Here is a 56,780-nt window from a genome sequence, read left to right on the forward strand (position 1 = left end):
GCTACATCACGCCGTACCAGGCGAGGGTCCGCTGCCATCAACGGCTGAGCCTCGCGGCATAAAACGGAAGTGTCGGGACCTGAGGGGTCACTTCACCCGCCGCCAGCCCACCAATACCCGCCCAGCCCCAACCCGGCGCGATTCCAACCTGAGCCACCCGGAGATCGCTGGCTCCCGGCCTGCGTTGCCCGCAGGTCTGGGGTCGGTCAGTCGTCCGTCTGCCCGCGGATCAATGCGTCGAGTCGCCACTATGCCGGGGACGATCCATTAGCGATGCTCTGGATGAGGGCAGGGATGTCGGAGTCCTCTGCCAGTCGGGCCGTGGCTCGGAGTCGTAGCATTCGCGAGTCGCATTGCAGATGTGGCGAGCAAGGCCCTCGATTCGATGATCGCCGGAGTCGAGGTCCTGCCCCGTCAGTAGTCGAATGTGTCGAGGTGCCGGCGCAGCAGGTCGCCGATGTCTTCGCGGCCCCCTTCGGTCGGCAGCGGTGAGGGGGTGTCCTCGCCGTTCGCCATGGCGAGGCTGCTGGCGAAGCGCACGAGGTTGGGCGCTGGGGCGAAGGAGTCGCGCAGCCAGACGGCGAAGGCGCCGGCTTCGTCCGCGGTTACGTCGGTGAGGGTGATGTAGGCGTAGTCGGGCTCGGTGATGGCCGCGGTGCCGTCCAGCCACACGTCCGGCGCCAGCTCGATCTCGAAGTCCAGCACGGTCATCTCGTGGACGCCGGACCTCCGGTGCCCGATGGTGGGGTCGGGAAATGCCTCGCGCAGCGCCCGTTCCAGGGAGTCCAGTGTGGCGTGCCAGGCTCCGCCGTCCCCCTCGGGGGGATAGAAGGCGAAGTTCGTCCGGATGTTTCGTTCCGTGGCCATGGTCTTCCTTGTGCTCAGGGGACGTACCGCGTCGAGCCGGGCGTGCCCGTCATCGCCATCATGGACTGCCAGTAGACGGCGTTGTCCCGTCCGTTCGTCACGATCTCCAAGCCCCTGATCTCGTTGTTCGCGGGGTTGGCCATGGCCTGCTTGTAGCGGACGAGTTCCTTCTCGTCACCCGCGTACATGGAGTCGACGACGGGGTCCCATGAGATCTTCCCCTGGTTGTTGATCTTGACGGGCTTCGTCAGGGTCTCTTCGACTCGGTCGAGGGTGCGGAAGCTCTTCTTCGTGCAGTCCGGGTCCCGTACGTGCTTCGCCTCGACGAGATGGCCGTCGAGGGGGCGTATGCCGTCCACCATGAGTCCGCGCTTGCTCCCGAGCAACGGCACTTCCCGCTCGGGGTAGCCGGCCACGCGGAGCTGGTAGGCGTTGTCCGGGGCCGCCGGGCCACCGCCGCCGGCCAGGCCGCCGGGTCGGAGGTTATTCGTCCACGCGCGGAACTGCTGCTGCTCTGCCGCGGTGAGCAGACGGGTCGTCCCAGGGACCGGCGGAATCGGGTCGGCGAAGGAGATACCCGGGTCGACTGGGTTGATCATCGGAGCCAGCGCCGGGACCTGCCCGGTGTACGACGCGAGGACGACCGGGACGGGTACGGGAATCGGCGCGGGGATGAGGGGCGGCAGGAACGGGAGTCCGGGGATGGCGGGCGCCGCCGGCGGATCGGCCGCGGGGAGCTTGATGCGTGCGGCGGACGAGTCCAGTGCATGTCCCACGGAGCCGAGGTCCCGGATCCAGGAGTCCCCGAGCACGGCATCGAGCAGTCCGCCGTCGTATCCGTTGCCCCCGAACATCGGCTGGTCCCAGGGCATGTCGACCGCGAAGAGGTCCATCTTGCGCTCGGCGATCTTCCCCTTGGCAGCCTCCACGTGCTCGGCGTACCGGTCGCATGCCTTGGCTATCTGCGTGCAGGCGGCGACGAGATTCGTCACCAGTGGCTCGCCTTCCTCCGCCTTCGCCGGAGGGCAGGTAAGACCGACGCTGTACTTGACGTACGTCTGGAAGGCGTCGGCGGCCTCGCCGGAGTGTGCCTTGCTCGCGGTGAGGGCGTAGGTCTGCGCGTCTTCCAGGAAGCGTTGCATGAGCACCCCGGCGTGACGCCAGGAGCCGGCGACGTCCCGGATCTTCTCCGGCGAGCCACGGAAGCGGTCACTGCCGCCGCTGGGGGCGTACTGCTCGTACCAGGCGGTCTCCCCCACCACTTCGGGGAGCTCCTGGCCCAGCCCGAGGTAGTTCTCGGTGCAGTCGGCGCCGGGGTCGCCCATTCCCGCCGTGAGGTCGGCCTGCCGCCCCAGGAAGGCAGAGACTTGTCGGCTTTCCTCGGCCATGAACTCGCGGGCGTTGCGCATCAGCCCCTTGCTCGTCTCGCCAAGGACGTACGAGCTGAAGCCCATCTTGTCGAGCGTCGCGGAGGCTGCCGAGACGTACACCTTGGCGAAGGCTCGCCCGGCTTCGTCGCCCCCTGCCATCCCGTGTTGCCGCGCCAGTTCGTGGCCGACGGCGATAGCCGTGTCACGCGCTCCCCGCATCGTGTCGAGAAGCCCCATGGAGCCGCGAATCATTCCCTCCGCGATGAACTTGACGTCCGGAGCAAGACCGGCCACCGTCGCACCCCCCCTTGCAGACGTGAATCGTCAACCTATCTCAGGCGGATGTCATCGTCTGGGCGATGTCATCTGCTCGGCTCATTGCTGTCGGCGAACAGGCGGAAACCGAGCATTGGGACCTCGTCCGGGTCGACGTCCTCGGGCAAGGGCCGGCCTTCCAGGAGGAAGCCGAAGAAGGCGCGCAGGGCTTCATTGCCCAGTTCCAGGGGGTGGAAGGGCAGGGCGTACGGCTCCTCGTCCCACTCCGGGTCGAACTCCACGGGACGCTCACCCGTCCAGTAGGGCGTCTCGAAGGGGAACGGGTCGCCGATGTTCTCCACGATGCCGCCGTCCGGCGAGAGGCTCAGCGAGCGGCAGAGACGGCCGTCCTCCCAGACCGCGAAGGCGAGCCAGTCCGAGACGCTGTGCATCGCGTGCAGGATCACGCGGCGTCCTGCTGTCGCTTCCAGGAGGTGCGCCGGCAACTCCGACGGGCGGTCGAACATCAAGCGCCGGTCGCAGACCATGTCCACGCCCGTGAAGCTCGCCGCGTACGTGAGGCCGTCCGGCGGGTACGTCGCCTCTCCCAGGACCTCACCCTCCGTCAGCTCCGCACGACAGCCTGGGAAGACCCGGGCGATCAGCGCCGCCGTGTCCTCGGCTGTCGGCTCACTGGCCGCTTTCAGCACCGAGGCCACATCTCTGTCCGCGTACGCCAGTAGCGCCGTCTTCGCTCCCATGCGCCGCACGCTATCCGGAGCCACCGACAGTCCAGCCGTCCCGAAAACGCCCGAAGTTTTCGGCGGCGCCCGGCTACCGGCCGCATCCGCGCAGGTCAGAGCCACCCCGCTCCCCCACCCACCCAGTGCCTTCTAAGCACTTGGCCGCAGGTTCGAGTCCTGCCGGGGGCGCACGACGGAAGACCCTCCTTCGGGAGGGTCTTTTTGCTGGTCAGAGCGACATTCGAGGCGCGACCGAGAGGCCGGACGCGCCCCCTGGTGGGGTCGGGACGCGTCCGACGCTGTCCGGCTGATACCGGGTTTCTGCGGGTGGCTGCGGAGAATACGCGGGGAAATTTTCAGGCCCTCGCCGCGGCCGGATCCGGCAGCTCCCCCGCCTGCTCGATCCGATGCTTCAGGTCGTCGAGCTGCCCGTCGATGCATCGGGCGTACGTGGTGAGGAGAACGGGGACGCTGCTGCCCGCCCACTCGGCCACGGTCGCGGCCGGAACGCCGGCGTTGAGCCAGTTCGTCAGGCAGGTGTGCCGGAGGTCGTACACACGGCGACCGAGCGGGGTCCCGAATTCGTACGAAGTGAGCACTTCCTTTCGAGCCCGCCGCCACGCTCGGCGGATCACGGATCCGGCGAGGTCTCCCCCTTTCTCCCCCTGCATCAAGAGGTCACCGGGCTTGAGCCCTTCCTTCTCGATGTGGGCCCGGAGGATCCGCGTCAGAGCGGGACGACAGGGCACCGTGCGGGTGTCGTCCGCTGCCCGCCCCTTGAGCCCGCGCTCCTCGCGTACCTCACCCGTGTCCGTCCACTGCTTCCCGACCTCAGGGTGAGCGGTGTGGAGCAGCAACTCCCCCCACTGGTCCGCGGCCTCCGCATCGGGCAGACGTACGTCCCCGACGTCGATCGCCACGACCTCCTCGGGCCGGGCGCCGGGGCGTGCTCGGCCACGCCGGGGACGCCGCGGTCGTCGCCGTGGCTGCCGAGCGCGTAGAGAAGCGTGTCGTAGCCCAGTTCGCCGCCGCCGTCGGCGTCGGCCACGGCGACGGTCCGGCGCTCGGGGTCGACGGCCGTGACACGGCCCAGGCGCAGCCGTATCCCCGTGCCCGCGAAGACGTCGGCGAGCAAGGGAGCGTCGATCTCCTGGCCGGCCGCGAGCTGGTGCAGCCGCAGCCGCTGGACGAAGTCCGGCTCGGCGTTGACCACGGTGATCTCGGTGTCCTGCGGGGACAGCCGGCGGGCCAGGGTCCCTGCCGCGTAGGCCCCGGCGTAGCCGGCTCCGAGGACGACGATGTGGTGCTTCATGTCTCGCTCCTGTCGGTTCGCTTGGCTCTCGGTGACTTGAGCGGAGCAGCGTCCCGATTCCTGACAGGCACCGCATGTGACGTGAGTCACATGCGGTGCCCGCGGGTGAGCGCGCCTACATCTGCTCGAAGTGGAAGGAGCGGATGAAGCAGTCCCGCGGCTGCCCGATCGCGAACAGGAGGCAGTCGAGCACGGACTGGGCGGTCAGCGGATCGCCCGCGGTCCGGGGCGCCTGGTCCCAGGCCGGGTGGAGCGGGTCGCCGTCCGTGAAGTCCGGCGGGTAGAGCGAGATGACACGGATGCCCTCGGGGCGGAGCCGTTCGGAGAGGATGTCGGCGAAGCCGGCCTGGGCGGCCTTGGCCGCGTAGAAAGCGGGGTGCGCCTGGGAACGGTGGTTCCGCGTCTCCGCGGCCGACGAGACCAGGTTGACCACGTCGGCGCCTGCGGAGGCGCGCAGCAGCGGCAGGAAGTGTTTGACCGTCAGCAGTGTGCCGGTGGCCCCGGAGGCGACGGTGTCGGTGATCGCGTCGTCGTCGGCGTCCCACAGGTCGGGGCCCGGCAGGTAGCGGGCGCCGTTGTTGACGAGCACGTCCACGTGGCCGGTGTGGGCGGCGACTCCGTCCGCGAAGGCCCGTACGGAGGCCGGGTCCGCCAGATCGCAGGCGAACGCCTCGGCGCTCGCCCCGGAGTCGGCCGCCACCTCGTCGGCCACGCTCCGGGCCGCCGCCGCCGACCGCGCGGACACGAACACGCGCGCCCCCGCCCGGCCCGCCTTCAAGGCCGCCGCCCGCCCGAGTCCCCGCCCGGCCCCGGTGATCACCATCGTGCGCCCGGTGAGATCCACGCGCGCCTCCTTCCGCCAGAGTTGATCCCCGGAGCGTAGCCGTGGCGCCTCACGCGCTCGACGTCGTCAGCGGACCGGGCGCGGCAGGCGGACGCGGACCAGGGTGGTCTCCACGCCGCTGTCCACCAGGCGGCCCGCCGCGTCGAAGGCCGCGGGGCCGTCCGTCATGCCGAAGTCGTTGTCGTTGAGCAGGACGAGCGTCGAGCGGCCTTCGAGGGCGATGCCCTCGATCTTGCCGGGGACTCCCTCGACGGTGTTCAGGTCGACGACCAGGCTCTTGGAGAGGACCGGGACCTCGGCGGACGCCGCGTCGTCGAGCTGCTCCAGGGTGGGGCCGGCGGGGGTGTCCCAGGTGGTGCCGAGGATGTCCGTGCCGCGTCGGAGGTTCACCTCGTACACCCGGGAGGCCTTGTCGGTGCGCTCCTGGACGAGGAGGCGGTCGCCGCCGAGGGCGACGAGGGCGGAGATCTTGAGCTCGGCGGTCTTGGTCTGGCCGGGCTCGACGACCTCGACCGGGTCGAAGCGGTACGCGTACTCGCCGGTGACCTCGTGCGTACGGGTCGAGAAGCGCAGCAGGCGCGTGGTGCGGGAGTTCTCGCCCGCGGCCTTGTCGGGGTTGAGCAGCGGGCTCTGCAGGGCCATCACCAGATCGCCGCCGGGGAGCAGCGCGAGGCCCTCGAAGCCGCGGTTGGTCTTGCGCTGGAGGAAGATCGACGGGAGCGACTCGATCACCGGGTAGTCGGCGCCGGTGAGGCCGAGGCCCTTGGGGACGTGGCGCGCGAGGACCCGGCCCTTCGGGGAGACGTGCACGAGCGACGGGCCGTACTCGTCCACGAGCCAGAAGCTGCCGTCCCGGTCCCGCACGATGCCCTCGGTGTCCAGGCCGTTGGGGTTGTACGGGAGCGGGGTCGAGGCGTCGTACGTGTACGGGGCCTCGTCGCGGCCGGGCTGGTTGGGCAGGCCGGTGACGGCGGCGCCGGACGCCGTGGTGAGCGGGATCGACTTCAGGACCTGGACGCGGCCGCCGACCGCGCGGATCTTCACGACGGCCGGGTCGAAGCCGGGCACGGGGAACGTCCGGCGCTTGTCCTTGCCGACGGCTATCTGGCCGTTGGGGCCGCGGTCGGTGACGGTCCAGTACTCGCCGGGCCGCTCGGCCGGGTACAGGTCACTGCCGATGCCGCCGAGGTCGACGCCCCGGTCGTCGTCGACGCTGCCGGGCAGCAGGCCGTTGCTGAAGGCGGCGAGCGGGAGGTCAGGCAGGGTCGAGGTGGAGACGACCCGCGCGCCGGTGTCGTGGTGCGCCGGCGTCGCGTCGGCCGTCCCCACCACCACCGAGAGCGCGAGTGCGGCGGAGACGGGAAGCACCACGGCGGCGGGCCGGCGCAGGAGACGCGGATTCAACTGAACTCCCTGGTGTACGTGCGGGGAAAGTCACTGGCGAGGGGGCTGGGCGCGGGCTCATGGTGCGATTCCGCGCGCAACGCCCGGCCACGTGTGCGCGACGACCGGGTGAGTCCTGGGTGAACGCGCGTCTCCGACGCACTACCCGTCAGTACCGGTATGAGGATCGGTACCGGTCGGAGATCAGTACCGGTCGGAGATCAGTACCGGTCGGAGATCAGTACCGGTCGAGGATCAGCCGCGTCTTGAGGATGTCGCCGTGGTACAGCCAGCCGTTGGCCTCCGCGACGGCGATGGCGTCCTCGTGGAGGTCGGCCGCGTCGGCGTACGAGTCGGTCTTGAACGACAGCTCGACGACGTACTCCGTGCCCGTGCCGCCCGCTCCGACGACAGGCAGCACCTCGATGCTCGCGTCGTCGGACGGGCCCCAGGCGCCGCCGTACACCTTGGAGGTCACCGGCCCGTGCGCGCGGGAGAGCTGGAGCGTGTTCCGGCCCCAGTCGGCGCTGCCCCAGTCCTCCAGCTTGCCGGGGATGTCGTTGACGAGCCAGGTGCGGCCCGTCGTGCTCGACGGCATCGCCGTGCCCGAGTAGCCGCTCGCGCTGTGGCTCTTCTCGTTGCTGAAGCTGAGGGTCTGCTTGGCGTAGCCCCAGTCGATCTCGGCCTCGTAGTTGGTGTCGCCGCTGTCGAAGCCGGCGGCGTTGGCCGCGGTGAGGGCGGCGTTGATGTCGCCGTTCGTGACGGGGAACCGCTTCTTGTACGTCTCCTCGAACGAGGAGCCGCTCTTGTGGCGGAGGCGGACGCTCCACCCCTGGGCGTCGAGGGCCAGGCCGTCGGTGTCGTAGTAGCTGTACGAACGGACCTTGGCGGAGCCGGTGATGCCGAACGCCGTCTTGACGGCCGCGCTCGGGGCGTACGCCGAGTCCAGGGCCGCCGCGGTGAGGTTGATCTTCACCTCGTACGTCGGTACGGCGTTGGCGGCGGCGTACGCCGGGGAGGTCGGGGCGAGGAGCGCGACGGCGACGGCGAGGGCGATCGCCGAAGCGGCCGCGGCGGGGCGCGAGGCCCGCGAGGTGAAGGTCATGCCGCTGATCGTCACGAGGGCCGGTGAGGGGCGCGTGACCTGCGGGCGTGGAGCCGGTGAACCGGCGGCGACACCCGGCCGGCGCCGCGCGTGCCAGGCGCCGCGGCTCAGGCGGGACTTTCCGGACACGACCTAGCGCAGCAGCAGGTCGGCGCCCACGTCCTCCGGGACGGCCTCGCGGATCGGGGTGCTGTCCGGGCCGGGGACGTGCGCGCCGGGGATCGGGACGCGGGTGGCGCGGTGGAGCAGAACCGATCCGTCCTGGCGCCAGACCTCCGTGTAGCCGTGGGCCAGGAGGAGTGCGACGCGCGCGCTCTGGTCCTCCGTCGAGGCGAAGGGGAACGTCCTGTTCTCCACGCGGAGGAGGACCCAGTCCGCGCCCCGCGGTGTCCCGTCGGCGATGACCACGTGCGTACGGGCCGTCAGGCGGGGGGCGATGGTGTTGTCGGCCTCCACCGTCGCGCCGTCCGGCACCCGTTCCGCCGCCGTGGCGAGGGGACGCTTGTCCGGGCTGGGGCGCCACTGGTCCGGGCGTACGAGGAGACCGAGGCCGAGGGTGACGGCCGCCGCCGAGGAGAGCGCCAGCGCGGCGAGCCCCCATCTCCTCAGCGCCGCACGGTTCTTGTGGAGGCGGGCCAGGGTCTCCAGGGACGCCGCGACGAGGATCGGCCACAGGAACGCGTCGTAGTGGTTGATCACCGGCCAGTGGTTCGGGTTGTCGGAGAGGACCCGCTCCGCGAGGAGGGGCACGGCAAGCAGGAAGGTCGGCGAGCCGAGCGGCAGCAGGGCGAGGGAGCCCAGGATCCAGGCCACCATGGCGACCTTGGCGAGGGGTGTGACCGAGACCTGGAGCAGCACCCACGGGGCGGTGAGGACGTGGGTCAGCGCGGCGCCCGGGTCGGCGCCGAGACCGCCGTACGACCAGTAGTAGCCCTCGGGGCCGCCCATCGCCGGGATGAACCGGGCGATGACGACGGCGGAGATCAGGGGCCCGGCGAGCGCGAGGGCCGCGCCCGTCGCCCGGCCCGCGCGGTCGCCCGCGCGGTGCGCGCGTACCGCCAGGACCAGGCCGAACGCGCCGACCACCAGGCCCATGTCCTCCTTCGCCGTACAGAGCAGGAGCGCCCAGCAGGCCGCCGCCCCGTATCGGCGGGCCAGTCCCCGTTCCAGCATCAGGAGCGTGAACGGCACCGCGAAGGCCACCTCGTGGAAGCCGTTGTAGGAGGAGTTGAGGAGCGGCCAGCCCAGGGCGTACACCAGCCCGCCGAGGTCGGCGGCGCGGCGGACGACCAAGGGATCGGCGCCGTCACCCGCGCCGTCGCCCGCGCCCGCGCCCGCGCCGTCACCTGCGCCCGCGCCCGCACCGTCACCCGCGCCCGCGAAGCAGCGCCGGGCGATGCGCCGGACCACCGGCACACCGGCCGCGAACAGCGCGGCCTGCGCGAAGAGGAGGACCCTCGGGTCGTCCCACACCCAGTAGAGCGGCGCGAGGAGCGCGAGCGCCGGGGTGAAGTGGTCGCCGAGCAGCGAGAAGCCGGGCGGGAACTCGTGGTGCACGTTCTTGATCGGCGACCTCGGCAGCTCGAAGTGCGCGTACGCGCGCACCCCCTGGTCGAAGATCCCGAGGTCGAAGCCCGTGAGCCGCAGGGCCGTCCAGGACTGCATCCCGAGCCCGAAGCAGACGAGGAAGCAGAGCAGTGTGAGGACCGCAGCCCGCCCGCGGAGCGACCGGGTCAGGGACCGGATCCAGGGCCGGAACCAGGACCCGAACCGCGACCGGAACACGGTCCGGCGCGGGGGCACGGGCGGAGTCGGCCGCGGCGTCGGCGCCGGGCCGCCGGCCGCCCGCTTCCTTATGTGTGTCGGGGCTGTCGAGGTCGATCCCATGTCGGGACAGTACGTGTCCCGCCTGTTCGGGAGCGAGAATCGGGCCATGATGATCACCCCGGGCGCCCTCAACCGCGCCACTCTCGCACGTCAGTTGCTCCTGGAGCGGGCTCCGGTCGGCGTCGAGGAGGCCCTGCGGCGGGTGGTCGCCCTCCAGGCGCAGCAGCCGGGTTCGCCGTACGTGGCTCTCTGGAACCGCGTCGCGGGTTTTGAACCGGGCCTGCTCGACGGGGCGGTGGAGGGTTTCAGGGCGGTGCGGTCGACCCTGATGCGGCTGACGCTGCACATGGTGCACGTCGAGGACTACCGCGCCTTCCGGGAGGGCATGGAGCCGACGCTGCGCGGTTCGCGGCTCGGCGACCACCGGTTCAGGGCGGCGGGGTTCACCCCGGCCGACGCCGACGCGCTGCTGCCCGGGCTCCTCGCGTACGCCGAGCGGGCGCGGACCGGCGCCGAGATGCTGCGCCGCCTGGAGGAGGGCCGCGGCGGGCCGGTGGAGTCCGTGGCCTGGCGGATGATCCGGCAGTACGCGCCGCTGTGGCACGCCCCGACGGGACCGCCGTGGTCGTACGGCACCGCGCAGGCGTTCGTCACGGCGGACGAACTGCCGGAGCGCACCGATCCGGACGCGGTCGCCGCGGGCCTCGCGGTGCTCGTCCGGCGCTATCTGGAGGGGTTCGGGCCGGCGTCCGTCGCGGACATCGCGCAGTTCTCCATGACGCAAAGGGGCCGGATACGGGAGGCGTTGGCGACGCTCGACGGCCGGGTCGACCGTCTTGAGGGGCCCGAGGGGGTGGTGCTGTACGACGTGCCGGGGGCGGCCCTGCCCGACGAGGACGTCCACGCCCCGGCCCGGCTGATGGCCATGTGGGACAGCGTCATGCTGGCGTACGCCGACCGCGGCCGCGTCATCCCGCCCGAGTACCGCAGGTCCGTGATCCGCGTGAACGGCGACGTCCTGCCGACCCTGCTCGTCGACGGGTACGTCGCCGGAGTGTGGCGGCCGGTCGACGGCGGGATCGAGGCCTCGGCGTTCCGGCCGCTCCCGGCGCGGGCCTGGGAGGAGCTGGTCGGTGAGGCGGAGACCCTCGGGGCGTTCCTGGCGGACCGGGACCCGCTGGTCTACCGGCGCTACGACCACTGGTGGGCCAAGGGCCTGCCCGTGGTCGAGACGAAGGTGTTCCCGACACGCTGACGTACCTGTCGCCTCTGCCGGCCGCCGTTGCCGGCCACCGCCGGCCGCCGTTGACCTGGAGCCGTTCGGTCTGAAGAACGACAACGAGGTGTACTTCGCGGCCGACCGGATGCACGGCCTGATCGAGGGCACCGCCCACCGTGACGGGGTGCAGCCGGTGATCGCGACCAGCGACTGGATCACCGCCTGAGGCGGCTGATCACCAGAGCCTGGCCGCCGTCTCGACTCCCAGCCATACGGCTCCGAGTCCGGCGGCCAGGCTCCCGGTCACGTTCAGCGCCGCGTACCCCTTCGCCCCGTCCTCGTACAGCTTCAGCGTCTCGTACGAGAAGGTCGAGTACGTCGTCAGCGCCCCGCACAGGCCCACCCCGAGCAGCAGGTGAAGACGGGCGGAGGCGACACCGGTGAGCACCCCGAGCACGAACGAGCCGACGACGTTCACGGCGAACGTGCCCCAGGGGAAGACGGAGTCGTGCCGGGCCCGGACCGCCCGGTCCGTCAGATAGCGCAGGGGCGCGCCGACGGCGGCTCCGGCCATGACGAGCAGCCAGTTCACTCCTGGCGCTCCCGACCGACGTACCGCACGACCTCGCAGTCGTCGAGGATCACCAGCCCCTCCTCCACGAGCTCGTCCAACTGGGGCAGGAAGGCGCGGATCCGCTCCTCCGTGTCCACGATCAGGATCGCGACCGGCAGGTCCTCGCTGAGCGAGAGGAGGCGGGACGTGTGGATGCGGGAGGAGGCGCCGAACCCCTCGACGCCGCGGAAGACGGAGGCGCCGGCGAGGCCGGAGACATGGGCCCGGTGCACGATCTCGGTGGAGAGCGGCCGGTGGTGCCAGGTGTCGTTCTCTCCGATGAGGACCGTCAGCCGCAGGGCCCGGCCCGTGAGTCGGGTCATCAGCACCCCCTCGCCCGTTCCTGTGCCCTGGCCCGTGCGGTCCGGGTCGCGGCGACGCCCGCCCAGACGGCGGCGAGCGCGGTGAGCGCGGTCGCGCCGAGGTAGAGCAGGCCGCGCGTCGGGTCGCCCGCGCTCAGCAGCCGCTGGGTGTCGAGGGTGTACGTCGAGAAGGTGGTGAACCCGCCGCAGACGCCCGTGCCGAGGAAGGGCCGAAGGAGCGGGTGCGGGGCGGTGACGACCTCGGTGGCGAGGACCATCAGGGTCCCGAGGGCGGCGCAGCCGGCCAGGTTGACGGTGAAGGTCGTCCAGGGGAAGGCGTGGGCCGGGGTGGGCCAGAGGAGCGTGGCGCCATAGCGGGCGGCCGCGCCGAGGGCGCCGCCGACGGCGACCGCCCCGACGACCGGCAGCTGTCCGCGCGGTTCCATATCCCCAGGTTAAGGGGACGTCGAGGCGAGGCGCACAGGCGCGGTTCCCGGCCTGGGGCATTAACCGTGAGCCGGCCTGTGCGGCCTCGCTCTGCGATGGTCCGGCCACTCCGCGCGACGGGTCAAAGCGGTGCCGGTGAGTCTGTCAGATCCCCCCTCGGGGTATTCCGGACGGCCGTGAGAGGGCTCTGCGGTGGGGTCGCGGTGACGGCTGTGAGCTGGGGTGACACGGGGGGAGGTGGTCCGGCCACCATTCGGCGGCCGATTCGGGTGCCGGGTACACCTCGTCCCGGGAGGCGGGTACGGGCGACGGTGGTGGAGCAGCGGGAGGGAGCTGCGCAACCTTCGGGCAGGAGTGTCGTGAGTACATCCGTCGCAACCAAGCGCAGGGCCACCACCGGGGCCGTCTCGTCCTTGACGGTTCCCCGGAGCGTCGCCAGGCCCGTCGGTGTGGCCGGTTCCGGCGAGGAGGCCTACGCCGAGCTGTGTTCCGCGCTCTTCTCCGGCTTCCCGCGCCGCGACCAGCGCCTGAAGGCCGAGCAGTACCTGCACGGCCTGCTCACCGCGCAGGGCCGCAAGTCGATCCGTAACATCGCCGCGCAGATAGGCGGGCCGGCCGCCGAGCAGAGCCTGCACCACTTCGTCTCCAGCTCCACCTGGGACTGGCAGCCCATGCGGGCCGCGCTCGCCCGGTACCTGGAGCGCAACAGCTGCCCGCAGGCCTGGGTGGTACGGCCGATGCCGATCCCGAAGGCCGGGGAGCACTCGGTGGGCGTGGACCGGCGTTTCGACCCGGAGCGCGGTCAGGTCTTCCACGGTCAGCAGGCGTTCGGGGTGTGGTTCGCGAGCGACGAGCTGAGCGTCCCGGTCAACTGGCGGCTCTTCCTGCCGGACCCCTGGGTCAACGACCGTACGCGGCGCGACCGCGCGGAGGTTCCCCAGGAGGCCGGCGAGGAGACGCTGGAGGAGTGCGCGGTCGCCGCGGCGCTCGACACCGCCCGCTGGACGGACGTCACCCGCAAGCCGGTGCTCCTCGACATCCGCGGCGGGGCGGGCCGTGCGGCGCTGACCCGGCTCGCCGGGGCCGGGGTGCCGGTCGTGGCGCGGATCGGCGCGGGTTCCCGGCTGGCGATCGCGGACCGCTCGCTGCCGGGCTTCGGCGCGGGGCCGCTGTCGGCGGTGCAGATCCTGGAGTCGCTCAAGGGCCTGCGCAGGCCGGTGAGCTGGGTGGACACGGTGGCCGGGGTGCGGACGTCGCGGACGTCGCTCGCCACGGCCGTACGGGTCGCGCTGCCCACCCCGGGCGGGGAGCGGATGCGGCCGCTGGTGCTGCTCGGCGAGTGGGACGATCCGCGGCGGGCCCCGGCCCGGGTGTGGATCAGCGATCTGGCCGGCTCCCCCGTCGGTTCCCTGCTGCGGCTGACCAAGCTCGCGCGCCGGGTGGAGCGGGACTTCACGGAGGTCGGCGAGGGGGCGGGGCTGCGGGACTTCGTGGGCCGCTCGTTCCGCGGCTGGCACCGTCACATCACGCTGGCCTCGGCGGCCCACGCGGCGACACTCCTGGCCACCTCGGACTGGGACGCGGCCTACGACTCCGGATACGCGTCGCGCCGCTCGGCGAGCTGAGCCGGCGGGGGGCACCCCATCGGCTCCCCGCTAGCCACCCCACCGGCCCCCCTACGGGGTGTCGGTGGCGGTCCGGCCCCGGGCCAGGACCTCGCGGGTGCGCTGGAGGCGCAGGGCGAGCTGGACCTCCAGGACCTGGCCCGGCTTCTGCCACTCCGGGCCGAGGAGTTCGCCGATCCGCTCCAGGCGGCGCGAGACCGTGTTGGGGTGGACGTGCAGCGCCTCGGCCGCGTTGGTCGGGCTGCCGCCGGAGGCGAAGTACGCCTCCAGAGTGCGCGTGAGGTCGGTGAACCGCTCGGCGTCGTAGTCGAGCACGGGCCCGATCGCCCCCTCGACGAAGCCCTCCACGTCGTGGTCGTCGGAGAGCAGCAGCCCGAGGAAGCCCAGGTCGTGCACGGAGGCGGCCGAACCGGTGCCGCCCAGGGCGCTCATCGCGTCGAGGCAGCGCTGGGCCTCCTGGTGCATCCGCCCGACGCCGTCCGGACTCGTCGCGGGTCCCGCGGCGGCGACGGAGACGGGATGGCCGAGCAGCGGGGACAGTTCGGCGGCGACGGCCTTGGCGGCGCCGGAGGCGTCGATGCCCGGGAGCAGCAGCACGAGGCAGCCGCCCTGCACGGTCTTCAGGCCGGAGAGGCGGTACGCGTACGAGGACGCCCACACGACTGCCCGGCCCTGCTCGCCGCCCTCCGGGCGGGCCAGCACGAGGACGTGCGGCCGGCGCAGGTCGACGCCGAGGCGGCGGGCCCGCTGCGCGATCTGCTGCGGCGCGTGCGGCGGGTCGGCGATGAGGTCGTCGAGGAGCTCGTCGCGTACGGGCCCCTCGGCGACGGCCGTGGAGCGCCGCATGAGGAGGAGGAAGGCGACGGACTGCGCGGCGAGTTCGAGGAGCCGCTCGTCCTCGCCGGTGAGGCCGCCGGCGGCGCGGATCACCAGACCGCCGAGGTCCTCGGAGCCCGCGATGACGGGCGCGACCCAGGTGTCGTCCTCGGCGAGGACCGGGCGGCGGCGGGCGTGCGCGTCGAGCGAGGCCTTCGCGACGGCCTCCTCGTCCAGGCCGGGGATCTCCCCGCCGGCGAGGGCGCGGCCGCCCTGGTCGCGGATGAGCACGGTCGCGTCGAGGGCGTCGCCGGCGGCCTTGGCGACGTTCCCGAGGTCGCCGCCCGCGAGGACGAGGTTCATGATGCGGCTGTGGGCCTCGCTGACGTGCCGCATCCGGGTGAGGCTGGTCCGTACGCGGGCGCTGTCCCGCTCCAGTTCGGAGACCTCGGCGCGGGTCCGGTCGAGGAGTCCGGCCTTCTCGACGGCGAGGGCGGCGAGGTCGGCGAGCGCGGTGAGGAGGGCGAGTTCCTCGGAGGTGTGGTCGCGGACGCGTCGGTCCGCTCCGTAGAGCGCGCCGATCACCGTGTCGCCGCTGCGCAGCGGCGCGGCCATGACGGCGTGGAGTCCCTCGGCGCGGAAGGCGGCCTCGGCGGCCTCGTCGAAGGCCGGTGCGTGGACGCCCGCGTCGAGGGAGCCCGAGGGGGCGAAGCGCTCGTCGGCGAGGTAGTCGGCGGTCCAGACGGGCTCGCCGTGGAGCTGTACGGCGCCGCCGAGTCCGTATCCCTCGGCGATCCTGAACCCGGGGGCGAGGCGCGGTCCGGCGGGCCGGCCGGTGCCGGTGTCGAGTCCGGCGCGGGCGCCCTCGGTGGTGTGGACGTAGCAGCTGCCGTGCTGTCCCCGCAGGGTGACGAAGGCCATGTCGAGGCCGAGGAGCCGGCGGGCCCGGCGCGTGATGACGCGGAGCAGGCTGTCGAGGTCGTACGAGAAGGTCAGATCGCGTGCGGTGTCGGTGAGGGCGGCGAGTCCGGCCTCACGGCGGACGTCGTCCTCGCGTCCGGAGCGGACCTCGGCGGCGAGCTTCACGGCCCGCTCCAGCCGGTCGAGTCCGTCGCCGGAGAGACCGGTCAGGCGGGCCTCGTCGAGGAGCGCCTCGAAACGGGCGGGCGGGGCCTGTCCGGCGAGCAGTTCGAGGACCGTGAGCAGCGCGTCGGCGCCGCCGGCTGCGTCCGCGCCGTGCGAGGTCATGGCCTCCACCCCCGTAGTAGAGCGAAATAGGGCACCCCGGTGGAAACCCGTCCTGTTCACCGAAAGTAATTCGGCTTCGGGAGTCGGTCAACAACGACCTGCCGCACGTCCACAACGGCGACCTGACGTACTTGGTTCCCGCATCGCTCAGACGAGGGAACCCACCGGGACGGGACGGGACCTGACGGGGGTGTACTGGGCGGGTATGTGGGCCGACGCGGCGGCGAGCAGGTGAGCCGGGGCGGTGGCCGACAGGTGGGCCGGCGTGGCAGCGAGCAGGTGGGCCGCCGTGCGGGCGGGGAGGCGGCCGGGCGTCCGGACGGGCCCCTGGGCGCCGAAGACGGAGCGGCCCGCGGTCTCCCGCACGGCCAGGACCGAGCGGTGGAGCCGGCGCAGGCGCGCCGAGGGTTCCATGCCGCTCTCCCCGGCGAGGTTCGCCCGCAGTCGCTCGTACGTGGCGAGGGCCTCGTCGTGGTGGCCGGAGCGGAGCAGGGCGGCCATGTAGTGGGCGTGCAGGGGTTCGTTGGTGCGGTAGCGGGCGACCAGCCCGGGGAGCTCGGAGAGCAGTTCGGCGTGGTGGCCGAGGCCCAGCTGCGCCTCGACCCACTGGTCGAGGACGCTCAGGCGGGACGTTTCGAGGCGCTCGATCTCGCGGCGCAGCCGGGGGCCCGCCGCCACGCCCGCGTACGGCTCGCCGCGCCACAGGGCGAGGGCCTCGCCGAGCCGGAGCGCGGCACGCGTGAGGTCGCCCGCCTCCATGGCCCGGTAGCCGGCGCCGGCCGCCCGCTCGAACTGCCAGACGTCGTGGGCTCCGCCGCCGGTGTCGAGGCGGTAGCCGCCGGGCTGGGAGACGAGGATCGCGTCGGCGGTGCGCCGGTCGGACCAGCCCGGCCGGGGTTCCGCCTGGTGGGCGCCGCGCAGGGCGCTCGCGATGAGCGTCCTGAGCTCCGTTATATGGGACTGGAGTTCGGCCCGGGCGCCGCGGGGGGCGCCCGAGGGCCAGAGCTCCTCGGTCAGGACGGTCACGGGGACGACCTGATCGGCGCTGGCGGTGAGCAGGGCGAGCAGCTGGCGTGGAGCGGCTGCCGTCGGGGTGATGGACGTGCCGTTCTCCCGTACCGACAGTCCCCCCAGGATCCGGACGTCCACCTTGCCCCCTCAGTGCCTGTGCGGTGTCTGCGCGCGGGATGACCCTCGTTGATTAGAAAAGACCCCCGTAGGCATGTCAATAAGAAACCGTGGGGTACGGAAACCTGACCCGTGATATCGGGGTGCTTCACCCCATTTGAGGGGATATTTCGGCGTCAGGATTTCGTCACTGGCTCAGACCTTCACCCTCCGAAAGACTGTTTCAGGACTCAGGGGTACGCTTTCGCAAGGTCCTTGCGGATGATTGAAGGATCTTCAACAGCGATTTCTCGCCAGAAACCGCCTGGAGGGTACGGTTCAGAGCACGGCGGCGGCGGTGAGCAGCCCGAACGCGATGACGATCAGGGCCGTACGGACCCGGTGGAATCCGTTCCACCGCTTCTCGAAGGCGGCCCGCACGGCCGCCGGGTCCTCGCCGGCGGCCCCGTCCGGGTGCTCCGAGGAGGCGAGGGCGACGTTCAGCGGGACGTTCCCGGCGACGGTGACCAGGTGGTTGAGGGCCGCGCACACGAGCCCCGCCAGGACCAGCCACTTCTGGGTGTCCGTCCGCCCGTCGGCGGGGACGAGGAACGCGGCGGCGGGGAACGCGACCACGCCGAGGAAGACGAGCAGGAACACGGCCCGCGGGACGCATTCGTTGATCCGGCGCATCGCCGTGACGAACTCCGCGTCCGGGAGTCTGGCGAGGGCGGGCATGATCCCGGTCTGGAAGATCAGCAGGAAACCGGCGTAGAGCCCGGTGCATCCGACGGCGAGGGCGAGCAACAGGGTGGCCATGCGGCCATTCTGGCCCGCCACCCGCCCCGCACGTCAGCTGTACGGGTCACGTGTACGCGTTAGCTGTACGAACCACGTGTCCGTGTCAGCTGTACGGATCACCCGACTTCAACTCGCCCTCCCCCGAGGCGCCTTCGCCCGGATCCCGGCTCGGCCCGGCCAGCCGCTCGGCCTGCCGTACCGCCGCGGCGAGCTCCTGGACCACCGCCGAGCCCGACCGTCCCGCGATCGCCTCCGCCCGCTCCGCGAGCGTCCTGAGCCCGGGGTCGCCCGGCAGTTCGCCGCCGCGCAGCGCGTCCGCGAAGTAGGCGGTGATCGCGGTCAGTTGGAGGCTGTCGTGGCCGCCGTCCCACAGTCCCGCGGTGAGCGCCTCGACCGCGACCGTGCCGGAGCGCTCGTGCGGCGCCCGGGTCGCCGGGTCGAGCCAGCGGACCGTGGCGGTGGCCACGTCGCCGGTCGCCCCTGGCCGGGTCTTCACCGCGTACAGCGCGGTGACGGTGTGACCCGCGCCGACCTCGCCGCCGTCGACCCGGTCGTTCCGGAAGTCCTCGTCGGCGACCTCCCGGTTCTCGTAGCCGACCAGCTTGAACTTCTCCACGGTCCGCCGGTCGAAGGCGACCTGCGCCTTGGCGTCGCGGGCGCGCAGCTCGACCTGGGCGGGCAGCTGCTCGACGAAGACCTTGCGGGCCTGCGCGGAGGTGGAGACGTACGTCGTGTGGCCGTCGCCCTTGTCGGCGAGCCGCTCCATGAAGTCGTCGCCGTACTCGCTGCCGACGCCGACGCCGAACAGCGTGATGCCGTGGGCCGTGCGCGCCTCGTCGATGCGACGGAGGATCGCGTCCGCGTCGGTCTCACCGGTGTTGGCGAGGGCGTCGGAGAGCAGCACGACCCGGTTGGTGGCGCCTTCGCGGCGGCCCTCGACGGCGACGTCGTAGCCGGTGCGGACGCCGGCCTCGACGTTGGTGGACGAGGTCGTCGCCAGGGACTCCACGACCTCGCGGATCCGGCCGCGGGACTCTCCGACGCGCGTCATGGGCAGCCGGGTCTCGGCCGTGTCGCTGAAGGTGACGAGGGCGATCGAGTCGTCGTCGCGGAGCTCGCCGGCGAGGAGCCCGAGGGACTCCTTGACGAGGTCGAGCCGGCCGGGCTCGGCCATCGAGCCGGAGATGTCGACGACGAAGGTGAGGGCGGCGGGCGGGCGGGCGCCGCTCCGGTCCGCGGCGCGGGTGGCGAGCCCCACCCGGACCAGGGACCAGCCGTCGGCGCCGGTGCGGGCGCCGTCGAGGCTCACCCCGAAGCCGTTGTCGGACGGGCGCGGGTAGTCGGGGCGGAAGCTGTTGACGAACTCCTCGGGGCGCACGGTCGACGGGTCGGGCAGCCGGCCCTCGGCGAGCGTGCGGCGGGCGTAGCCGTACGAGGCGGTGTCCACGTCGAGGGCGAAGGTGGAGAGGTAGTCGGGGGCCGGCGGCCTGGTGCGCTGCTCGCCCTCCCCCGGCGGGGCCGCGTCGGCCCCGGGTGTCGCCGTTCCCGGGGCGACGTACCCCGGTTGTGTGGCCCCGCCGCCCCCGGAGGTGCCCGGTGCGGCGCGGCCGCCCTCGGCCCGTGACGCGTCCGTGGCCGTGTCCGACGCGCCGCAGCCGCCGACGGCCAGTCCGGCGGCGAGCAGCCCCGCGATCGTGGCGGTGAACCGGGCCCCGCGGCGCCGGTTCGTCACCGATTTCTGTCGACTCATGCGATCTCCCCCTACGTGGTACGGCACTTGTGAATGTGACGAACGAAGGGGCCGGACGGAGCCGTCGAGGGAGTTGCGGAAGGATCTCGATGTGGCAACGGCGACGGGGGTCGAAGAGGGTGGCATGGATTCGCCATCCTTTTCAACAGGGGTTGTCACCGTGTGCAGTCGCATGCGTACATGGAGTGGACATCGAGGGGCGGGGGTGGTCAGCGGTGGCAGAGAGCGCGGGGTCCGTGATGCTCGCCCGTTCGGCGATGAACCGGGCCGCGACCGAGGGACAGCGGCCCGCGGGGCGCCCGGTCCGGGGCGCGCGGCGCATCAGCGCCGCGCTCGCCGGTCTCGCCGCTTCCACCCGGCACGAGCTGCTGACCTTCGACGATCCCGTCGCCTCCGCGGGCTGTGCGATCCCCGGACCGTTCCTGGAGCTGGCGGGAGCGTGCATGCGGGCCGCGGTGGAGCGGGCCGACGAGGTCCGGCGGATCGTGCCCCGGCACGCCCTGCCGCGGCTCGAGGACGGGCTCCGGGTTCCCGGCCGGGCCCGGCTCACGGACGCGATCCCGTTCAAACTGATCGTCGTGGACCGGACGGTGGCGGCGGTCCCGCTCGATCTGGAACTGCTGTACAACGGACTGCTGCTGATCCGCGACCCGGTGGTCGTGCAGGCCCTCGTCCGGGCGCACCACGCCTGCTGGGCGGCGGCCGAGGAACTGAGTTACGTCCCGCCGCCCCCTCCCCCGCCGCGGGACCTCGCCCCGCAGCTGCGGCCGGTCCTGGACGCGCTCCTGTCGGGGCTCACCGACGAGACGGCGGCGGCCCGGCTCGGGATGTCGGCGCGGACGTACAGCCGCCGGGTGGGCGAGCTGATGGCGGCCCTCGGCACGACGAGCCGCTTCCGCGCGGGTGCGGAAGCGGCTCGGAGGGGGTGGGTGTGAGGGAGCGGGCAGGGGGGCTCTACGACACGATGTCCTTGCGGGCGAAGCCCCGGAAGGCGAGGGCGAAGAGGATCACGGCGTACGTCACCGAGATCGCCGCTCCCTTGACCATGCCGCCCCACTCCAGCTGCGGCTGGAGCGCGTCGATCCAGGCGAACTGCCAGTGCGCGGGCAGGAAGTCGCGCCAGTCGCCGAGCGCCGTGACCGCGTCCAGGACGTTGCCGACGATGGTCAGACCGACGGCGCCGCCCACCGCGCCGAGCGGCGCGTCGGTGCGGGTGGAGAGCCAGAAGGCGAGGCCGGCGGTGACCAGTTGGGAGACGAAGACGAACGCGACGGCGATGCCGATCCGGAGCACCGCGTCCGTGGCGGGCACGGCTCCGCCGGTCGGCAGCTGGAGCGGCCCCCAGCCGTAGGCGACCGTGCCCACGGCCAGCGCCACGAGCGGAAGCAGGACCATCGCGGCCGCGCTGTAGCCGAGCGCCACGGCGAGCTTGGAGGCGAGCAGCCGGGAGCGGGGCACGGGCGCGGCCAGGAGGTAGCGCAGCGAGGACCAGCTCGCCTCGGAGGCGACGGAGTCGCCGCAGAAGAGGGCGACGGGGACGACGAGGAGGAAGCCGGCCGAGACGAAGAGGCAGGTCGCGGCGAAGTTGGCGCCGGAGGCGGTCGCCGTGTCCATGAGGGTGATGCGGCCGTTGCGGTCGCCGTCCCCGGCGCCGCCGATGGCGAAGGCGGCGATCAGCACGAAGGGGAGGGCGACGAGGATCCCGCCCATGATCAGGGTGCGGCGCCGCTTCCACTGGCGCAGGGCCTCGACGCGCAGCGGCAGGGTGCGGCCCGCCCGGTAGCCGGGGGCGGTGGTCCCGGCCGGGGGCGCGGTGACCGGGGTGGTGGCCTTGGTGGTGGTCGGCGCGCTCATGCGGCTCCTCCTCCGATCAGGGTCAGGAACGCGTCTTCGAGGCGCCGGTGCGGTCCGACCCCGGTCAGCGGGACGTCCAGGCGGACGAGGTCGCCGATGAGGGTGGTCGCGTCGGTGCCGTCGAGGCGGACGAGGAGTCCGCCGTCGGCGCGGTCGGCGGAGCCGACGCCCGGGAGGGCGCCGATCTTCTCGACGAGCGGGTCGTCGATCTCCGCGGCGAGCGAGACGAGCAGGGTGTCGCCGGAGCCGGTGATCTCGGCGACCGGGCCGGCCTGGACGAGCTGTCCCCGGTCCATGACGACGAGATGGGTGCAGGACTGCTCGACCTCGGCGAGGAGGTGACTGGAGACGATGACGGTCCGGCCCTCGGCCGCGTACCGGATCATCACCTCGCGCATCTCGCGGATCTGCGGCGGGTCGAGGCCGTTGGTCGGCTCGTCGAGGATGAGCAGGTCCGGCAGGCCGAGCATGGCCTGGGCGATGGCGAGGCGCTGCCGCATGCCCTGCGAGTAGGTCCGTACGGCGCGTTCGAGGGCGCTGCCCAGGTTGGCGATCCGCAGGGCGTCGTCGACGCGGGCGTCCTCGGCGGGGCGGCCGGTGGCCTTCCAGTACAGGTCGAGGTTCTCCCGGCCGGAGAGGTGCGGCAGGAAGCCGGCGCCCTCGACGAAGGAGCCGACACGGGAGAGGACCGGGGCGCCGGGGCGGATGGCCTGGCCGAAGACCCGGATCTCGCCCTCGTCGGGCCGGATGAGGCCCATCAGCATGCGCAGGGTGGTGGTCTTGCCGGCGCCGTTCGGGCCGAGCAGGCCGAGGACCTGGCCCTGTTCGACGCGGAAGGAGAGGTCCTTGACGCTGTACCTGTCGCCGCCCGCGTACTTCTTGGAGAGCCCCGTGATCTGGAGGGGTACGGAGGCGAGTTCGGGGTCCGGCGCGGGGGCGGTGGTGCGGCGGCGGGCGGTCAGGAGGAGGGCCGCGGCGACGGCGAGGCCGAGGAGCGGCAGGCCCCAGACCCACCAGGGCAGGGCGGCGGCCTGGGTGTCGAGGCCGGGCGCGGTCGGGACGGTGAGCGGGCCCTCGACGGCGACGGTGTAGCCGGCGGGGACGGTCGGGGAGGCGTAGCCGAGGTCGGTGGCGGCGAGGACGAGCCGCAGCCGGTGCCCGGCCGCCACCTCGTGGTCGATCGCGGGCAGGGTCAGGGTGACGCTGCGGCCGGCCTTGGCGTCGTCGACGCGGATCGGGGTGACGAGCTGGGCGGGCAGCACCTGCTGCCGTCCGTCGGGCCCGACGTCGTACACCTTCGCGAAGAGGACGGCGGAGCCGTCGGCGGCGGTGGAGGTGACCTTGACGCGGACGGTCGGGGTGCCGGTGATCCGGACGGCGCCGGTCTGCGGTTTCGCGTCGAAGCGGGCGTACTGGCCGGGGAAGTCGAGGGAGAGGCCGACGCCGAGGGAGGAGAGGCCGGAGAGTCCGCCGCCGATGCCGGGGACGGCGGAGATGGCGGGCGGGGCCGCGCCGGCCGGGTTGGCGAAGGTCTGCGGCGGTCCGGCGAGGGGGAAGGTCTCGGTGGCGGCGGTGAGGCCCGGGTAGCGGTCGGCGGTCGCGGCGCGCAGGGTGGCCTGTCCGTCGGTGGAGTCGACGCCGCCGGTGCGGCTGACGCGGAAGGCGGGGCCGGTGTCGACGGAGGTGTCGCGCTTCAGCCAGCGGTCGAACCAGGTGCTGATCCGCCGCTCGACGCGGTCGGTCTCGCGGTCGCCGCCGTCGTGGCCGCCGGCGATCCAGTCGACGGCGACGGGGGCGCCGTTGGCGGTGAGCGTGCGGGCCATGGCGTCGGACTGGGCGAGGGTGAAGAGGGAGTCGGACTGGCCCTGGACGAGCAGCGCGGGCACCTTGATCCTGGCACCGACGGCGGAGGGGCTGCGGGCTTCGAGGAGGGCGCGGGCGGCGGCGTCGGGCTTTCCACTGACGGCGACGCGCTGGTAGAGGGTGCACAGTTCGGCGGTGAAGCGGCCGCAGCCGTCGGCGGCCCCGGCGCCCCGCTGGTCTCCGGCCGAGAAGAAGATCCCGGCCCAGAGCTTCTTGAAGACGTCGTTCGGGAAGAGGGCGTCGGCGAGGTTCCAGTAGGTGATCTGGGGGGCGACGGCGTCGACGCGCGGGTCGTGTCCCGCGGCGAGCAGGGAGATCGCGCCGCCGTAGGAGGCGCCGGTGACGCCGACGCGCGGGTCGCCGGGCTTGTCGAGGAGGACCTCGGGGCGGGCCGCGAGCCAGTCGATCAGCTTCCGGACGTCCGCGACCTCGTGGTCGGGGTCGTTGAGGCCGATCTCCCCGGTGGAGGTGCCGAAGCCGCGGGCGGACCAGGTGAGGACGGCGTAGCCGTCGCGGGCGAGCTGTTCGGCCTGGTCGCGGACGTCGTTCTTGGAGCCGCCGAAGCCGTGGCCGAGGAGGACGGCGGGGCGCCGTTCCCCTCCGCCGCTCGTGAAGTACGAGGTGTCGAGCCGTACACCGTCGATGTCGAGCGCCTGATCCGCGCGGTGCACGGGCGGCGGTTCGTCCGAGGCGGCGGCGGTCCAGGTGCCGGCACCCGCGAGAACGGCGAGGACGGTGGTGACCGCGGCCCACCGGGGAAGTCGGAGTCGCATACGTCGAGCCTATGCGGGCGGACTCGTGCGGCACTGCGGCCCACAGGGGGAGCCGCCCGACCTCCTGGAGTCGTACGGGAGGCCTCGCCGTACACCAGGCGCGGTACGCGCGGACACGCCCTGGGGGGCTTACGAGGAAGGCCCCCGGGGCGCGGTGTCGTACGCGCTCCGGGGGCCGTTCGCCACGACCGGAAGGTCAGTGGTTGCGGGGGAAGCCCAGGTCGACGCCCGCCGGGGCGTCGGACGGGTCCGGCCAGCGGGTGGTGACGACCTTGCCGCGCGTGTAGAAGTGCACGCCGTCGTTGCCGTAGATGTGGTGGTCGCCGAAGAGCGAGTCCTTCCAGCCACCGAAGGAGTGGTAGCCCACCGGCACCGGGATCGGCACGTTGACGCCGACCATGCCGGCCTCGACCTCCATCTGGAAGCGGCGGGCCGCGCCGCCGTCACGGGTGAAGATCGCGGTGCCGTTGCCGAAGCGCGAGCCGTTGATGAGGGCGAGGCCCTCCTCGTACGTCTCGGCGCGCAGCACGCAGAGGACCGGGCCGAAGATCTCGTCCTGGTAGGCCGCGGCTGTGGTCGGCACGTGGTCCAGGAGGGACAGGCCGATCCAGTGGCCGTTCTCGTGGCCCTCGACGGTGTAGCCGGTGCCGTCGAGGACGACCTCGCAGCCCTCGGCGGCCGCGCCGGTCACGTACGAGGCGACCTTGTCGCGGTGGACGGCCGTGATGAGCGGACCCATCTCGGAGGTCGGGTCGTTGCCGGGGCCGATCTTGATCTTCTCGGCGCGCTCGCGGATCTTGTCGACGAGCTGGTCGCCGATGGAACCGACGGCGACGACCGCCGAGATCGCCATGCAGCGCTCGCCGGCGGAGCCGTACGCCGCCGAGACGGCCGCGTCGGCGGCCGCGTCGAGGTCGGCGTCCGGGAGGACCAGCATGTGGTTCTTCGCGCCGCCGAGCGCCTGGACGCGCTTGCCGTTGGCGGAGGCGGTGGTGTGGATGTGGCGGGCGATCGGGGTCGAGCCCACGAAGGAGATCGCGGAGACGTCCGGGTGCTCCAGGAGGCGGTCCACGGAGACCTTGTCGCCGTTCAGGACGTTGAAGACACCGTCCGGGAGGCCCGCCTCGGCGAGCAGCTCGGCGATCTTCAGAGCCGGCGACGGGTCCTTCTCGCTCGGCTTGAGGATGAAGGTGTTGCCGGTCGCGATGGCGATCGGGAACATCCACATCGGCACCATGGCCGGGAAGTTGAAGGGCGTGATGCCCGCGACGACGCCGACGGGCTGGCGGATCGAGGCGACGTCCACGCGGTTCGAGACCTGGGTGGAGAGCTCGCCCTTGAGCTGGACGGTGATGCCGCAGGCCAGGTCGACGATCTCCAGGCCGCGGGCGACCTCGCCGAGCGCGTCGGAGTGGACCTTGCCGTGCTCGGCGGTGATCAGCTCGGCGATGGCGTCGCGGTTGGCGTCGAGCAGCGCGCGGAACTTGAAGAGGATCGTGGTGCGCTGCGCGAGGGACGAGGTGCCCCAGGTCCGGTACGCGTCCTTGGCGGCGGCGACGGCGGCGTCCACCTCCTCGACGGAGGCGAGCGCGACACGGGTGGTCACGGCGCCGGTGGCCGGGTCGGTGACCGGGCCCCAGTTGCCCGACGTGCCCTCGACGGCCTTGCCACCGATCCAGTGGTTGACAGTCTTGACGGTGTTCGTCATGACGAGATACTCCTTCAGAGATGGCGGCGTCGGGCGGTGACGTGCCGGTCGTACTCCTCGCGGGCCTTGACCGCCGACGGGCGGGTCGACGTCTCGGCCACGGGCACATCCCACCATGCCTGGGCCGGGGGCGGGCCCGACACTGTGTCTGCCGTTTCGGTCTCGACGTAGACACATGTGGGAACCGTCGCGGCCCGCGCCTCCGCGAGGGCTTCTCGCAGGTCACGCACGGTACGTGGGCGCAGCACGGACATCCCGAGGGAGGCGGCGTTGGCCCCGAGGTCGACGGGGAGCGGCGCGCCGGTGAATCCGCCGTCCGCGTCCCGGTGGCGGTAGTCGGTGCCGTACCTCTCGGCGCCGACCGCCTCCGAGAGGCCGCCGATGGAGGCGTAGCCATGGTTCTGCAGGATGATCAGCCGCAGGGGGAGCCGTTCCTGCACGGCGGTGACGATTTCGGTGGGGTTCATCAGGTACGTACCGTCGCCGACGAGCGCCCAGACGGGCCGGCCGGGCGCTGCGAGCAGGACGCCGAGGGCCGCGGGGATCTCGTAGCCCATGCAGGAGTAGCCGTATTCGACGTGGTACTGGTCGGTGGAGCGGGTCCGCCAGAGCTTGTGGAGGTCGCCGGGCAGCGAGCCGGCGGCGTTGATCAGGATGTCGCTGCCGTCGACCAGAGTGTCGAGTACGCCGAGGACCTGGGCCTGGGTGGGCCGGGCGTCCTCGTCGGGGACGGCGTAGGCGGCGTCGACGCGCCGCTGCCAGCGGAGCCCCTCCTCGGCGTACTCGTGCACGTAGTGCGCGGCGACGTGGTGCGGCTCCAGGAGGCTGTGGAGCTGTTCCAGGCCCTCGCGGGCGTCCGCCACGAGCGGGAGCGCGGCCAGCTTGTGGGAGTCGAAGGCGGCGATGTTGAGGTTGACGAACCGTACGGAGGGGTGGCCGAAGAGCGTTCCTGAGGCGGTGGTGAAGTCGGTCCAGCGGGTGCCGACGCCGATGACGATGTCGGCGGTGCGGGCCAGGTGGTCGGCGACGGCGGTGCCGGTGTGGCCGATGCCACCGACGTTCTGGGGGTGGCTGTGCGGCAGCGTCCCCTTGCCGGCCTGGGTGAAGGCGACCGGGATGCCGGTCAGCGCGGCGAAGTCGTGGAGCGTCTCCTCGGCCCCGCTGTACCGGACGCCGCCGCCGGCGACGATCAGCGGACGAGTGGCCCGGCCGATCGCCGTGACCGCCGCGTCCAGTTCGTCCTCGTCCGGGGAGGGGCGGCGGACCCGCCAGACCCGCTCGGCGAAGAACTCCGCCGGCCAGTCGTACGCCTCCGCCTGGACGTCCTGGGGCAGCGCGAGGGTGACGGCGCCGGTCTCGACGGGGTCGGAGAGGACCCTCATGGCGGCGAGCGCGGCCGGGATCAAAGCCTCGGGGCGCCCGATCCGGTCGAAGTAGCGGGAGACGGGCCGCAGGCAGTCGTTGACCGACACATCACCGGCGTACGGAAGTTGGAGCTGCTGGAGGACGGGGTCGGCGGGGCGGCCGGCGAAGGTGTCGCCGGGGAGGAGCAGGACGGGGACGTGGTTGATGGTGGCGAGGGCGGCGCCGGTGACGAGGTTGGTGGCGCCGGGGCCGATGGAGGTGGTGACGGCGTGCGCGGAGAGCCGGTTCGACTGGCGGGCGTAGCCGACGGCGGCGTGGACCATGGCCTGTTCGTTGCGGCCCTGGTGGAAGGGCATCGCCTCCTCCTCCACCAGTGCCTGGCCGATCCCGGCGACGTTCCCGTGCCCGAAGATCCCCCAGGTGGCGGCGACCAGCCGCTGCCGGTCCCCGTCGCGCTCCGTGTACTGGGCGGCGAGGAAGCGGACGAGCGCCTGGGCGACGGTCAGCCGGATGCTCATACGTATCCCTCCGCGTGGTCCGGATGGAAGGAGATCTTCCACTCCCGCTCGGTTCCGGGGCCCGCCATGACGTTGAGGTAGTAGAGGTCGTGACCCGGCTGGGCGATCGACGGCCCGTGCCAGCCGTCCGGCACGAGGACGGCGTCGCCGTCCCCGACCTCGGCGAGGAGCTCGGCGCCGCCGGGCCGGGAGGGCGAGATCCGCTGGTAGGCGAGGCCGTTCGGGCCGGCGATCTCGTAGTAGTAGATCTCCTCCAGGACGGACTCGGCGCCCGGGCGGTGCTCGTCGTGCTTGTGCGGCGGATAGGAGGACCAGTTGCCGCCGGGGGTGACGACCTCGACGGCGATCAGCCGGTCACAGGGAAAGGCGCCGGCCGCGGCGAAGTTCCGCACCTGGCGGGTGCGGTTGCCGCTGCCCCTCGTCTCGACGGGAACCTCCGGCGCGGGACCGTAGCGGGCGGGGAGTCGTCGCTCGCACTTCGCTCCTGCCAAAGCGAAGCGGCCCCCCGCGCCGGAGGCGATCTGGGCGTGGGCGTCGCGCGGTACGTAGGCGAAGTCGGTCACTCCCGCGAACACGCTGCCGCGGCCCAGGAGTTCGATGACTTCGCCGTCGAGGCGCACGCTACAGGCACCGGCCAGGGGAAGCACGACCCATTCGGAATCCCCGCTCTCGAAGGTGTGGGTCTCCCCCGGCGCGAGGGTGAGGACCCGGAGGGCGGAGTGCTCCCAGCCGGCCGTGCCGGGGTCGACGCGGAGCGCGTAGGGGCCGTGGGCGGCGGATCCGGAGGGCAGATGGAGGCGCTCGGTGCGCGGGGGGCCGGTGTTCATGGCGGATCCCTACCCCCTCTCCGGGATCGTTCCCGTGCCCGCCGCGAGCGCTTCGGCGATCTCCTCCGCGCGCGGCATGGCGGAGGAGCAGGCGAGGCGGCCCGCGACGATCGCGCCGGCGGCGTTGGCGTGGCGCAGGATCCGTTCGAGGTCCCAGCCGGCGAGGAGGCCGTGGACGAGCGCACCGCCGAACGCGTCGCCGGCGCCGAGCCCGTTGACGACCTCCACCGGCAGCGGCGGGACCTCGGCCGCCGTGCCGTCGGCGGCGAGCGCGAGGACGCCCTTGGGTCCCTGTTTCACGACGGCGAGCCGGACCGCGCCGGTGGCGAGCAGGGCGCGGGCGGCGGCGTGCGGCTCGCGCTCCCCGGTCGCGACCTCGCACTCGTCGAGGTTGCCGACGGCCACGGTCGCGTGGCGCAGCGCCTCGGCGTAGTACGGACGGGCCTCGGCGGGGTCCGTCCAGAACACGGGCCGCCAGTCCAGGTCCAGGACCGTCACCTCCCGGCCGGCCCGGGCGCGCAGCGCCTCCAGGGTCGCGGCGCGGCTCGGTTCGGCGCAGAGGCCGGTGCCGGTCGCCCAGAAGACCCGGGCGGCGCGGATCGCGTCGAGGTCGAGCTCGTGCGGGTGGATCTCCAGGTCGGGGGCCTTGGGGCGGCGGTAGAAGTGGAGCGGGAAGTCGTCGGGAGGGAAGAGCTCGCAGAAGGTGACGGGGGTGGGGTGGGCCGCGACCTCGGTCACCCAGCGGTCGTCCACGCCGAAGCCCTGGAGGTCGCGGTGGAGCGCGGCGCCGAAGGGGTCGGCGCCGGTGCGGGAGACGAGGGCGGTACGGCGGCCGAGCCGGGCGGCGGCGACCGCCACGTTGGCCGGGGAGCCGCCGAGGAACCGGCGGAAGGTCTCGACGCGGTCGAGCCCGACGCCGCTCTGGAGCGGGTACAGGTCCACGCCGAGGCGCCCCATGGTGATCAGCTCGTACGGTTCCGTCTCCACGCGCCCCTCTTTCGCCCGCGTCCCCGCCCTTCAGGTCTAGTCGGCCGCCCGGAGGCGTGTCAACGACATGTCCGGACATTCGGATGCCCTGTCCACGTGTCCGCCCGCCCGCTTGACGGTGCTCTCGCGCCCCGGACAAGGTGGCGGACATGACGAAGCCGCCGAAGCCGTCGTTGTCGCCGTCCCCGTCCCCGTCGCCGTCCCTGTCGCCGTCGCCGTCCCTGTCGTCGTCGCCGTCGCCGTCGCGTCCGTCGCGTATCCGGGTCGGCTCCGCCCCGGACTCCTGGGGGGTGTGGTTCCCCGACGATCCCCGGCAGGTGCCGTGGCAGCGCTTCCTCGACGAGGTCTCCGGCGCTGGTTACGAGTGGATCGAGCTCGGGCCGTACGGCTATCTGCCCACCGATCCCGCCGTCCTCGCGGAGGAGACCGCGCGGCGCGGCCTGCGGGTCTCGGCGGGGACGGTCTTCACCGGGCTGCACCACGGCCCGGCCGTCTGGGACCGCACCTGGGCGCACGTCGCCGAGAACGCCGCCCTCGCGCAGGCCGTGGGCGCCGGCCATCTCGTCGTCATCCCGTCGTTCTGGCGGGACGACCGGACGGGCGAGGTCCTGGAGGAGCGCACGCTCACCGCGGAACAGTGGCGGGATCTGACCCGTCTGACGGAACGTCTGGGGCGGGAGGTGCGGGAGCGGTACGGGCTTCGGCTCGTCGTCCATCCGCACGCCGACACCCACCTCGACGGCGAGGAGAGCGTGACGCGCTTCCTCGACGCCACCGACCCGGAGGCCGTCTCGCTCTGTCTGGACACCGGGCACTACGCGTACGCCGGCGGGGACAGCGTCAAGCTGATCGAGAGCTACGGGGAGCGGATCGGCTACCTCCACCTCAAGCAGGTCGATCCGGAGGTCCTGGCCAGGGTGGTGGCCGAGGAGGTGCCGTTCGGCCCGGCAGTGGCTCAGGGCGTGATGTGCGAACCGCCATCCGGGGTGCCCGCCCTGGAGCCGGTGCTCGCCGCCGCGCAGGCGCTGGACGTGGACCTCTTCGCGATCGTCGAGCAGGACATGTACCCGTGCGCGCCGGACACTCCGTACCCGATCGCGCTGCGCACCCGGCGCTTCCTGCGCTCCTGCGGCGTGTGACCGGCGCATAGCGGGCGCATACCTGTGTGACCAGGGGTGACGCACGCAGACACACCGTCGGCCGCGTGCATCGCTTCCGTCACACAGGTCCCTTCCTCGTCACACGTATCTCCATTACGCGGGTCTTCCGTCACAGGCGCTCGACAGCCGCTCTCCTCCTGTCGGCAGGGGTCGTTCAACGGGCACAGGCTCAGTGATCACCAACGCGCGCCCGCAGCGCCCCCGAACGGCACCCCCTGCCGCCGCTGCGCGGTGCGCAGGGAGGTACCAGGCATGACGGACAGAAGGCTCTGGTCGTACAAGGACATCGCCGCGCACATCCGCGTCCAGCCGGACACGGTTCGCTCCTACCGCAAGCACGGCCTCCTGCCGGCACCCGACAAGGTCGAGTCGGGCAAGCCCTACTGGTACGCGGACACGATCCGCGCCTGGGTCGCCAGCCGCCCCGGCAACCGGGCGCGCCGCGACTAGCCCCTGTCCCCCTGGAAGGCGAGGACGCCGGGCCCCGGACCGTTTCCGGGGCCCGGCGTCCTGCTGTCCGCGACTCAGCGGCTGGGCGGCTGGGCGGCTCAGCGAGGGGCGGGCGCGCTCTCGCGCCGCTCCTCGGCCGTCTCCGTGGCGACCGGATCCGGCTGCTGCGCGGGGCCGTCCGACTCGCTGATGCCGAATCGGTCGTGGAAGCGGCGCAGTGACGCCGGGGCCCACCAGGTGAGGCGGCCGGTCAGCTTCATCACGGAGGGGACGAGCAGACTGCGGACCACCATCGCGTCCATGAGGACGGCGAGGGCGACGCCGAGGCCGAGCATCTTGGTGTTGGTGACCCGCGAGGTGCCGATCGCGATCATGACGACGGCGAGGATCACTGCGGCGGCGGTGATCAGGCCGCCTGTTCTGCTCAGGCCGAAGCGGACGGAGTGCTCGTGGTCGCCGGTGGCGTCGTACTCCTCCTTGACGCGGGAGAGCAGGAAGACGCCGTAGTCCATGGAGAGTCCGAAGGCCACGCAGAACATGAGGACGGGCAGGGTGGTCTCGATGTCCCCGGTGGGGGTGAAGCCGAGGAGTCCGGCGAGGTGGCCCTCCTGGAAGACCCAGACGACCGCGCCGAACATCGCCGTGAGACTGAGGGCGTTGAGGACGACGGCCTGGACGGGGATGATCACGCTGCCGGTGAGCAGGAAGACGAGGAGCAGGGTGGCGAGGACGACGATCACCGCCGCCCAGGGCAGCCGCTCGGCGAGGGCGTCCTTGGAGTCGACGAGGACGGCGGCCTGTCCGGTGACGGTGGTCTCGAAGGGCGCGGGCGCGGCCCGGAGTTCGCTCACGACCCGCTGGGCCCCGGGGCCGACGGTCTCGCCCTCGGGTACGACGGTGAAGTAGGCGTGGCCGGCGCCGCCGGCCGCGGTGACGGGGCCGTCGGCCCGGTCGACGCCGTCGAGGGCGGCGATCCGCTCGCGGTAGTCCGCGTACTGGGCGGGAGTGGCCTCGCCTTCGACGAGGACGGTGAGTCCGCCGCCGGGGTTGCCGGGGAAGCCCTCGCGGAGCTGGTCCTGGACGACCCGGGAGGTGGCGGTGACGGGGAGCTGGCGGTCGTCGGCGGTGCCGAACTTGACGCCGAGGAAGGGCAGTCCGAGGAGGACGAGGCCGGCGGCGGTGGCGACGGCGAAGACCGGCGCGCGGCGCATGACGAGGTCGGCGGCCCGGGCCCAGCCCGATCCGTCGGCTTCCTGACGGGGCGGGCGGCCGCGCCGGAGGAGGCGCCGCAGGTCCAGGGCGTTGACGCGGTCGCCGAGCAGGACGAGGGCCGCCGGGAGCAGGGTGAGCGCGGCGGTCGCGGCGAGGACGACGACGGCGATGCCGGCGTAGGCGAAGGAGCGCAGGAAGTACTGCGGGAAGACGAGCATCGCGGAGAGCGAGACGGCGACGGTCAGCGCGGAGAACAGCACGGTCCGGCCCGCCGTGCGCAGGGTGGTGCGGACGGCGGTGTACGTGTCGGCGCCGGCGGCGAGCTCCTCGCGGTAGCGGCGGACGACGAACAGGGCGTAGTCGATGGCGAGTCCGAGCCCGAGCGCGGTCGTGAGGTTCTGCGCGAAGACCGAGACGTCGGTGAACTCGGTGATGCCGCGAAGGACGGCGTTGGTGCCGAGGATGGCGACGATGCCGACGCCGAGCGGCAGCAGGGCGGCGACGGCGCTGCCGAAGACCATGACGAGGAGGACGAGGGTAAGGGGCAGGGCGATGAGCTCGGCCCGGAGCAGGTCCTCCTGGATGATCACCTGCATCTCGTGGCGGACGGCGAGGCCGCCGCCGAGGGTGACCTCGACGGGGCCGTGCGCGCCCCGGTACTCGGGGGCGATCCGTTCCAGGACGGCGGCGGCGTCCTTCTCCTCGCCGTCGATACGGGCGGCGATCACCGCCTGGCGGCCGTCCTCGGAGCGGAGGGCGGGCGAGCCGGTGGACCAGTAGGAGCCGACGCCGTCGACGCCCGGCTCGGCGTCGAGCCGCTCGGCGAGCTTCCGGGCCTCGGCGGCGACGGCCGGGTCGTCGACCCTGGCCTCTCCCGTGTCGAGGAGGAGGAGCACATTGGGCTGCGAGCCCGGGAACTCCCGGGCCAGCTTCTCCGTCGCGTACGTGGACTCGGCGGCCGGGTCCTCCCAGCCGCCGCTGCCCATCCGGTCGGCGACGCCGCCGCCCGCCAGGACGGCGAGGGCGGTGAGCACGAGCGCCACGAGGAGCGTGAGGCGCGGCCGGGCGGTGACGAACCGCGTCCACCCGCCGCCCGCACGCCCACCGGACGGTGAATTCTTGACTTCGGCCATGACGCGGTGTCCCCTTCACCTGACCCATGTGCGCGCTTCCCGGGCAGGTCACATGGGTCGCCCATTGCCATAGAATGACAAACACGAGTGATCGCTCGCGTTTTCTTAGAATGCGAGCGAGCGCTCGCATTTGTCAAACGTGTTGAGGAAAGCTGGGGACAGCCATGTCCGAGGAACCGCAGCCACGCCGCCGCCAGGCACGCGGCGAGCGCCGCATCGCGCAGCTGCTCCAGGCCGCCGCGAACGTCTTCTGCGCCAACGGCTACACGGCGGCCAGCACCAACGCGATCGCCCGCGAGGCGCACGTCTCGCCCGGCACGCTCTACCAGTACTTCCCGAACAAGGAAGCCATCGCCCTGGAGCTCGGCGGCCGGCTCATGCACGAGATGCGCGAGGCCCACGGCCAGGCCTTCACCCCGGAGAACCTGGCGCTGCCGCTGCCCGAGCTGCTCGACGCGGTCGTCGACCCGCTGATCGAGTTCAACTGCGCCAACCCGGTCTTCCTCGCCCTGATGCACGGCTCGGAGGTGCCGGGCCGCATAGCGGAGGAGCACGACGCCCTCCACGCCTCCCTGATCGACCGGGTCCGCCTGCTGATCTCCCACTACCTCCCGGACAGCCCGCCCGAGGAGTGCGCCCGCGTCGCCGACATGACCTTCGCGGTCTTCAAGGGCGGCCTCGCCCTGATCCTCGCCGCCCCCGAGGGACCCGAGCGGGACGCCACCGTCGCGGAACTGAAGCGGGTCCTCGTGCGCTACCTCGCCCCGGTCATCGGCGAGACCGCCGTCCGGTAGGGCCTGTCCTGCCCAGCGGACGGCGGTGAGCCCTTAGAGGTCGTTTTCGTCCGATGTCTCATCCCGAGATGCGATGTTCTGTGGTCTTCTTCGGGTCGCGCCAGGAGATGGTGTTCTCGCTGGTGAGGCAGCGGGCCATGAGGCTGGTCATGGCGAGGTGGATCAGGGCTTCGGAGCGGGCGGGCAGGGTTTCGTAGTCGCGGGCCAGGCGACGGTTCAGCATGAGCCAGCCGTAGGTCCGCTCGACCGCCCAGCGCTTGGGGATGGGGGTGAATCCCCTGGTCCCGGGCTTGCGGGCGGTGATCTCCATGTCGATGCCGAGGGTCGCGGCGTGCTCGACGAGGTGCTGGCGGTAGCCGCCGTCGACCCATACCTTGCGGATGCCCGGGTGTTCGGCGGCGACCTGGTCGAGCAGCGCGGTGCCGGCCACGGAGTCCTGCACGCTTGCCGCGGTCACCACAACGGCGAGGAGGAGTCCGAGCGTGTCGGTGACGATGCTCCGCTTCCTGCCGACGATCTTCTTGCCGGCGTCGATACCCTGGCCGGCGGCGGGAACGCTGGTGGAGGTTTTCACGCTCTGGGCGTCGATCACACAGGCCATGGGCTCTGCGTCCCGGTCTTCCCTTTCTCGTAGCAGTTGCCTGAGCAGGCCGTTGAGCTGGGCGAACACGCCCTCGTCGGCCCATTTGGCGAAGTAGCCGTAGACCGTGTTCCAGTGCGGGAAGTCGTGCGGAAGGTAGCACCACTGGACCCCGGTCCGGTCGACGTACAAGATCGCGTCCATGATGTCGCGCAGGTCATGTTCGGGCGGCCGGCCGAAGTGCAGAGCTGTGCGTCGGCGCTCGAGCCGCCAAGCGGACAGGACCGGCTCGATCAACTCCCAGCGGGCATCGGACAGGTCACTCGGATACGGACGTCGCTTCGGCATGCTTCCGGCGTACCGCCACGAGCCGAATGCGCCCAGGCGCACGGCAGCGGCAGTGGAAGCACATGACTACGAAGGCGCTGGGCACCCTGGGATGAAACAGGGTTACGTCGTCTTCCACCTCACCCGCAACCCCACAAGCCCCGCAGATACCGACGCTTTCCACGGCCGCACCCGCACCACCGTCCGACGCCTCAAGAACTGGCTGATAAGCAGGCATTACGAGTGAAAACGACCTCTTAGGGCGTGTTTCCGGACACGACCTAAGGGCTCACCACGCCTCCGAGCCGCTGGCCGCCTCGGAGGGCAGCGTCTTCTCCCCCGCCCGCGCCCGCAGCTTCAGCGCGAGCAGCGGGAAGACGAGAACGGAGACCATGCCGGCCCCGACGAGCGCCGCCGCGTCACCCGCCGTCAGCTCGTGGTCCTCCACGCCGATGGTCGTGATCGCGACGACGAGCGGCAGCGCGGTGGAGCCGTAGAGGACGAGCCCGCGCCGGTCCCTGCGGTCGAGGTCGCGCGGGGCGAGGAACCAGATCGGCCCGCCGCGCACGACGAGGAAGAGCAGCAGGAAGACCGGCAGCAGGATCAGGGTCCGGCCGCCGGAGAGGAGCGAGTCCAGGTCGAACTCGATCCCGGTGACCACGAAGAAGACCGGGACGAGGAAGCCGAAGCCGACCGCCTCGATCTTCTCCAGGATCTCCGGCCCCGCCTGGGGCGCGGCCCCCGTCAGCACGAGCCGGGTGATGAGCCCGGCCGCGAAGGCGCCGAGCAGCACGTCGAGCCCGAGCGCCGTCGAGGCCCCCAGCATCAGGGCGAGCAGCAGGAAGACGAACCGGACGGCGAACTGGCCGCTGCTGTGCAGGGTCTTGGCGATGATCCGCGAGAACCACGGCGGGCGGGGGCGCAGCGCCCAGAAGACGGCGCCGCCCGTGAGCGCGGCGAAGACCGCGAGGAGCACGGTCGACTCGGCCGCGGCGCGCCCGCTGAGCAGCAGCGCCATCGCGATGATCGGGCCGAACTCGCCGACCGCGCCGAAGGCCATGACGACCGAGCCGAACCGGCCGTGGAGCTCGCCCGCGTCCCGCAGGACGGGCAGGACGGTGCCGAGCGCCGTACTGGTCAGCGCGACCCCGATGAAGACGCCCTTGGCGTAGCCGCCGCCCAGCAGGATCCCGGTGCCGAGCCCGATGACGAGGGCGGCTACCCAGGCCCAGACGGCCCGCTTGAGGGTGTCGCCGCGGACCTTGCCGAACTCGATCTCGTACCCCGCCAGGAAGATCAGCATGGTGAGGCCGAGCTCGGAGAGACCGTCGATCAGCTCGTCGGAGTGAGCCCAGCCCAGCACGTCGGGGCCGATGAGGATGCCCAGCAGGATCTCGAAGATGACGAGGGGTACGGGGAGTCTGCGCCCCACCCCGTAGGCGAGCAGCGGCGCCAGGACGGCGATCGCCATGATCAGGATGAGCGTGGTCCCCGAATGCGACATAACGGGTATTTACCATAAGCTCCGGTCAGACTCCCCACCCTCATCCTGCTCGGCAGCTTGCTCGTCCCGGCGGTCTTCGCGCTCTGGGCGTACGAGCGGCACGGCCAGGACTTCGGCGTCCCGGTGATCCTCGGCTGCTTCCTCACCGGCGGCATCCTCGGCGTCCTCGGCGCCTCGGTCATGGAGTACCACCTCCTGCACCCCTCGCTCTGGATGTTCCTGGGGGCCGGACTGATCGAGGAGGCCGTGAAGCCGGTGGCCCTGATGTTCGTCGTGCGCCGCTACCCGCGGCTGCGCGGCGTCCGGGCCGGGCTCGTCCTCGGCGGCTCGGTCGGCTTCGGCTTCGCCGCCTTCGAGAGCGCCGGGACGACCCGGAGCGCCGCGAGTGGAATTTATACCCCCTAGGGGTATAGTCTGGTTCTGTAAGGACCTGTACCTCCGGAGGAGCGCGCCATGACCGCAGAGACGAAGACCGAACTCACCACCGTCTACCAGGTCAAGGGCATGACCTGCGGCCACTGCGAAGGCGCGGTCGCCGGCGAGATCTCCGAGCTCCCCGGCGTCTCCTCGGTCACCGCCGTCGCCAAGACCGGCGAGGTCACCGTGGTCTCCGCGGCCCCCCTCGACGAGGCCGCCGTGCGCGCCGCCGTCGACGAGGCCGGCTACGAACTGGTCTGACCGACCTCGCCGCGGCGGGGTCCGACCGACCCACCGCCGTCGACACCCCGCAGGGCCGTACCGTTACCCGGTACGGCCCTGCTCTCGTTTGGAACCGCTCATGACGTCCACGATCACCGAGCTGACGATCGGTGGCATGACCTGTGCCTCCTGCGCCGCCCGCGTCGAGAAGAAGCTCAACCGGATGGACGGGGTGACCGCGACGGTCAACTACGCCACCGAGAAGGCACGGGTCGAGCACCCCCCGGAGCTCGCGGTCGACGACCTCATCGCCACCGTCGTCAAGACCGGCTACACCGCCGAGGAACCCCTGCCGCCGAAGCCCGAACCCGAGCCCGCGCTCGGCGAGAAGCCCGCGGAGGACCCCGAGCTCGCCGCCCTCCGGCAGCGGCTGACCGTCTCCGCCGTCCTCGCCGCGCCCGTGGTCCTGCTCGCCATGGTCCCCGCGCTCCAGTTCGACAACTGGCAGTGGCTCTCCCTCACCCTCGCCTCCCCCGTCGTCGTCTGGGGCGGGCTCCCCTTCCACCGGACCGCCTGGACCAACGCCCGGCACGGCGCCGCCACCATGGACACGCTCGTCTCGGTCGGCACCCTCGCCGCCTACGGCTGGTCCCTCTGGGCCCTCTTCCTCGGCGACGCCGGCATGCCCGGCATGCGCCACGGCTTCGACCTCACCGCCGACCGCGCCGACGCCTCCTCCGCGATCTACCTGGAGGTCGCCGCCGGGGTCGTCACCTTCATCCTCCTCGGCCGCTACCTGGAGGCCCGCGCCAAGCGGAAGGCGGGCGCGGCACTGCGGGCCCTCATGGAGCTAGGCGCCAAGGACGTCGCCGTCCTGCGCGGGACCACGGAGGTACGGATCCCGGTCGCGGAACTGCGGGCCGGCGACCTCTTCGTCGTACGCCCCGGAGAGAAGATCGCCACCGACGGCACCGTCACCGCGGGCGCGTCGGCCGTCGACGCCTCCCTGCTCACCGGCGAGTCGATGCCCCTGGACGTCACCGAGGGCTCCGAGGTGACCGGCGGCTGCGTCAACGTCTCGGGCCGACTGGTCGTCCGGGCCGCCGCCGTCGGCGCCGACACCCGGCTCGCCCGGATGGCGAAGCTCGTCGAGGACGCCCAGAACGGCAAGGCCGAGGTCCAGCGGCTCGCCGACCGGATCTCCGCCGTCTTCGTCCCGCTGGTGCTCCTCATCGCGCTCGGCACCCTCGTCACCTGGCTCCTGCTGACCGACGACCCGACCGCCTCCTTCACCGCCGCCGTCGCCGTCCTGATCATCGCCTGCCCCTGCGCCCTGGGCCTCGCGACCCCGACCGCGCTCATGGTCGGCACCGGGCGCGGCGCCCAGCTCGGCATCCTCATCAAGGGCCCCGAGGTCCTGGAGTCCACCCGCCGCGTCGACACCGTCGTCCTCGACAAGACCGGGACGGTCACCACCGGCCGGATGCGACTGACCGGCGTGCACGTGTACGGGGGCGGCTACGGCACCTCGGGCACCGACGAGACCGAGCTGCTGCGGCTCGCGGGCGCCCTGGAACACTCCTCCGAGCACCCGGTCGCCCGCGCCGTCGCGACCGGCGCCGCCGAGCGGTGCGGCGAGCTCCCCGTACCGAAGACCTTCGAGAACGTCCCCGGGCTCGGGGTCCGCGGCTCCGTCGACGGTCGGCTCGTCCTCGTCGGCCGCGCCGCCCTCCTCACCGCCGAAGGCGTCGACGTGCCCGCAGCAGCGGAGCCCGGCGCCGTCCACGTCGCCTTGGACGGGGTCGCCCGCGGCACCCTGACCGTCGCCGACACGGTCAAGGACACCAGCGCCGAGGCCGTCGCGCGACTGCGCGCCCTGGGGCTGCGGCCCGTCCTGCTCACCGGGGACCACCGGGCGGTCGCGGAGGCCGTCGCGGCGGAGGTCGGCATCGACGAGGTGATCGCCGGGGTGCTGCCAGAGGAGAAGGCCGGGGTGATCCGCCGGCTCCAGCAGGAGGGCGGGACCGTCGCGATGGTCGGCGACGGGGTCAACGACGCCGCCGCCCTCGCCACCGCGGACCTCGGCCTGGCGATGGGCACGGGCACGGACGCGGCCATCGAGGCGGGCGACCTGACCCTGGTCCGCGGTGACCTGCGCGTCGCGGCGGACGCCATCCGCCTCTCCCGCCGCACCCTGGCGACGATCAAGGGCAACCTCGGCTGGGCCTTCGGCTACAACGTGGCCGCGCTGCCCCTGGCGGCGGCCGGACTCCTCAACCCGATGATCGCGGGCCTCGCGATGGCCTTTTCGTCCGTCTTCGTCGTATCCAACAGCCTGCGACTGCGGCGCTTCACGTGATCGCACCACGACCGGTAAAGCGAGCACGCGTTCCCCCTGTCACTGGTTGCGGTGACAGCACCGCAATCGGGCACAGGTGTGCGCACACCGCACGTACGGTCCCTTCGTGGCAGCCGAGCGAACAGAGCGGTTGGGGGACGTCGTGTCGTTGGCCAGCACGGCAGGGGAGAGTAGACAAGTCCGCTACACCTATCGGCTTCGCGTGTCGTCCACCGCACTCTCCTCGCTACTCGGAGAGTGGGATCGATGCCGGTGGATCTGGAACGAGTGTGTGGCCAAGTCCAAGGCCACACACCAGCACAACACCCGCTCACACCACCATGGACTGCGCAGCCTGCGGAGCGAGAACCAAGCACGCACTGCCTCTGTCCGAGCGCGTCCACACCCGCACCACATGCGGAGTGGCCCACCCCAGGACAAGAACTCCGCACACGTGATGCTCGTCCGGGCCGGCCTGGCCCCGGCTGGCGTCGAGGGCACAAGACCTCCCGGTCCGCAGGGGCGGAAGGCTGCCCGAGCCAGGAATCCATCCGAAATCGCTGAAACCGGGATCACCCGACCCCGGCTGGAGGAGCAGGCAAGTGCAGGTCAGTTCACACGTCGCACAGGACCTTCACAAAGAGACCTAGATCACAGATAGTGGGGGGTAACCATCTGGGCTGTTCGTGAGTCTAAGTGGGCGATGCCGAGAACGTCTTGGGGGACGTTCATGGGATGTCTTGGGGGACGTCCCTAGGCAAGCGTTGGCCGGGGCACGTGCACCGGGGAGCTTTGAGCGGCCCTCCCGTACGTACCCCGGCGGACCGCCCCGCGCCCGACCGCGCAGCTACTCGCTGACGCCGGCAGACGCCCGGCCCGGATCCCGTGGGGGGAATCCGCACCGGGGGATATGGGAAGCGCCCCGACCGTCGACCCGTGGGGGGATCGGCGGCGGGGCGCTTCTCTTTGAAGACTTTGTTCAGCCGGGTCAGATGGCCGCAGTGACTAGCGGGCCTCGACCGGGACGAAGTCGCGGAGGACCTCACCCGTGTAGATCTGGCGCGGGCGGCCGATGCGGGAACCCGGCTCCTTGATCATCTCGTGCCACTGGGCGATCCAGCCGGGAAGGCGGCCGAGCGCGAAGAGCACGGTGAACATCTCGGTCGGGAAGCCCATGGCGCGGTAGATCAGGCCCGTGTAGAAGTCCACGTTCGGGTAGAGGTTGCGCGAGACGAAGTACTCATCGGAGAGCGCGTGCTCCTCCAGCTTGAGCGCGATGTCCAGCAGCGCGTCGTCCTTGCCGAGCGCGGAGAGGACGTCGTGCGCCGCCGCCTTGATGATCTTGGCGCGCGGGTCGAAGGACTTGTACACCCGGTGGCCGAAGCCCATCAGGCGGACGCCGTCCTCCTTGTTCTTCACCTTGCGGATGAAGGAGTCGACATCGCCGCCGTTGGCCTGGATGCCTTCCAGCATCTCCAGGACCGACTGGTTGGCGCCGCCGTGCAGCGGGCCCCACAGCGCCGAGATGCCGGCGGAGATCGAGGCGAACATGTTCGCCTGCGACGAGCCGACCAGACGCACGGTGGACGTCGAACAGTTCTGCTCGTGGTCCGCGTGCAGGATCAGCAGCTTCTCGAGCGCGGCGACGACGACCGGGTCCAGGTCGTACTCCTGCGCCGGGACCGAGAAGGTCATGCGCAGGAAGTTCTCGACGTACCCGAGGTCGTTGCGCGGGTAGACGAAGGGGTGGCCGATCGACTTCTTGTACGCGTACGCCGCGATCGTCGGAAGCTTCGCGAGCAGCCGGATCGTCGAAAGGTGGCGCTGCTTCTCGTCGAACGGGTTGTGGCTGTCCTGGTAGAAGGTGGACAGCGCGGAGACCACCGACGACAGCATCGCCATCGGGTGGGCGTCCCGCGGGAAACCGCGGAAGAAGTTCTTGACGTCCTCATGGACCAGCGTGTGCTGCGTGATCTCGTTCTTGAAGGTCGACAGCTCGTCGACCTTGGGCAGCTCGCCGTTGATCAGCAGGTACGCCACCTCAAGGAAGGTGGAGCGCTCGGCCAGCTGCTCGATGGGGTAGCCGCGGTACCGCAGAATCCCCTGCTCACCATCGAGGTAGGTGATGGCGGATTTATAGGCGGCGGTGTTGCCGTATCCGCTGTCCAGGGTGACCAGACCGGTCTGGGCTCGGAGTTTCCCGATGTCGAAGCCCTTGTCGCCGACGGTGCTCTCGACCACCGGGTAGGTGTATTCACCGTCCGCGTACCGCAGTACTACAGAGTTGTCGCTCACGTCATCCCTCACCGACGTAGTGCCTCTTCTTCGAGGTGCCCTGACTGTCTCTACCATCCCCCATTTGGCTCAGGAGAGTGCACTCGGGGTCGACCATTGGGCCAATCGGCGGCACTCAGTGCCGCCAACCTTCACATCTTGCCCCCTTCGCCCCGGTTCTGGTAGGCCTCCGTGATCTTTCACACGAGCATGCCACCCCTGAGCCGATGGGCCAGGCCGGTGAAACGGCGGCCCGCGGAGACCGTACGGACGGCCTGGGCGATCGCCCGGCGGGAGCCGACCAGGACCACGAGCTTCTTGGCGCGGGTCACGGCCGTGTACAGCAGGTTCCGCTGGAGCATCATCCAGGCACTCATGGTGACGGGGATCACCACCGCCGGATACTCGCTGCCCTGCGAGCGGTGGATGGTGACCGCGTAGGCGTGGGCGAGCTCGTCCAGCTCGTCGAAGTCGTACGTCACCTCCTCGTCCTCGTCCGTGCGCACGGTCAGCCGCTGCTCGACGGCGTCCAGGGCCGTGACGACGCCCACCGTGCCGTTGAAGACGCCGTTCTCCCCTTTGTCGTAATTGTTCCTGATCTGGGTGACCTTGTCGCCGACACGGAAGACCCGGCCGCCGAACCGCTTCTCCGGCAGGTCGGGCCGGGCCGGGGTGATCGCCTGCTGGAGCAGTCCGTTGAGCGAGCCCGCGCCCGCCGGGCCCCGGTGCATGGGGGCCAGGACCTGGACGTCCCGGCGCGGGTCGAGGCCGAACTTGGCCGGAATACGGCGGGACGCGACCTCCACCGCGACCCGTGCGGCGTCCTCCGTCTCCTCCTCGACGAAGAGGAAGAAGTCCGGCAGGCCCTGGGTGAGGGGCGGCGTGCCGGCGTTGATCCGGTGCGCGTTGGTGACGACCCCGGACTGCTGGGCCTGCCGGAAGATCCGGGTCAGCCGCACGGCGGGTACGGGGCTGCCGGGGGTCAGCAGATCGCCGAGGACCTCGCCGGCGCCGACGGAGGGGAGCTGGTCCACGTCGCCCACGAGCAGCAGGTGGGCACCGGGCGCCACGGCCTTGACCAGCTTGTTCGCCAGGAGCAGGTCGAGCATGGAGGCCTCGTCGACGACGATCAGGTCGGCATCGAGCGGCCGGTCCCGGTCGTAGGCCGCGTCCCCGCCCGGCTTGAGCTCCAGGAGTCGGTGGACGGTGGAGGCCTCGGCGCCGGTCAGCTCGGCCAGCCGCTTGGCTGCCCGCCCGGTGGGGGCGGCGAGGACGACCTTGGCCCGCTTCGCGCGGGCCAGCTCCACGATCGAGCGGACCGTGAAGGACTTGCCGCAGCCGGGACCGCCGGTGAGGACCGCGACCTTGCGGGTCAGAGCGAGCCGGACCGCGTCCTCCTGCTCGGGCGCGAGCGTCGCCCCGGTGCGGTCGGCGAGCCAGGCCAGCGCCTTGTCCCAGGCCACGTCCCGGAAGGCGGGCATGCGGTCCTCCTCGGTCCGCAGCAGCCGGCCGAGCTGCCCGGCGAGCGACAGCTCGGCGCGGTGGAAGGGGACCAGGTAGACGGCGGTGACCGGCGCCCCCTCGGGGCCGGGCACCGGCTCCCGTACGACCCCTTCGGGGTCCTCGGCGAGCTCGGCCAGGCACTCGATGACGAGCCCCGTGTCGACCTGGAGGAGCTTGACGGCGTCGGCGATCAGCCGCTCCTCGGGGAGGAAGCAGTGGCCCTGGTCGGTGGACTGCGACAGGGCGTACTGCAGGCCGGCCTTCACCCGGTCCGGGCTGTCGTGCGGGATGCCGACGGCCTGGGCGATGCGGTCGGCGGTGAGGAAGCCGATGCCCCAGACGTCGGCGGCGAGCCGGTACGGCTGGTTCCGCACGACGGAGATGGAGGCGTCCCCGTACTTCTTGTAGATCCGCACGGCGATGGAGGTGGAGACGCCGACTCCCTGGAGGAAGACCATGACCTCCTTGATCGCCTTCTGTTCTTCCCAGGCGTCCATGATCTTCTTGGTCCGCTTGGGGCCGAGCCCCGAGACCTCGATCAGCCGCGCGGGGGCCTCTTCGAGGACGTCGAGGGTGTCCAGGCCGAAGTGCGAGGTGATGCGGTCGGCGAAGACGGGGCCGATGCCCTTGACGAGACCGGACCCGAGATAGCGGCGGATGCCCTGGATGGTGGCCGGGAGAATCGTCGTGTAGTTGTCGACGGTGAACTGCTTGCCGTACTGCGGGTGGGAACCCCAGCGGCCCTCCATCCGCAGCGACTCCCCCGGCTGCGCCCCGAGCAGCGCGCCGACGACCGTGAGGAGATCACCGGCACCGCGCCCGGTGTCGACCCGGGCGACCGTGTAACCGCTCTCCTCGTTGGCATAGGTGATCCGCTCCAGGACCCCTTCGAGCACCGCCGGACCGCGACCGTCGTTGGACATGGACCGACGGTAGCGAAGGCCTCGGACAACGGGGACACCCCCTGGGCAACTCCCACCCCAGGGGCGCCGCGAGCCTCAGAGCGCCGCCGTCAGGTCGAGTTCGACCCGCTGTCCGGGGAATCCGAGCTGCGCGACCCCGAGCAGCGTGCTCGCCGTGGTGAACGCGGGCCCCAGGGCGGAGTCGTTGAGCCGTCGCCAGACGGCGGCGAGTTCCGACCGATCGTCGCTGACGACGTAGATCACGGACCTGACCACCCGGTCCGGCGTCGCGCCGACGGCCGCCAGCGCGGCCAGGGAGTTGGCCACGACCTGGTCGACCTGCCGGTCCACGTCCTCCTCCCCGACGAGCTCTCCGTCCACGTCCAGGGGGCACTGCCCGGCCAGGTAGGCCGTACGGCCCGCCTCCACGACCGTGACGTGGTGGTATCCGGGGGTCGCGTGCAGGCCCTCCGGGTTGAGGCGTCGTATCTCCGTCGTCATGGCCCTCATCCTGCGGACCGTCCGGCCGCGCGGCAACGGAGATTCCCCCGACATGTCGACATGCCGTCCCGCCGCTCCCCGCCTAGCGTTTTCGGCATGACTGAATCTTCTTTCCAGGACGATGTCCTGAACGAGCTCGGCGACGACCGGCTCCAGGAGATCGCCGGGCTGCTCGGGACCGATGCCGGTGGGGCGCGGGAGCTCGTGGGCGGTTCGGTGGCTGAGCTGTCCGGCGAGCTGCGGCAGGCGGCGGCCGAGCCGGCCAGCGCGGACGAGGTGCGGGCCGCCGTCGAGGAGGTGACCTCGGCCGAGCCGCCGCTCCAGGGCGTCGCCACGCTCGGTGGTCTGGCCGCGGGTGGCCTGATGGCCGGGGTGCTCGCCAAGCTGGCCCGGCCGGCGGCGACGGCGGTCGCGAAGCGCACCGGCCTGCCGCCCGCGACGGTCAACCGGGCCGTGGACATCCTGGTCCCGGTGGTCATCGCCGCCCTCACCAAGCGCGCCGCCACGAAAAAGGGCGGTGGCCTCGGCGACCTCCTGGGCGGCGGTACGCAGCCGAAGAAGTAGCCCCGCCCCCGCGGGACCACAGCTGCCCCGCCCCACCGACCCACGGCTGCCCCGCCCCCGCGGGACCACAGCTGCCCGGTCCCGCCGACCCACGGCTGCCCGGCCCCGCACAGGCCGGGCAGCCGCGCCGCGTCCCCGCCGCACCGGGGCCGCGGCAGCTTCTCAGACCGCCAGGAAGCGTTCCAGGGTCTCCTCCAGGACCTCGACGCCGTCCCGCGCCCACAGTTCGTCGTTGAAGAGCTCCACCTCGACCGGGCCCGTGTAGCCGGCCTTCTCGACCAGGTCCGCCCAGGCCCGGAGGTCGATCGCGCCGGTGCCCAGCTGGCCCCGGCCGTTGAGGACTCCGGCCGGGAGCGGGGTGGTCCAGTCGGCGAGCTGGAAGGAGTGGATCCGGCCCGCCGCGCCCGCGCGTTCCACCGCGGCAGGGGCCCGGTCGTCCCACCAGAGGTGGTACGTGTCGACGGTGACGCCCACCTGCTCGGCCGGGAACCGCTCCGCGATGTCGAGGGCCTGGTCGAGGGTGGAGACCGCGCAGCGGTCGGAGGCGTACATCGGGTGCAGCGGCTCGATGGCGAGCCGGACGCCCCGCTCCCCCGCGTACGGGGCGAGCGCGCCGATGGCCTCGGCGATGCGGGCGCGGGCGGAGGGCAGGTCGGGGCAGGCGGGCGTGAGGCCGCCGGAGACCAGGACGAGCGTGTCGGTGCCGAGCGTCACGGCCTCGTCGATGGCCGCGTGGTTCTCCGCCTCCCAGCCGTCCGTCGTGAAGAAGCCGCCCCGGCAGAGGGTGGTGACGGTGAGGCCCGCGTCCCGTACGAGAGCGGCGGCGGCCTCGACCCCGTACGCCTGGACGGGCTCGCGCCAGAGGCCGATGCCCGGGATGCCGAGGCGGACGCACTCCGCGACCAGCTCGGGCAGGGACAGCTGCTTGACGGTCATCTGGTTGATGCCGAAGCGGTCGAGGTTCACTGCGGGACTCCGTGGACGGTGAGCAGGGCGCGCATGCGGGCCTCGGCGAGCGCCGGGTCGGGGAACAGGCCGAGTCCGTCGGCGAGTTCGTAGGCGCGGGCGAGGTGCGGCAGCGAGCGCGCGGACTGGAGGCCGCCGACCATCGTGAAGTGGTCCTGGTGCCCGGCGAGCCAGGCGAGGAGGACGACGCCCGTCTTGTAGTAGCGGGTCGGGGTCTCGAAGAGGTGGCGGGAGAGCGCGACGGTGGGGTCGAGGATCGCGCGGAAGCCCGCGACGTCGCCGGTGTCGAGGGTGCGGACCGCCTCGGCGGCGAGCGGGGCGAGGGGGTCGAAGATCCCCAGGAGGGCGTGGCTGAAGCCCTGTTCGTCGCCGGCGATGAGCTCCGGATAGTGGAAGTCGTCGCCGGTGTAGCAGCGGACGCCCGCCGGGAGGCGGCGGCGCAGCTCGACCTCGCGGCGCGCGTCGAGGAGGGAGACCTTGATGCCGTCGACCTTGTCGGGGTGGGCGGCGATGACGTCGAGGAACGTCTCGGTGGCCGCGTCGAGGTCCGACGAGCCCCAGTAGCCCTCAAGCGCGGGGTCGAACATCGGGCCGAGCCAGTGCAGGATCACCGGTTCGCTCGCCTGGCGGAGGAGGTGGCCGTACAGGTCGAGGTAGTCGTCCGGGCCGTTCGCCGCGGCGGCGAGGGCGCGGGAGGCCATCAGGACGGCCTGGGAGCCGGCCTCCTCGACGAGCGCGAGCTGTTCCTCGTAGGCCTTGCGGACCTCCACCAGGCCGGCGGGGCCGGTGAGCTGGTCGGTGCCGACGCCGCAGGCGATGCCGCCGCCGACGGACTTCGCCTCGGCGGCGGAGCGGCGGATGAGCTCGGCGGCCCGGGCCCAGTCGAGGCCCATCCCGCGCTGGGCGGTGTCCATGGCCTCGGCGACCCCGAGGCCGTGGGCCCAGAGGTGGCGGCGGAAGGCGAGGGTGGCGTCCCAGTCGACGGCGGCGGGCGCGTCGGGGGTGGTGTCGGCGTACGGGTCGGCGACGACGTGGGCGGCGGAGAAGACCGTACGGGAGGTCAGGGCGCCGCCGGCGGGGACGGCGCGCGGCTCCGTGCGGGGCTCGTACTCCCGTACGCCGCGGTCGGGTCCGGGCAGGCGGATCACAGGGAGACCTCCGGGACGTCGAGGCGGCGGCCCTCGGCGGCCGACCTCAGGCCCAGCTCGGCGAGCTGGACGCCGCGGGCGCCGGCGAGCAGGTCCCAGTGGTACGGCTCGTCGAGCGCGATGTGCCGCAGGAAGAGTTCCCACTGCGCCTTGAAGCCGTTGTCGAACTCGGCGTTGTCGGGTACCTCCTGCCACTGGTCGCGGAAGGACTCGGTGACGGGGATGTCGGGGTTCCAGACGGGCTTCGGGGTGGCCGAGCGGTGCTGGACGCGGCAGCCGCGCAGGCCGGCGACGGCGGAGCCGTGGGTGCCGTCGACCTGGAACTCGACGAGCTCGTCGCGGTTGACGCGGACCGTCCAGGAGGAGTTGATCTGGGCGATCGCGCCGCCCTCCAGCTGGAAGATGCCGTACGCGGCGTCGTCGGCGGTCGCCTCGTAGGGCTTGCCCTGCTCGTCCCAGCGGCGCGGGACGTGGGTGGCGACGTGCGCGGAGACGGTGGTGACCCGGCCGAAGAGCTCGTGGAGCACGTACTCCCAGTGCGGGAACATGTCGACGACGATGCCGCCGCCGTCCTGCGCGCGGTAGTTCCAGCTGGGGCGCTGGGCGTCCTGCCAGTCGCCCTCGAAGACCCAGTAGCCGAACTCGCCGCGCACGGACAGGATCTCGCCGAAGAAGCCGCCGTCGATGAGGCGCTTGAGCTTGAGCAGGCCGGGGAGGAAGAGCTTGTCCTGGACGACGCCGTGCTTGATGCCCTTCCCGGTGGCGAGGCGGGCGAGTTCCAGGGCGCCGGCGAGGTCGGCGGCGGTGGGCTTCTCGGTGTAGATGTGCTTGCCGGCGGTGATCGCCTTGGTGAGGGCCTCGACGCGGGCGGAGGTGACCTGGGCGTCGAAGTAGATGTCGATGCTGTCGTCGGCGAGGACGGCGTCGAGGTCGGTGGACCACTCGGTGATGCCGTGGCGCTCGGCGAGGGCGCGCAGGGCGTGGTCGCGGCGGCCGACGAGGACGGGTTCGGGCCAGAGGGTCTCGCCGTTGCCGAGGTCGAGCCCGCCCTGCTCGCGCAGCGCGAGGATCGAGCGGACGAGGTGCTGGCGGTAGCCCATCCGCCCGGTGACGCCGTTCATGGCGATGCGGACTGTCCTGCGTGTCACGAGATGTTCCTCTCCCCGGCAATTCCGCGCCTCGATAGAAAGCGCTTTCTGTCTGGGAGGAAGCTAACCTGCCGACATCACGCCGGACAAGGGCCTCGGAGGTACGCACACGATGACCGTCACCCTGGCGGACGTGGCCGCCCGCGCCCGGGTCTCGCCCGCGACCGTGTCCCGGGTCCTGAACGGCAACTACCCGGTCGCCGCCTCGACCCGCGAACGGGTCCTGCGGGCGGTGGACGAACTGGACTACGTCCTCAACGGCCCCGCCAGCTCCCTCGCCGCCGCCACGTCCGACCTGGTCGGCGTGCTGGTCAACGACATCGCCGACCCCTTCTTCGGGATCATGGCGAGCGCGGCGCAGAGCGCGATCGGGGAGGTCGCGTCGGGGCGGGCCGGGGGCGAGAAGCTCGCCGTCGTCTGCAACACCGGCGGCTCCCCCGCGCGCGAGCTGACCTACCTCACGCTGCTCCAGCGGCAGCGGGCCGCGGCCGTCATCCTCATGGGCGGCTCGCTGGAGGACCCCGAGCACCTGGCGGCGACGGCGGGCAAGCTCGCCAAGCTCGCGGAGGCGGGGACGCGGGTGGTGCTGTGCGGGCGGCCGCCGGTGCCGGGCGACGCGAACACGGCGGCGCTCGTCTTCGACAACCGCACCGGCGCGCGGCTCCTGACCGAGCACCTGCTCGGGCTCGGACACCGGCGCATCGGGTACGCGGCGGGGCCGACCGACCGGACGACCACCCGGCACCGGCTCGAAGGCCACCGAGCGGCGCTCGCGGCGGCGGGGGTCGCCGAGGGCCCGACGGTCCACGGCCCGTACGACCGCCGGTCCGGCTACGAGGCGACCACCGAAATCCTCGACCGCGACCCGGAGTTGACGGCGGTCGTCGCCGCCAACGACACGGTGGCGCTCGGCGTCTGCGCGGCCCTGCGGGAGCGGGGCCTGTCCATCCCGGACGACGTCTCGGTCGCGGGCTTCGACGACCTGCCGTTCTCGGTGGACGTGGTCCCGGCCCTCACGACCGTCCGCCTGCCGCTGCACGACGCGGGGGTCAGGGCGGGCCGCCTGGCGATGGGCGCGGAGGAGCCCCCGGAGGGGGGATCGGTGACGGTCCCGGGGGAGCTGGTGGTGCGGGGGTCGACGGCCCGGCCGCGGGGGTAGCGGGGCGCTATCGTGGTGACGAACGGCACACGGAGGATCGCATGGCGACCATACTGATGGACCTTCCCAGCGCCTGGGACGCCCTGGACGGCGTCAACCTGCCTCGCGGCTACCACGTCGAGATCACGGACGGGAAGATCATCATGACGCCGCAGGGCGAGAGCCAGTCGGACATCCTCCTTGAGGCCGCGCCCCAGATCAAGAAGCAGCTCGCCGGGCAGGGCAAGCTGCTGACGGACGTCATGATCGACTTCCCGTCGCACCTCTACGGATACGCCCCTGACCTGACGGTCGTCGCACCCGGCTCCGAGCGGAACAGCCGTGGCCGCTTCGAGTGGCACAGCCTTGAGGCTGTCATCGAGGTCGTCTCGAAGAGCACACGGGACAACGACTTCACGAAGAAGTTCCGGATGTACGCCGAGTGCGCCATCCCTGTCTACGTGATCATCGATCCGTCGGACAACACCTGCACCATCCACAGCAACCCCACACGCACCGGCGCCTATGTGGACCAGGAGCAGATCGCCTTCGGCGAAGACCTGCTCCTCCCCCTCGAAGGGCGAGAGATCGTCGTCAAGACGGACGGCTTCCCGCGCTCCGAAGGCTGACCTACCTCTCCGGCCTCAGGCCCGTCGCCGCGAGCACCGCTTCCACCGTCTCCTCGACCGTCTGGTCCGCGTTGTCGATCCAGACGCCCTCGGCGGAGAGTTCCTCGCGCATCGCCTCGTCCAGGAAGGCCCAGTTGGTCGTGAGCTTCTTGTGGCGGGCGTTGTTGCGTTCCCAGGCCTTGTCCGGGCCCGGGGCCAGGATCACCACGTGGAGCGGGACCGCCTTCGTGTGGGCGCGGTAGAAGTCCAGGTGGGAGCGGCGTACGACCACGTCGTCGAGGACCGGCAGGAAGCCGGCCGAGGCGAAGCTGTCCGCGAGCAGGCAGGCGTTGCGGGCGCGCAGCAGGATCTGGCGGTCCGCCTCCGGGTCACCGTCCGGGGTGGGCCAGTGGCAGCCGCTCACGATGAGGGACTGGAGGTCGTCGACCTCGATGTGCGCCGAGCGGGCGAAGCGGGCCGCGAGGGCCGCCGCGACGGTCGACTTGCCGCTGCCGGGGATGCCGGCGAGCAGGACGGCGCCGGGAGCGGGCTCGGGGGTGTCGACGGTGACGTGCGCGAAGGTCATGCGGGCCTTTCCTCGCTGGTGGGACCCGCTGACGATACGGTCGCGGGCTCCCGTACCGCCAGGGATTTCGGGGACTCCGGCGTCCGGCGCGCTCCCGGCGCGAAGGACGTGAGCGCCACTCCCCCGACGAGCAGCGCCGCCGCGCACCAGCGGAGCGGGCTGACGCCCTCCCCCAGGTACAGGGCGGCCGAGGACATGCCGAAGACGGGGACGAGGAGCGAGAAGGGCGGGACGGACGAGGCCGGGTAGCGGCGGAGCAGCCGGCCCCAGGCGCCGAAGCCGAAGACGGTGACGATCCAGGCGACGTAGACGATGACGCCGACGCCCGTCCAGTCGAGTCCGCGCAGGGCCGCGAGGTCGCGCTAAGCGGTACCTGAACGCCCGCTTCACAGGGCTCACGGTCATGCTCACAAACGAGTAGAGCTGTGAGTGAAGAGCGAACCTGCGGGCCAGAGCACGTGATCCACCCTGCCAACGAGGATGCAGGAGCTACGTTCTCCTTCACCGGCACCACATCACGAGCCGCTGATCGTCCATCAGGCGGAGGAGAACCACACGCAGGTCGCCCTGGTGGCGGACGGGTGCGGCGCGGCGCCCGGCGATCCGGGAGGCGGTCCGTACGCTCCAGGAGCTCTGGCCCGAGGTCGCCCGCGCGGGCGATTCCTGCGCGGGTCCTTGACCTGGCAGTTACTTTCGAGCTATCCGTGACTCCTTGGAAGTTTCCTTCAAGCGAGAAGCTTCTCGTGTCCTTCAACCTCGCACGGCCGGAAGGAGCATCAGTGCACCACCGCGCCCCCGCCCCCTCCCGACGCACCCTCCTCACGGTGACCGCCGCAGCCGCCGCTGCCGCCGTCACCGGGGTCACCGCACCCGTCGCCCACGCGGAGACCGACGACAGGAACCTCCAGCGGATCATCGACCGGATGTCCCTGGAGGAGAAGGTCGGCCAGCTCTTCGTCATGCGGGTGTACGGCCACTCGGCGACCGCACCCGACCAGGCCGACATCGACGCCAACCTCAAGGAGATCGGCGTCCGCACCGCCGCCGAGCTGGTCGAGCGCTACCACGTGGGTGGCGTCATCTACTTCTCCTGGGCCCACAACACCCGCGACCCGCACCAGATCGCCGAACTCTCCAACGGCATCCAGCAGGCCGGCCTCGCGCAGGCCACCCCGGTCCCGCTGCTCATCTCCACCGACCAGGAGCACGGCATCGTCTGCCGGGTCGGCGAGCCGGCCACGCTGGTGCCCGGGGCGATGGCCCTCGGCGCGGGCGGCTCGCTCGCGGACGCGCGTAAGGCCGCGCAGATCGCGGGCGAGGAGCTCGCCGCCGTCGGCATCCGGCAGAACTACGCCCCGGTCGCCGACGTCAACGTCAACCCTGCCAACCCGGTCATCGGCGTCCGTTCCTTCGGCTCCGACCCGGCGGCGGTCGCCGGTCTGGTCGCCGCCCAGACAAGGGGCTACCAGCGGGCGGGGGTCGCGGCCACCTCCAAGCACTTCCCCGGGCACGGCGACACCGCCGTCGACAGCCACTACGGGCTGCCGACGATCACCCACACCCGGGCGCAGTGGGCGGAGCTCGACGCGCCGCCCTTCGAGTCGGCGATCGACGCCGGGGTCGACTCGATCATGACCGCGCACATCGTGGTGCCCGCGCTCGACCCCAGCGAGGACCCGGCGACGCTCTCGCGGCCCATCCTCACCGGCATCCTGCGCGAACAGCTCGGCTACGACGGCGTGGTGGTCACCGACTCGCTCGGCATGGAGGGCGTGCGCACCAAGTACGGCGACGAGCGCGTCCCCGTCCTGGCGCTCAAGGCGGGCGTCGACCAGCTGCTCAACCCGCCGAAGCTCGACGTGGCCTGGAACGCGGTCCTGACGGCGGTCAGGAACGGCGAGCTGACGGAGAAGCGGCTCGACGAATCGATCCTGCGGATCCTGCGGCTCAAGACGAGACTGGGCCTCTTCCGGCAGCCGTACGTGACCCGCGCGGGCGTCGACCGGGTGGTCGGCACCGCGGCGCACCTCGACCGGGCCGACCGGATCGCCGAGCGGACCACGACCCTGCTCCTCAACGAGGGCGGCTTCCTGCCGCTGAGCCCCTCGGGGCACGGCAGGGTCCTCGTCGTCGGCGCCGACCCCGCCTCGCCCTCGGGCACCACCGGGCCGCCCACCACCACCCTGGCGACCGCCCTCGGGGAGCTCGGCTTCACCGCGACCACGCTCTCCACCGGGATCACCCCGACGGCGGCGAGGATCGAGGAGGCGGTGGCGGCGGCGGCCGGGCAGGACGTGGTCGTCGTGGGCACGTACAACGTCACCGCGACCAGCCCGCAGCGCACGCTCGTCGCACGGCTCGTCGCGACCGGCGTCCCCGTCGTGACGATCGCGATCCGCAACCCGTACGACATCGCCCGGATCAGCGGCCAGCGGGCGACGCTCGCCGCCTACTCCTGGACCGACGTCGAACTCCGCGCCGCCGTCCGGGTCCTGGCCGGGCGGGCCAGGCCGCGGGGACGGCTGCCCGTCCCGGTGCAGAGCGCGGACGATCCGACGAAGGTGCTGTACCCGGTGGGCCACGGCCTGTCGTACGACCGGTAGGGCAGACGGGTAGGCCCGGTGGACCAGTAGGGCGGACGGGTAGGCCCGGTGGACCGGTAGGGCGGACGGGTAGGCCCGGTGGACTGGTAGCGCAGACGGGTGTGCCCGGTGGGCCTCGGAAGGACCACCGGGCACACCCGCTCGGAACAGGGGAGGTTACGGGCGCAGCCCGTGCTCCCGCGTGACGTCCTCGTCGACCGCCTTGTCGAGGCGGGCGTCGAAGCGCGCCAGCGGCTGCGCCGCCTGGACGGCCGGGGCGGAGACGCCGGCCCAGGCCAGGATGCGGGCGGTGGCGTTCTCACGCTCGGCGTCGACGAGCCCGGCGACGTTCGCACCGTGGTTCGCACCCGGCGCCGTGTAGACGTAGCTGTCGCGCGCGCCCTTGCCGAGGTGGAACGGCTCGGCGCCCCACGGGTCGTTGCCGCCGTAGACGAAGAGCATCTGGTTCGCGTTCCTGCGGACCCAGTTGTCGACGTCCCGCATGACCTGCGGCTCGAACTTCATCGGGATGGAGCTCGGCACGAAGTTGCGGGCCGGCTGGTAGCCGTAGCGGCTGAGGCCCGCGAGGTGCGGCTGCTGGATGGTGGGCGAGCCGAGCTGGGTGGCGGCCTGGTAGTAGTACGGGGTGTAGTAGTCCAGGCCCTGGTCGCTGTAGGCGGACCAGCCGGAGTAGGCGTCGATCGTCTCGTAGACGACGTCGTCGCTCGCGGTCTTCGCATCCGGGATCTCGGCGCAGACGTCCTCGCCGTAGTACTGCCAGAAGCCCCAGACGAAGTCGAGGACGACGGCCTCGTAGGCCTTGTCGAGGCTGCCGACGGTGTTGAAGGTGGCGCCCTCGGTCTCGGCCCACTCCTTGTACTTCTTCTGCAGCGGCTCGCGGCGGACGAGGGCCTCGCGCTGCATGTCGTTCAGGCGGTCGCGGCACTCCTTGGTGCCGACGTTCTCGAAGAACCGGTCGTAGGCCGAGTCCTCCTTGTTCACCACGTCGTTCGGGGCGACGTACGCGACGACGCCGTCCATGTCACGCGGGTAGAAGCGCTCGTAGTACGTGGCGGTCATGCCGCCCTTCGAGCCGCCGGTGGAGAGCCAGTTCTCCTCGTAGATCTTCTTCAGCGCCGTGAAGATCCGGTGCTGGTCGCTGGCCGCCTGCCAGATGTCCAGCTTGGACCAGTCGGCCGGCTGCGGGCGCGACGGCGTGAAGAAGCGGTACTCCATGGAGATCTGGTTGCCGTCGATGATCCGGGTCGGCTCGGCGCGGCTGGGGGTGGTGCTCAGCCCGTAGCCGCTGGTGCGGAAGACGGTGGGGCGGCCCGTGTCCTTGTGGAGGACCGAGAGCCGCTGCTTGAACGTGCCCGCCCACGGGCGGTGGTGGTCGATCGGCTGGACGTACTCCAGGACGAAGTAGCGGTAGCCGGCGTAGGGCTTCTCCTCGATCAGGCTCATCCCGGGGATCGCCAGGATGCGGTCCTTGATGTCCGCGCTCTGAGCATCCGCGCTCTGGGAGTCGGCGACGGCCGTGGTGCTGTTGTCCTCCGTGTCCGCGGCGGTGGCCACGGACGTGGAGCCGACGGTGCCTATGAGCACCGAGAGCGACACCAGCCATCTGAGCGACTTGCGCATTCGTCCTCCCCTTGGTTCACAACGGTGTCGCGAACCTAGCGGGGGCAACGTGTGGACCGCCAGACCCAGTTGGTCCTTACCCTTGGACTTTCCTGTGCATCAGCAGAGGAAACGGTCGGCAGCGCAGGATGCGGTACACGTCGCGGCGCGGGATTCAGCACAGGATCCAGCCCGTGGACCTGCCCTGTCCGGACACCGAACCGGAGGCGCGGACGCAGCGGTTGAGGGCGTGGACGGTGACCGGGCCGGCCTGCCGGGTGAACCGTCCGGAATTCACGGCGGGGCGCCCGCCGCGCGGCTGGAGGGAGACGCTCATCGGCCGGACGGCGCCGGGGTTCTTGGCGACGGTGACGGCGCAGACGTAGTGGCGGGTCCGGTAGAGGCGCAGCTCGCCGGTGGCGAAGCGGTAGGTCTTGGTGGGGCGGCCCTGGCAGACGGAGGCCGCGTCGGCGGTGGAGCCGCCCGGGCCTGGCCAGGGAGTCAGGAGCAGGGCGAGGGCGGCGAGGAGCGGGACGAGGACGCGCGCGAGCAGCCGTCGTCGGCGTCGGTGTGGTGCGTGCGGCGTGTCCGTGGGCATGCGTTCCCCTCCCGAGCGAGGCGGCGAGTCTCCGACATACGGGACGTACGGACGTACGGACGTACGGAGATTCAGGCGTACGGGCGTACGACGCGCCAGCCGCCGGAATGGTTGCCTCCGGGTGCCGGTGGGGACCCCGGCTGCCTACGCGAACATCGTCGCGACGAACAGCACGAAGACGGCCTCGGCGCCGAACTGCGTCCGCAGTGCCGCCCGTCGGACGTCGGCGCGGGAGGTGCGCCGCACGGTCACGTAGGCCGCGGCGAAGGTCACCAGGCTCGCGACGTACAGGAAGCCGGGGGCGCCGCCGCAGCTCGTCCCGCGCATGATGCAGCTGGCGGCGGCCTCGGTGCTGAGCGCGAGGAGGCCGGCGAGCAGGGTCGCGGGCAGCAGCAGCCCGGCCCAGATCAGCGCCCACTTCCGCAGCCGCGCGGCCTCGGGGTCCGGCGGGGTGACCGGGACGGGCGAGGCGGCGCGGGCGCGGAGATCGGGGCTGCTGCTCATGCCCCCATCCAAGCCCGCGGGGCGGTGGTCGGGGAATCCGTCCGGATACTCATCCGACGGACGGCCCGTACTCACACCCTCTCGGGCTCCGCACACTCCTCACCCCCCTCTCGGGCTCCGCGCCCTCACACCCTCTCGGGCTCCGACTCCGGCTCCCCGATGAAGGTGCTCCACAGCGACGCGTACCGGCCGCCCAGGGCGAGCAGTTCGTCGTGGGTGCCGTCCTCCACGATCCGGCCGTGGTCCATCACGACCACCCGGTCGGCGCGCGCCGCCGTGGTCAGGCGGTGGGCGACGACAAGCGTCGTCCGGCGGCCCGCGAGCCGGTCGGTGGCCTGGTTGACCTGGGCCTCGGTGGCGAGGTCGAGGGCCGCCGTGGCCTCGTCGAGGAGCAGGACGTCGGGGTCGACGAGCTCGGCGCGGGCGAGGGCGATGAGCTGGCGCTGGCCGGCGGAGAGGTTGCGGCCCCGCT

Annotated in this window: 47 protein-coding genes and 6 pseudogenes (1 of these 53 running past the window's edge); 16 read left to right on the forward strand and 37 right to left on the reverse strand. The window is 72.0% G+C overall.

The genetic code is table 11. The features are described from left to right. Window positions 1-414: 414 nt before the first annotated feature. From ACWFR1_RS16665 to ACWFR1_RS16705, 9 genes and pseudogenes are all read right to left on the reverse strand, one after another. Window positions 415-867 (reverse strand): hypothetical protein, encoded by a 453-nt coding sequence (locus ACWFR1_RS16665; protein ID WP_453551543.1) that lies wholly within the window; start codon window positions 865-867, stop codon window positions 415-417. A 14-nt stretch (window positions 868-881) separates the two neighbouring features. Continuing rightward, entirely contained in the window at window positions 882-2,531 is a 1,650-nt protein-coding gene (locus tag ACWFR1_RS16670; RefSeq protein WP_453551545.1) for a restriction endonuclease fold toxin-2 domain-containing protein, read from the reverse strand. A gap of 68 nt (window positions 2,532-2,599) precedes the next feature. Continuing rightward, window positions 2,600-3,253 (reverse strand): DUF6928 family protein, encoded by a 654-nt coding sequence (locus tag ACWFR1_RS16675; protein ID WP_453551548.1) that lies wholly within the window; start codon window positions 3,251-3,253, stop codon window positions 2,600-2,602. A gap of 338 nt (window positions 3,254-3,591) precedes the next feature. Further along, the gene (locus ACWFR1_RS16680; protein ID WP_453551551.1) at window positions 3,592-3,834 is read right to left on the reverse strand and encodes a hypothetical protein; all 243 of its coding nucleotides are present in this window, start codon (window positions 3,832-3,834) and stop codon (window positions 3,592-3,594) included. 344 nt (window positions 3,835-4,178) lie between these two features. Next, window positions 4,179-4,547, reverse strand: a pseudogene (locus tag ACWFR1_RS16685) (FAD-dependent oxidoreductase); the annotation flags it as partial. Window positions 4,548-4,662: 115 nt separating this feature from the next. Next, a complete protein-coding gene (locus ACWFR1_RS16690; RefSeq protein WP_453551553.1) occupies window positions 4,663-5,391 on the reverse strand; it encodes an SDR family oxidoreductase in 729 nt (242 codons plus the stop codon). Between the two features lie 66 nt (window positions 5,392-5,457). After that, window positions 5,458-6,795: an esterase-like activity of phytase family protein gene (locus ACWFR1_RS16695; protein WP_453551556.1), complete on the reverse strand. Its 1,338-nt coding sequence runs from the start codon at window positions 6,793-6,795 to the stop codon at window positions 5,458-5,460. A gap of 217 nt (window positions 6,796-7,012) precedes the next feature. Then, entirely contained in the window at window positions 7,013-7,879 is an 867-nt protein-coding gene (locus tag ACWFR1_RS16700; RefSeq protein ID WP_453551558.1) for a hypothetical protein, read from the reverse strand. A 132-nt stretch (window positions 7,880-8,011) separates the two neighbouring features. Then, entirely contained in the window at window positions 8,012-9,682 is a 1,671-nt protein-coding gene (locus ACWFR1_RS16705; RefSeq protein WP_453551561.1) for a DUF2079 domain-containing protein, read from the reverse strand. Window positions 9,683-9,812: 130 nt separating this feature from the next. Between ACWFR1_RS16705 and ACWFR1_RS16710 the strand changes: the two genes are divergently transcribed. Beyond that, the gene (locus tag ACWFR1_RS16710) at window positions 9,813-10,961 is read left to right on the forward strand and encodes a winged helix DNA-binding domain-containing protein (RefSeq protein WP_453551564.1); all 1,149 of its coding nucleotides are present in this window, start codon (window positions 9,813-9,815) and stop codon (window positions 10,959-10,961) included. Window positions 10,962-11,010: 49 nt separating this feature from the next. After that, window positions 11,011-11,151 (forward strand): annotated as a pseudogene (locus ACWFR1_RS16715) (factor-independent urate hydroxylase); the annotation flags it as partial. 9 nt (window positions 11,152-11,160) lie between these two features. Here ACWFR1_RS16715 and crcB (ACWFR1_RS16720) read toward each other — a convergent pair. From crcB (ACWFR1_RS16720) to crcB (ACWFR1_RS16730), 3 genes are read right to left on the reverse strand one after another with little or no spacing between them, the layout of a single operon-like run. Beyond that, entirely contained in the window at window positions 11,161-11,517 is a 357-nt protein-coding gene (gene crcB / locus ACWFR1_RS16720; RefSeq protein ID WP_453551566.1) for a fluoride efflux transporter CrcB, read from the reverse strand. Further along, window positions 11,514-11,861 (reverse strand): DUF190 domain-containing protein, encoded by a 348-nt coding sequence (locus tag ACWFR1_RS16725; protein WP_453551569.1) that lies wholly within the window; start codon window positions 11,859-11,861, stop codon window positions 11,514-11,516. The genes crcB (ACWFR1_RS16720) and ACWFR1_RS16725 overlap by 4 nt, the downstream gene beginning before the upstream one ends. Then, entirely contained in the window at window positions 11,861-12,286 is a 426-nt protein-coding gene (gene crcB / locus ACWFR1_RS16730) for a fluoride efflux transporter CrcB (RefSeq protein ID WP_453551571.1), read from the reverse strand. Before crcB (ACWFR1_RS16730) ends, ACWFR1_RS16725 begins: the two co-directional genes overlap by 1 nt. Window positions 12,287-12,646: 360 nt before the next feature. On the opposite strand from crcB (ACWFR1_RS16730), the gene ACWFR1_RS16735 reads away from it, so the two are divergent. Further along, window positions 12,647-13,912: an IS701 family transposase gene (locus ACWFR1_RS16735; RefSeq protein ID WP_453551574.1), complete on the forward strand. Its 1,266-nt coding sequence runs from the start codon at window positions 12,647-12,649 to the stop codon at window positions 13,910-13,912. Window positions 13,913-13,963: 51 nt separating this feature from the next. Here ACWFR1_RS16735 and ACWFR1_RS16740 read toward each other — a convergent pair whose 3' ends face one another. The 4 genes from ACWFR1_RS16740 to ACWFR1_RS16755 form a co-directional block, all read right to left on the reverse strand. Then, window positions 13,964-15,976, reverse strand: a complete 2,013-nt coding sequence (locus tag ACWFR1_RS16740) for a helix-turn-helix domain-containing protein (RefSeq protein ID WP_453551577.1) — start codon at window positions 15,974-15,976, stop codon at window positions 13,964-13,966. Between the two features lie 147 nt (window positions 15,977-16,123). Next, window positions 16,124-17,125, reverse strand: a complete 1,002-nt coding sequence (locus tag ACWFR1_RS16745; protein ID WP_453551579.1) for an AfsR/SARP family transcriptional regulator — start codon at window positions 17,123-17,125, stop codon at window positions 16,124-16,126. 297 nt (window positions 17,126-17,422) lie between these two features. Beyond that, a complete protein-coding gene (locus tag ACWFR1_RS16750) occupies window positions 17,423-17,902 on the reverse strand; it encodes an anthrone oxygenase family protein (RefSeq protein WP_453551582.1) in 480 nt (159 codons plus the stop codon). 85 nt (window positions 17,903-17,987) lie between these two features. Next, the gene (locus tag ACWFR1_RS16755; RefSeq protein WP_453551584.1) at window positions 17,988-19,634 is read right to left on the reverse strand and encodes a YfbK domain-containing protein; all 1,647 of its coding nucleotides are present in this window, start codon (window positions 19,632-19,634) and stop codon (window positions 17,988-17,990) included. Between the two features lie 215 nt (window positions 19,635-19,849). Here ACWFR1_RS16755 and ACWFR1_RS16760 point away from each other — a divergent pair, with 215 nt between their 5' ends. Continuing rightward, the gene (locus ACWFR1_RS16760; protein WP_453551586.1) at window positions 19,850-20,569 is read left to right on the forward strand and encodes a DNA-binding response regulator; all 720 of its coding nucleotides are present in this window, start codon (window positions 19,850-19,852) and stop codon (window positions 20,567-20,569) included. A 19-nt stretch (window positions 20,570-20,588) separates the two neighbouring features. Here ACWFR1_RS16760 and ACWFR1_RS16765 read toward each other — a convergent pair whose 3' ends face one another. The 6 genes from ACWFR1_RS16765 to iolC form a co-directional block, all read right to left on the reverse strand. Further along, window positions 20,589-21,488, reverse strand: coding sequence for an ABC transporter permease (locus tag ACWFR1_RS16765; RefSeq protein WP_453551589.1), 900 nt, complete (start codon window positions 21,486-21,488; stop codon window positions 20,589-20,591). Then, window positions 21,485-24,124, reverse strand: coding sequence for an alpha/beta fold hydrolase (locus tag ACWFR1_RS16770; RefSeq protein ID WP_453551592.1), 2,640 nt, complete (start codon window positions 24,122-24,124; stop codon window positions 21,485-21,487). Before ACWFR1_RS16770 ends, ACWFR1_RS16765 begins: the two co-directional genes overlap by 4 nt. A gap of 196 nt (window positions 24,125-24,320) precedes the next feature. Beyond that, window positions 24,321-25,832: a CoA-acylating methylmalonate-semialdehyde dehydrogenase gene (mmsA, locus tag ACWFR1_RS16775; protein WP_453551596.1), complete on the reverse strand. Its 1,512-nt coding sequence runs from the start codon at window positions 25,830-25,832 to the stop codon at window positions 24,321-24,323. A 14-nt stretch (window positions 25,833-25,846) separates the two neighbouring features. After that, window positions 25,847-27,715, reverse strand: coding sequence for a 3D-(3,5/4)-trihydroxycyclohexane-1,2-dione acylhydrolase (decyclizing) (gene iolD / locus ACWFR1_RS16780; protein WP_453551599.1), 1,869 nt, complete (start codon window positions 27,713-27,715; stop codon window positions 25,847-25,849). Then, a complete protein-coding gene (iolB, locus tag ACWFR1_RS16785; RefSeq protein WP_453551600.1) occupies window positions 27,712-28,542 on the reverse strand; it encodes a 5-deoxy-glucuronate isomerase in 831 nt (276 codons plus the stop codon). Before iolB ends, iolD begins: the two co-directional genes overlap by 4 nt. A gap of 9 nt (window positions 28,543-28,551) precedes the next feature. After that, window positions 28,552-29,499, reverse strand: a complete 948-nt coding sequence (iolC, locus tag ACWFR1_RS16790; protein ID WP_453551764.1) for a 5-dehydro-2-deoxygluconokinase — start codon at window positions 29,497-29,499, stop codon at window positions 28,552-28,554. Between the two features lie 179 nt (window positions 29,500-29,678). On the opposite strand from iolC, the gene ACWFR1_RS16795 reads away from it, so the two are divergent. Beyond that, window positions 29,679-30,668, forward strand: a complete 990-nt coding sequence (locus ACWFR1_RS16795) for a sugar phosphate isomerase/epimerase family protein (protein WP_453551603.1) — start codon at window positions 29,679-29,681, stop codon at window positions 30,666-30,668. Between the two features lie 273 nt (window positions 30,669-30,941). After that, window positions 30,942-31,139, forward strand: a complete 198-nt coding sequence (locus ACWFR1_RS16800; RefSeq protein ID WP_453551605.1) for a helix-turn-helix transcriptional regulator — start codon at window positions 30,942-30,944, stop codon at window positions 31,137-31,139. Between the two features lie 98 nt (window positions 31,140-31,237). On the opposite strand, the gene ACWFR1_RS16805 is transcribed toward ACWFR1_RS16800, so the two are convergent. Next, the gene (locus ACWFR1_RS16805; protein ID WP_453551609.1) at window positions 31,238-33,484 is read right to left on the reverse strand and encodes an MMPL family transporter; all 2,247 of its coding nucleotides are present in this window, start codon (window positions 33,482-33,484) and stop codon (window positions 31,238-31,240) included. Between the two features lie 164 nt (window positions 33,485-33,648). Here ACWFR1_RS16805 and ACWFR1_RS16810 point away from each other — a divergent pair, with 164 nt between their 5' ends. Further along, entirely contained in the window at window positions 33,649-34,278 is a 630-nt protein-coding gene (locus tag ACWFR1_RS16810; protein WP_453551612.1) for a TetR/AcrR family transcriptional regulator, read from the forward strand. 58 nt (window positions 34,279-34,336) lie between these two features. Here ACWFR1_RS16810 and ACWFR1_RS16815 read toward each other — a convergent pair whose 3' ends face one another. Then, window positions 34,337-35,206, reverse strand: a complete 870-nt coding sequence (locus ACWFR1_RS16815; RefSeq protein ID WP_453551615.1) for an IS5 family transposase — start codon at window positions 35,204-35,206, stop codon at window positions 34,337-34,339. Between the two features lie 268 nt (window positions 35,207-35,474). Further along, window positions 35,475-36,689: a cation:proton antiporter gene (locus ACWFR1_RS16820; protein WP_453551617.1), complete on the reverse strand. Its 1,215-nt coding sequence runs from the start codon at window positions 36,687-36,689 to the stop codon at window positions 35,475-35,477. A 42-nt stretch (window positions 36,690-36,731) separates the two neighbouring features. Between ACWFR1_RS16820 and ACWFR1_RS16825 the strand changes: the two are divergent. From ACWFR1_RS16825 to ACWFR1_RS16840, 4 genes and pseudogenes are all read left to right on the forward strand, one after another. Beyond that, window positions 36,732-37,073: pseudogene (locus ACWFR1_RS16825) on the forward strand (PrsW family glutamic-type intramembrane protease); the annotation flags it as partial. A 69-nt stretch (window positions 37,074-37,142) separates the two neighbouring features. Continuing rightward, complete coding sequence (locus tag ACWFR1_RS16830) at window positions 37,143-37,367, forward strand: heavy-metal-associated domain-containing protein (RefSeq protein ID WP_453551620.1); 225 nt, start codon at window positions 37,143-37,145, stop codon at window positions 37,365-37,367. Between the two features lie 100 nt (window positions 37,368-37,467). Then, window positions 37,468-39,687 (forward strand): heavy metal translocating P-type ATPase, encoded by a 2,220-nt coding sequence (locus ACWFR1_RS16835; RefSeq protein WP_453551623.1) that lies wholly within the window; start codon window positions 37,468-37,470, stop codon window positions 39,685-39,687. 305 nt (window positions 39,688-39,992) lie between these two features. Next, a pseudogene (locus tag ACWFR1_RS16840) lies at window positions 39,993-40,327 on the forward strand (hypothetical protein); the annotation flags it as partial. 344 nt (window positions 40,328-40,671) lie between these two features. On the opposite strand, the gene ACWFR1_RS16845 reads toward ACWFR1_RS16840, so the two are convergent. The 3 genes from ACWFR1_RS16845 to ACWFR1_RS16855 all read right to left on the reverse strand — a co-directional run bounded on the left by ACWFR1_RS16845 (window position 40,672) and on the right by ACWFR1_RS16855 (window position 44,846). After that, a complete protein-coding gene (locus tag ACWFR1_RS16845; RefSeq protein WP_351809704.1) occupies window positions 40,672-41,961 on the reverse strand; it encodes a citrate synthase in 1,290 nt (429 codons plus the stop codon). Between the two features lie 179 nt (window positions 41,962-42,140). Beyond that, on the reverse strand, window positions 42,141-44,366 hold the full coding sequence (recD2, locus tag ACWFR1_RS16850; protein ID WP_453551626.1) for an SF1B family DNA helicase RecD2: 2,226 nt from the start codon (window positions 44,364-44,366) through the stop codon (window positions 42,141-42,143). 75 nt (window positions 44,367-44,441) lie between these two features. Next, a complete protein-coding gene (locus ACWFR1_RS16855) occupies window positions 44,442-44,846 on the reverse strand; it encodes a RidA family protein (protein WP_453551629.1) in 405 nt (134 codons plus the stop codon). Window positions 44,847-44,942: 96 nt separating this feature from the next. Here ACWFR1_RS16855 and ACWFR1_RS16860 point away from each other — a divergent pair, with 96 nt between their 5' ends. Further along, complete coding sequence (locus ACWFR1_RS16860; RefSeq protein WP_453551632.1) at window positions 44,943-45,410, forward strand: DUF937 domain-containing protein; 468 nt, start codon at window positions 44,943-44,945, stop codon at window positions 45,408-45,410. Between the two features lie 162 nt (window positions 45,411-45,572). Here ACWFR1_RS16860 and ACWFR1_RS16865 read toward each other — a convergent pair whose 3' ends face one another. The 3 genes from ACWFR1_RS16865 to ACWFR1_RS16875 are packed head-to-tail and all read right to left on the reverse strand — an operon-like array spanning window position 45,573 to window position 48,672. After that, on the reverse strand, window positions 45,573-46,346 hold the full coding sequence (locus tag ACWFR1_RS16865; RefSeq protein WP_453551766.1) for a sugar phosphate isomerase/epimerase family protein: 774 nt from the start codon (window positions 46,344-46,346) through the stop codon (window positions 45,573-45,575). A gap of 26 nt (window positions 46,347-46,372) precedes the next feature. Then, the gene (locus tag ACWFR1_RS16870) at window positions 46,373-47,524 is read right to left on the reverse strand and encodes a dihydrodipicolinate synthase family protein (protein WP_453551635.1); all 1,152 of its coding nucleotides are present in this window, start codon (window positions 47,522-47,524) and stop codon (window positions 46,373-46,375) included. After that, on the reverse strand, window positions 47,521-48,672 hold the full coding sequence (locus ACWFR1_RS16875; protein ID WP_453551637.1) for a Gfo/Idh/MocA family protein: 1,152 nt from the start codon (window positions 48,670-48,672) through the stop codon (window positions 47,521-47,523). Before ACWFR1_RS16875 ends, ACWFR1_RS16870 begins: the two co-directional genes overlap by 4 nt. 112 nt (window positions 48,673-48,784) lie before the next feature. On the opposite strand from ACWFR1_RS16875, the gene ACWFR1_RS16880 reads away from it, so the two are divergent. Further along, window positions 48,785-49,831, forward strand: a complete 1,047-nt coding sequence (locus ACWFR1_RS16880) for a LacI family DNA-binding transcriptional regulator (RefSeq protein WP_453551639.1) — start codon at window positions 48,785-48,787, stop codon at window positions 49,829-49,831. Between the two features lie 41 nt (window positions 49,832-49,872). Beyond that, window positions 49,873-50,439, forward strand: a complete 567-nt coding sequence (locus tag ACWFR1_RS16885) for a Uma2 family endonuclease (protein WP_453551642.1) — start codon at window positions 49,873-49,875, stop codon at window positions 50,437-50,439. Window position 50,440: 1 nt separating this feature from the next. Here ACWFR1_RS16885 and ACWFR1_RS16890 read toward each other — a convergent pair whose 3' ends face one another. Beyond that, window positions 50,441-51,004 carry an AAA family ATPase gene (locus ACWFR1_RS16890; protein ID WP_453551644.1) on the reverse strand — a complete coding sequence of 188 codons (564 nt, stop codon included), beginning with the start codon at window positions 51,002-51,004 and terminating at the stop codon, window positions 50,441-50,443. After that, window positions 51,001-51,366, reverse strand: a pseudogene (locus ACWFR1_RS16895) (EamA family transporter); the annotation flags it as partial. The gene ACWFR1_RS16890 and the pseudogene ACWFR1_RS16895, both read right to left, overlap by 4 nt. 209 nt (window positions 51,367-51,575) lie before the next feature. On the opposite strand from ACWFR1_RS16895, the pseudogene ACWFR1_RS16900 reads away from it, so the two are divergent. Then, window positions 51,576-51,683: pseudogene (locus tag ACWFR1_RS16900) on the forward strand (LysR family transcriptional regulator); the annotation flags it as partial. 100 nt (window positions 51,684-51,783) lie between these two features. Further along, window positions 51,784-53,607, forward strand: a complete 1,824-nt coding sequence (locus tag ACWFR1_RS16905; protein WP_453551647.1) for a glycoside hydrolase family 3 protein — start codon at window positions 51,784-51,786, stop codon at window positions 53,605-53,607. Between the two features lie 156 nt (window positions 53,608-53,763). On the opposite strand, the gene ACWFR1_RS16910 is transcribed toward ACWFR1_RS16905, so the two are convergent. The 4 genes from ACWFR1_RS16910 to ACWFR1_RS16925 all read right to left on the reverse strand — a co-directional run. Beyond that, complete coding sequence (locus ACWFR1_RS16910) at window positions 53,764-55,227, reverse strand: aminopeptidase (protein ID WP_453551650.1); 1,464 nt, start codon at window positions 55,225-55,227, stop codon at window positions 53,764-53,766. A gap of 154 nt (window positions 55,228-55,381) precedes the next feature. Further along, window positions 55,382-55,804, reverse strand: coding sequence for a hypothetical protein (locus tag ACWFR1_RS16915; RefSeq protein ID WP_453551652.1), 423 nt, complete (start codon window positions 55,802-55,804; stop codon window positions 55,382-55,384). A 144-nt stretch (window positions 55,805-55,948) separates the two neighbouring features. Beyond that, window positions 55,949-56,308, reverse strand: coding sequence for a hypothetical protein (locus ACWFR1_RS16920; RefSeq protein ID WP_453551655.1), 360 nt, complete (start codon window positions 56,306-56,308; stop codon window positions 55,949-55,951). Window positions 56,309-56,433: 125 nt separating this feature from the next. Beyond that, window positions 56,434-56,780 carry the final stretch of an ABC transporter ATP-binding protein gene (locus ACWFR1_RS16925; protein WP_453551769.1) on the reverse strand. 3,358 nt of this gene lie beyond the right edge of the window, so 347 of the gene's 3,705 nt are visible here — the last part of the coding sequence; its start codon lies beyond the right edge, outside the window; its stop codon occupies window positions 56,434-56,436.

It is taken from the genome of Streptomyces sp. NPDC055103, from assembly GCF_053607625.1.

Coding starts and splice junctions, on each gene's coding strand:
- ACWFR1_RS16750 (WP_453551582.1), bottom strand. CDS start 17,902: ATGGCCACCCTGTTGCTCGCCCTCGCCGTCGGATGCACCGGGCTCTAC.
- ACWFR1_RS16815 (WP_453551615.1), bottom strand. CDS start 35,206: ATGCCGAAGCGACGTCCGTATCCGAGTGACCTGTCCGATGCCCGCTGG.
- ACWFR1_RS16795 (WP_453551603.1), top strand. CDS start 29,679: ATGACGAAGCCGCCGAAGCCGTCGTTGTCGCCGTCCCCGTCCCCGTCG.
- iolD (WP_453551599.1), bottom strand. CDS start 27,715: ATGAGCATCCGGCTGACCGTCGCCCAGGCGCTCGTCCGCTTCCTCGCC.
- crcB (WP_453551571.1), bottom strand. CDS start 12,286: ATGGAACCGCGCGGACAGCTGCCGGTCGTCGGGGCGGTCGCCGTCGGC.
- ACWFR1_RS16710 (WP_453551564.1), top strand. CDS start 9,813: ATGATGATCACCCCGGGCGCCCTCAACCGCGCCACTCTCGCACGTCAG.
- ACWFR1_RS16755 (WP_453551584.1), bottom strand. CDS start 19,634: ATGAGTCGACAGAAATCGGTGACGAACCGGCGCCGCGGGGCCCGGTTC.
- iolB (WP_453551600.1), bottom strand. CDS start 28,542: ATGAACACCGGCCCCCCGCGCACCGAGCGCCTCCATCTGCCCTCCGGA.
- ACWFR1_RS16910 (WP_453551650.1), bottom strand. CDS start 55,227: ATGCGCAAGTCGCTCAGATGGCTGGTGTCGCTCTCGGTGCTCATAGGC.
- ACWFR1_RS16820 (WP_453551617.1), bottom strand. CDS start 36,689: ATGTCGCATTCGGGGACCACGCTCATCCTGATCATGGCGATCGCCGTC.
- ACWFR1_RS16675 (WP_453551548.1), bottom strand. CDS start 3,253: ATGGGAGCGAAGACGGCGCTACTGGCGTACGCGGACAGAGATGTGGCC.
- ACWFR1_RS16665 (WP_453551543.1), bottom strand. CDS start 867: ATGGCCACGGAACGAAACATCCGGACGAACTTCGCCTTCTATCCCCCC.
- ACWFR1_RS16805 (WP_453551609.1), bottom strand. CDS start 33,484: ATGGCCGAAGTCAAGAATTCACCGTCCGGTGGGCGTGCGGGCGGCGGG.
- ACWFR1_RS16770 (WP_453551592.1), bottom strand. CDS start 24,124: ATGCGACTCCGACTTCCCCGGTGGGCCGCGGTCACCACCGTCCTCGCC.
- ACWFR1_RS16890 (WP_453551644.1), bottom strand. CDS start 51,004: ATGACCTTCGCGCACGTCACCGTCGACACCCCCGAGCCCGCTCCCGGC.
- iolC (WP_453551764.1), bottom strand. CDS start 29,499: ATGGGGCGCCTCGGCGTGGACCTGTACCCGCTCCAGAGCGGCGTCGGG.
- ACWFR1_RS16835 (WP_453551623.1), top strand. CDS start 37,468: ATGACGTCCACGATCACCGAGCTGACGATCGGTGGCATGACCTGTGCC.
- ACWFR1_RS16810 (WP_453551612.1), top strand. CDS start 33,649: ATGTCCGAGGAACCGCAGCCACGCCGCCGCCAGGCACGCGGCGAGCGC.
- ACWFR1_RS16860 (WP_453551632.1), top strand. CDS start 44,943: ATGACTGAATCTTCTTTCCAGGACGATGTCCTGAACGAGCTCGGCGAC.
- ACWFR1_RS16725 (WP_453551569.1), bottom strand. CDS start 11,861: ATGACCCGACTCACGGGCCGGGCCCTGCGGCTGACGGTCCTCATCGGA.
- recD2 (WP_453551626.1), bottom strand. CDS start 44,366: ATGTCCAACGACGGTCGCGGTCCGGCGGTGCTCGAAGGGGTCCTGGAG.
- ACWFR1_RS16865 (WP_453551766.1), bottom strand. CDS start 46,346: ATGACCGTCAAGCAGCTGTCCCTGCCCGAGCTGGTCGCGGAGTGCGTC.
- ACWFR1_RS16885 (WP_453551642.1), top strand. CDS start 49,873: ATGGCGACCATACTGATGGACCTTCCCAGCGCCTGGGACGCCCTGGAC.
- ACWFR1_RS16740 (WP_453551577.1), bottom strand. CDS start 15,976: ATGACCTCGCACGGCGCGGACGCAGCCGGCGGCGCCGACGCGCTGCTC.
- ACWFR1_RS16800 (WP_453551605.1), top strand. CDS start 30,942: ATGACGGACAGAAGGCTCTGGTCGTACAAGGACATCGCCGCGCACATC.
- ACWFR1_RS16700 (WP_453551558.1), bottom strand. CDS start 7,879: ATGACCTTCACCTCGCGGGCCTCGCGCCCCGCCGCGGCCGCTTCGGCG.
- ACWFR1_RS16880 (WP_453551639.1), top strand. CDS start 48,785: ATGACCGTCACCCTGGCGGACGTGGCCGCCCGCGCCCGGGTCTCGCCC.
- ACWFR1_RS16830 (WP_453551620.1), top strand. CDS start 37,143: ATGACCGCAGAGACGAAGACCGAACTCACCACCGTCTACCAGGTCAAG.
- ACWFR1_RS16765 (WP_453551589.1), bottom strand. CDS start 21,488: ATGAGCGCGCCGACCACCACCAAGGCCACCACCCCGGTCACCGCGCCC.
- ACWFR1_RS16855 (WP_453551629.1), bottom strand. CDS start 44,846: ATGACGACGGAGATACGACGCCTCAACCCGGAGGGCCTGCACGCGACC.
- ACWFR1_RS16920 (WP_453551655.1), bottom strand. CDS start 56,308: ATGAGCAGCAGCCCCGATCTCCGCGCCCGCGCCGCCTCGCCCGTCCCG.
- ACWFR1_RS16915 (WP_453551652.1), bottom strand. CDS start 55,804: ATGCCCACGGACACGCCGCACGCACCACACCGACGCCGACGACGGCTG.
- mmsA (WP_453551596.1), bottom strand. CDS start 25,832: ATGACGAACACCGTCAAGACTGTCAACCACTGGATCGGTGGCAAGGCC.